The 57,671-nt window shown below is 39.3% G+C and carries 51 protein-coding genes, 1 tRNA gene and 2 pseudogenes; 27 read left to right on the plus strand and 27 right to left on the minus strand.

Features of this window, described 5'->3' with window-relative positions:
- Nucleotides 1-482: 482 nt before the first annotated feature.
- The 8 genes from EJF25_RS20505 (at nt 483) to EJF25_RS20540 (ending at nt 6,417) form a co-directional block, all read left to right on the plus strand.
- A complete protein-coding gene (locus tag EJF25_RS20505) occupies nt 483-1,595 on the plus strand; it encodes a site-specific integrase (protein WP_235016881.1) in 1,113 nt (370 codons plus the stop codon).
- A gap of 45 nt (nt 1,596-1,640) precedes the next feature.
- A complete protein-coding gene (locus EJF25_RS20510; RefSeq protein WP_125042514.1) occupies nt 1,641-2,588 on the plus strand; it encodes a hypothetical protein in 948 nt (315 codons plus the stop codon).
- Between the two features lie 204 nt (nt 2,589-2,792).
- A complete protein-coding gene (locus EJF25_RS20515) occupies nt 2,793-3,086 on the plus strand; it encodes a helix-turn-helix domain-containing protein (RefSeq protein ID WP_125042515.1) in 294 nt (97 codons plus the stop codon).
- A 104-nt stretch (nt 3,087-3,190) separates the two neighbouring features.
- Nucleotides 3,191-3,406, plus strand: a complete 216-nt coding sequence (locus EJF25_RS20520) for an AbrB family transcriptional regulator (RefSeq protein WP_235016882.1) — start codon at nt 3,191-3,193, stop codon at nt 3,404-3,406.
- Complete coding sequence (locus EJF25_RS20525) at nt 3,399-4,433, plus strand: AAA family ATPase (RefSeq protein WP_125042517.1); 1,035 nt, start codon at nt 3,399-3,401, stop codon at nt 4,431-4,433. The genes EJF25_RS20520 and EJF25_RS20525 overlap by 8 nt, the downstream gene beginning before the upstream one ends.
- Nucleotides 4,434-4,598: 165 nt before the next feature.
- Nucleotides 4,599-5,648 (plus strand): DUF6371 domain-containing protein, encoded by a 1,050-nt coding sequence (locus tag EJF25_RS20530; protein ID WP_125042518.1) that lies wholly within the window; start codon nt 4,599-4,601, stop codon nt 5,646-5,648.
- Between the two features lie 2 nt (nt 5,649-5,650).
- A complete protein-coding gene (locus tag EJF25_RS20535) occupies nt 5,651-6,076 on the plus strand; it encodes a RusA family crossover junction endodeoxyribonuclease (protein ID WP_125042519.1) in 426 nt (141 codons plus the stop codon).
- Between the two features lie 68 nt (nt 6,077-6,144).
- Entirely contained in the window at nt 6,145-6,417 is a 273-nt protein-coding gene (locus EJF25_RS20540; protein ID WP_125042520.1) for a hypothetical protein, read from the plus strand.
- A gap of 188 nt (nt 6,418-6,605) precedes the next feature.
- Here the strand turns inward: EJF25_RS20540 and EJF25_RS20545 are convergent, their stop codons facing one another.
- Both EJF25_RS20545 and EJF25_RS20550 read right to left on the minus strand, forming a co-directional pair.
- Entirely contained in the window at nt 6,606-6,980 is a 375-nt protein-coding gene (locus EJF25_RS20545) for a hypothetical protein (RefSeq protein ID WP_125042521.1), read from the minus strand.
- Between the two features lie 70 nt (nt 6,981-7,050).
- Nucleotides 7,051-7,347, minus strand: a complete 297-nt coding sequence (locus EJF25_RS20550; RefSeq protein ID WP_125042522.1) for a helix-turn-helix domain-containing protein — start codon at nt 7,345-7,347, stop codon at nt 7,051-7,053.
- 176 nt (nt 7,348-7,523) lie between these two features.
- Here EJF25_RS20550 and EJF25_RS20555 point away from each other — a divergent pair, with 176 nt between their 5' ends.
- The 4 genes and pseudogenes from EJF25_RS20555 to EJF25_RS20570 form a co-directional block, all read left to right on the plus strand.
- Nucleotides 7,524-7,688 (plus strand): 1-aminocyclopropane-1-carboxylate synthase, encoded by a 165-nt coding sequence (locus EJF25_RS20555; protein WP_125042523.1) that lies wholly within the window; start codon nt 7,524-7,526, stop codon nt 7,686-7,688.
- A 12-nt stretch (nt 7,689-7,700) separates the two neighbouring features.
- Nucleotides 7,701-8,036 (plus strand): SH3 beta-barrel fold-containing protein, encoded by a 336-nt coding sequence (locus EJF25_RS20560; RefSeq protein WP_125042524.1) that lies wholly within the window; start codon nt 7,701-7,703, stop codon nt 8,034-8,036.
- On the plus strand, nt 8,033-8,383 hold the full coding sequence (locus tag EJF25_RS20565; RefSeq protein WP_125042525.1) for a S24 family peptidase: 351 nt from the start codon (nt 8,033-8,035) through the stop codon (nt 8,381-8,383). Before EJF25_RS20560 ends, EJF25_RS20565 begins: the two co-directional genes overlap by 4 nt.
- A 191-nt stretch (nt 8,384-8,574) precedes the next feature.
- A pseudogene (locus EJF25_RS20570) lies at nt 8,575-8,817 on the plus strand (transposase); the annotation flags it as partial.
- Nucleotides 8,818-8,978: 161 nt separating this feature from the next.
- Here EJF25_RS20570 and EJF25_RS20575 read toward each other — a convergent pair.
- From EJF25_RS20575 to EJF25_RS20590, 4 genes are all read right to left on the minus strand, one after another.
- Nucleotides 8,979-9,052, minus strand: a tRNA-Arg gene (locus EJF25_RS20575).
- A 101-nt stretch (nt 9,053-9,153) separates the two neighbouring features.
- Nucleotides 9,154-10,608, minus strand: a complete 1,455-nt coding sequence (locus EJF25_RS20580) for an AbgT family transporter (protein WP_125042526.1) — start codon at nt 10,606-10,608, stop codon at nt 9,154-9,156.
- Nucleotides 10,598-11,326: a DUF5932 domain-containing protein gene (locus tag EJF25_RS20585; protein ID WP_025073618.1), complete on the minus strand. Its 729-nt coding sequence runs from the start codon at nt 11,324-11,326 to the stop codon at nt 10,598-10,600. The genes EJF25_RS20580 and EJF25_RS20585 overlap by 11 nt, the downstream gene beginning before the upstream one ends.
- A 34-nt stretch (nt 11,327-11,360) precedes the next feature.
- On the minus strand, nt 11,361-15,596 hold the full coding sequence (locus EJF25_RS20590) for a DUF5113 domain-containing protein (RefSeq protein WP_125042562.1): 4,236 nt from the start codon (nt 15,594-15,596) through the stop codon (nt 11,361-11,363).
- A 325-nt stretch (nt 15,597-15,921) separates the two neighbouring features.
- Here EJF25_RS20590 and EJF25_RS20595 point away from each other — a divergent pair, with 325 nt between their 5' ends.
- Nucleotides 15,922-16,860: a ribose-phosphate pyrophosphokinase gene (locus EJF25_RS20595; protein WP_200832959.1), complete on the plus strand. Its 939-nt coding sequence runs from the start codon at nt 15,922-15,924 to the stop codon at nt 16,858-16,860.
- A 200-nt stretch (nt 16,861-17,060) separates the two neighbouring features.
- Here the strand turns inward: EJF25_RS20595 and EJF25_RS20600 are convergent, their stop codons facing one another.
- The 5 genes from EJF25_RS20600 to EJF25_RS20620 all read right to left on the minus strand — a co-directional run bounded on the left by EJF25_RS20600 (nt 17,061) and on the right by EJF25_RS20620 (nt 23,108).
- The gene (locus EJF25_RS20600) at nt 17,061-18,239 is read right to left on the minus strand and encodes an MORN repeat-containing protein (RefSeq protein ID WP_125042527.1); all 1,179 of its coding nucleotides are present in this window, start codon (nt 18,237-18,239) and stop codon (nt 17,061-17,063) included.
- Between the two features lie 80 nt (nt 18,240-18,319).
- Entirely contained in the window at nt 18,320-19,603 is a 1,284-nt protein-coding gene (locus EJF25_RS20605) for a M16 family metallopeptidase (RefSeq protein WP_125042528.1), read from the minus strand.
- 2 nt (nt 19,604-19,605) lie between these two features.
- On the minus strand, nt 19,606-20,358 hold the full coding sequence (gene kdsB, locus EJF25_RS20610; protein WP_125042529.1) for a 3-deoxy-manno-octulosonate cytidylyltransferase: 753 nt from the start codon (nt 20,356-20,358) through the stop codon (nt 19,606-19,608).
- The gene (locus EJF25_RS20615; RefSeq protein WP_125042530.1) at nt 20,359-20,763 is read right to left on the minus strand and encodes a 2-amino-4-hydroxy-6-hydroxymethyldihydropteridine diphosphokinase; all 405 of its coding nucleotides are present in this window, start codon (nt 20,761-20,763) and stop codon (nt 20,359-20,361) included. It abuts the gene before it with no gap.
- Nucleotides 20,764-20,765: 2 nt separating this feature from the next.
- Complete coding sequence (locus EJF25_RS20620) at nt 20,766-23,108, minus strand: transglycosylase domain-containing protein (protein WP_125042531.1); 2,343 nt, start codon at nt 23,106-23,108, stop codon at nt 20,766-20,768.
- 924 nt (nt 23,109-24,032) lie between these two features.
- Here EJF25_RS20620 and pyrB point away from each other — a divergent pair.
- From pyrB to glyA, 5 genes are all read left to right on the plus strand, one after another.
- On the plus strand, nt 24,033-24,974 hold the full coding sequence (gene pyrB, locus EJF25_RS20625; RefSeq protein WP_125042532.1) for an aspartate carbamoyltransferase: 942 nt from the start codon (nt 24,033-24,035) through the stop codon (nt 24,972-24,974).
- A complete protein-coding gene (gene pyrI / locus EJF25_RS20630) occupies nt 24,971-25,432 on the plus strand; it encodes an aspartate carbamoyltransferase regulatory subunit (RefSeq protein ID WP_125042533.1) in 462 nt (153 codons plus the stop codon). The genes pyrB and pyrI overlap by 4 nt, the downstream gene beginning before the upstream one ends.
- 35 nt (nt 25,433-25,467) lie before the next feature.
- A complete protein-coding gene (locus tag EJF25_RS20635) occupies nt 25,468-26,037 on the plus strand; it encodes a flavin reductase family protein (RefSeq protein ID WP_125042534.1) in 570 nt (189 codons plus the stop codon).
- Nucleotides 26,038-26,120: 83 nt separating this feature from the next.
- A complete protein-coding gene (locus EJF25_RS20640; RefSeq protein ID WP_125042535.1) occupies nt 26,121-26,858 on the plus strand; it encodes a porin family protein in 738 nt (245 codons plus the stop codon).
- Nucleotides 26,859-27,130: 272 nt separating this feature from the next.
- Nucleotides 27,131-28,411: a serine hydroxymethyltransferase gene (glyA, locus tag EJF25_RS20645; protein WP_125042536.1), complete on the plus strand. Its 1,281-nt coding sequence runs from the start codon at nt 27,131-27,133 to the stop codon at nt 28,409-28,411.
- 326 nt (nt 28,412-28,737) lie between these two features.
- On the opposite strand, the gene EJF25_RS20650 is transcribed toward glyA, so the two are convergent.
- Entirely contained in the window at nt 28,738-30,405 is a 1,668-nt protein-coding gene (locus tag EJF25_RS20650) for a formate--tetrahydrofolate ligase (protein ID WP_125042537.1), read from the minus strand.
- Between the two features lie 235 nt (nt 30,406-30,640).
- On the opposite strand from EJF25_RS20650, the gene EJF25_RS20655 reads away from it, so the two are divergent.
- Nucleotides 30,641-31,813 (plus strand): DUF418 domain-containing protein, encoded by a 1,173-nt coding sequence (locus EJF25_RS20655; RefSeq protein WP_125042538.1) that lies wholly within the window; start codon nt 30,641-30,643, stop codon nt 31,811-31,813.
- 86 nt (nt 31,814-31,899) lie between these two features.
- Nucleotides 31,900-32,133 (plus strand): YecH family metal-binding protein, encoded by a 234-nt coding sequence (locus tag EJF25_RS20660; RefSeq protein ID WP_125042539.1) that lies wholly within the window; start codon nt 31,900-31,902, stop codon nt 32,131-32,133.
- A gap of 121 nt (nt 32,134-32,254) precedes the next feature.
- Here EJF25_RS20660 and EJF25_RS20665 read toward each other — a convergent pair whose 3' ends face one another.
- On the minus strand, nt 32,255-32,788 hold the full coding sequence (locus EJF25_RS20665; RefSeq protein WP_125042564.1) for a methylated-DNA--[protein]-cysteine S-methyltransferase: 534 nt from the start codon (nt 32,786-32,788) through the stop codon (nt 32,255-32,257).
- 164 nt (nt 32,789-32,952) lie between these two features.
- On the opposite strand from EJF25_RS20665, the gene aspT reads away from it, so the two are divergent.
- The 3 genes and pseudogenes from aspT (at nt 32,953) to EJF25_RS20680 (ending at nt 37,164) form a co-directional block, all read left to right on the plus strand.
- Nucleotides 32,953-34,647 carry an aspartate-alanine antiporter gene (gene aspT / locus EJF25_RS20670; RefSeq protein ID WP_125042540.1) on the plus strand — a complete coding sequence of 565 codons (1,695 nt, stop codon included), beginning with the start codon at nt 32,953-32,955 and terminating at the stop codon, nt 34,645-34,647.
- Between the two features lie 204 nt (nt 34,648-34,851).
- Nucleotides 34,852-36,491: pseudogene (aspD, locus tag EJF25_RS20675) on the plus strand (aspartate 4-decarboxylase).
- 139 nt (nt 36,492-36,630) lie between these two features.
- Entirely contained in the window at nt 36,631-37,164 is a 534-nt protein-coding gene (locus EJF25_RS20680; RefSeq protein ID WP_125042541.1) for an occludin, read from the plus strand.
- A gap of 373 nt (nt 37,165-37,537) precedes the next feature.
- Here the strand turns inward: EJF25_RS20680 and EJF25_RS20685 are convergent, their stop codons facing one another.
- From EJF25_RS20685 to EJF25_RS20700, 4 genes are all read right to left on the minus strand, one after another.
- Nucleotides 37,538-37,747, minus strand: a complete 210-nt coding sequence (locus EJF25_RS20685) for a M43 family zinc metalloprotease (protein ID WP_125042542.1) — start codon at nt 37,745-37,747, stop codon at nt 37,538-37,540.
- A gap of 45 nt (nt 37,748-37,792) precedes the next feature.
- Nucleotides 37,793-38,461, minus strand: a complete 669-nt coding sequence (locus tag EJF25_RS20690) for a zinc metalloprotease (RefSeq protein ID WP_125042543.1) — start codon at nt 38,459-38,461, stop codon at nt 37,793-37,795.
- A gap of 79 nt (nt 38,462-38,540) precedes the next feature.
- Nucleotides 38,541-39,563 carry an SDR family oxidoreductase gene (locus EJF25_RS20695; RefSeq protein WP_125042544.1) on the minus strand — a complete coding sequence of 341 codons (1,023 nt, stop codon included), beginning with the start codon at nt 39,561-39,563 and terminating at the stop codon, nt 38,541-38,543.
- Nucleotides 39,564-39,760: 197 nt separating this feature from the next.
- Nucleotides 39,761-40,285 (minus strand): cupin domain-containing protein, encoded by a 525-nt coding sequence (locus EJF25_RS20700; RefSeq protein ID WP_200832960.1) that lies wholly within the window; start codon nt 40,283-40,285, stop codon nt 39,761-39,763.
- A 449-nt stretch (nt 40,286-40,734) separates the two neighbouring features.
- Here EJF25_RS20700 and EJF25_RS20705 point away from each other — a divergent pair, with 449 nt between their 5' ends.
- The 3 genes from EJF25_RS20705 (at nt 40,735) to EJF25_RS20715 (ending at nt 43,199) form a co-directional block, all read left to right on the plus strand.
- Nucleotides 40,735-41,700 carry an SDR family oxidoreductase gene (locus EJF25_RS20705; protein WP_125042545.1) on the plus strand — a complete coding sequence of 322 codons (966 nt, stop codon included), beginning with the start codon at nt 40,735-40,737 and terminating at the stop codon, nt 41,698-41,700.
- 603 nt (nt 41,701-42,303) lie between these two features.
- Entirely contained in the window at nt 42,304-42,582 is a 279-nt protein-coding gene (locus tag EJF25_RS20710; protein WP_125042546.1) for a LysO family transporter, read from the plus strand.
- Complete coding sequence (locus tag EJF25_RS20715; protein ID WP_125042547.1) at nt 42,579-43,199, plus strand: LysO family transporter; 621 nt, start codon at nt 42,579-42,581, stop codon at nt 43,197-43,199. Before EJF25_RS20710 ends, EJF25_RS20715 begins: the two co-directional genes overlap by 4 nt.
- Before the next feature lie 291 nt (nt 43,200-43,490).
- On the opposite strand, the gene EJF25_RS20720 is transcribed toward EJF25_RS20715, so the two are convergent.
- Nucleotides 43,491-46,127, minus strand: a complete 2,637-nt coding sequence (locus EJF25_RS20720; protein ID WP_125042548.1) for a helix-turn-helix domain-containing protein — start codon at nt 46,125-46,127, stop codon at nt 43,491-43,493.
- Nucleotides 46,128-46,804: 677 nt separating this feature from the next.
- On the opposite strand from EJF25_RS20720, the gene EJF25_RS20725 reads away from it, so the two are divergent.
- Nucleotides 46,805-48,517, plus strand: coding sequence for a family 43 glycosylhydrolase (locus EJF25_RS20725; protein WP_235016883.1), 1,713 nt, complete (start codon nt 46,805-46,807; stop codon nt 48,515-48,517).
- Nucleotides 48,518-48,713: 196 nt separating this feature from the next.
- Here the strand turns inward: EJF25_RS20725 and EJF25_RS20730 are convergent, their stop codons facing one another.
- The 9 genes from EJF25_RS20730 to atpD all read right to left on the minus strand — a co-directional run bounded on the left by EJF25_RS20730 (nt 48,714) and on the right by atpD (nt 56,298).
- Nucleotides 48,714-49,598 carry a F0F1 ATP synthase subunit gamma gene (locus tag EJF25_RS20730; protein ID WP_125042549.1) on the minus strand — a complete coding sequence of 295 codons (885 nt, stop codon included), beginning with the start codon at nt 49,596-49,598 and terminating at the stop codon, nt 48,714-48,716.
- Nucleotides 49,599-49,713: 115 nt separating this feature from the next.
- On the minus strand, nt 49,714-51,297 hold the full coding sequence (atpA, locus tag EJF25_RS20735) for a F0F1 ATP synthase subunit alpha (RefSeq protein WP_125042550.1): 1,584 nt from the start codon (nt 51,295-51,297) through the stop codon (nt 49,714-49,716).
- Nucleotides 51,297-51,857 (minus strand): F0F1 ATP synthase subunit delta, encoded by a 561-nt coding sequence (locus EJF25_RS20740; RefSeq protein ID WP_125042551.1) that lies wholly within the window; start codon nt 51,855-51,857, stop codon nt 51,297-51,299. The genes atpA and EJF25_RS20740 overlap by 1 nt, the downstream gene beginning before the upstream one ends.
- Before the next feature lie 5 nt (nt 51,858-51,862).
- Nucleotides 51,863-52,366 (minus strand): F0F1 ATP synthase subunit B, encoded by a 504-nt coding sequence (gene atpF, locus EJF25_RS20745; protein WP_125042552.1) that lies wholly within the window; start codon nt 52,364-52,366, stop codon nt 51,863-51,865.
- A 12-nt stretch (nt 52,367-52,378) separates the two neighbouring features.
- The gene (atpE, locus tag EJF25_RS20750; RefSeq protein ID WP_025073595.1) at nt 52,379-52,636 is read right to left on the minus strand and encodes an ATP synthase F0 subunit C; all 258 of its coding nucleotides are present in this window, start codon (nt 52,634-52,636) and stop codon (nt 52,379-52,381) included.
- 37 nt (nt 52,637-52,673) lie between these two features.
- Complete coding sequence (gene atpB, locus EJF25_RS20755) at nt 52,674-53,852, minus strand: F0F1 ATP synthase subunit A (RefSeq protein WP_125042553.1); 1,179 nt, start codon at nt 53,850-53,852, stop codon at nt 52,674-52,676.
- Nucleotides 53,836-54,270 (minus strand): hypothetical protein, encoded by a 435-nt coding sequence (locus EJF25_RS20760; RefSeq protein ID WP_125042554.1) that lies wholly within the window; start codon nt 54,268-54,270, stop codon nt 53,836-53,838. Before EJF25_RS20760 ends, atpB begins: the two co-directional genes overlap by 17 nt.
- A 182-nt stretch (nt 54,271-54,452) precedes the next feature.
- Nucleotides 54,453-54,701, minus strand: a complete 249-nt coding sequence (locus EJF25_RS20765; protein ID WP_125042567.1) for a F0F1 ATP synthase subunit delta/epsilon — start codon at nt 54,699-54,701, stop codon at nt 54,453-54,455.
- A gap of 79 nt (nt 54,702-54,780) precedes the next feature.
- Nucleotides 54,781-56,298, minus strand: a complete 1,518-nt coding sequence (atpD, locus tag EJF25_RS20770) for a F0F1 ATP synthase subunit beta (protein WP_073349011.1) — start codon at nt 56,296-56,298, stop codon at nt 54,781-54,783.
- Nucleotides 56,299-57,671 lie beyond the last annotated feature (1,373 nt).

Here is a 57,671-nt window from a genome sequence, read left to right on the forward strand (position 1 = left end):
TCATTGCTTTAATAAAACAGGCTGTAAATTGTTTATTTACAGCCTGTTACCTTGTGTGATTTCGAAGCGATTCGATTTTTGAAATCTCATAAATAATTTTATAACTAAAAATATTTGATAATCAGTGATTTATTAAAATATGTGTTGCATGACATTTTATTTTGTTGTGCAATTTTGCAAATATGTTGTGCAATATTAGTATATTTGCACAACCAATAATTGATGAGATATGACTACTGTAAAAGCATTTATTCGAACTGGGCGGAAAGATAAAGAGGTTAATGTTAGATTTCGTTTATCTGACGGAAGAGATGTCCAGTTATTCCATAAATCCGAATTATGGTGCTTCCTACACTTTGGGATGCTAAGAACGAGCAGTATAAGGCCAAAAGCTTGGTGAAACTGGAGGAAAGAACATTATTCAATGCGTCTATAACGAAAGGAAGAAGCTGATTTTATCTCTGTATGGTGGAGATAAGTCTTTGACAAGTGATAAGCTTGAGAAGTTAATAGATGAACATCTCCATCCTGAAAAATATGATGTAGCAGATCAAAAAGAATCATTATGCGAGATGTTCCAACGTTATGTAAATGGTTGGTTAGATACTGGCGTTATAGGTCTAGGCAGAAAGAAACATTATGATGTAGTAATACGGGAACTAAACCGTTTTTTCATTATTAATGGTATTGATGGAGAACCGGTAGAGGTATTTAATAAAGATATGATTCTCAAATTTCGTGAGTTCCTGCGTATTGAACATACTTTGGTTGATAAATATCCCGGTCTGTATGTTGATATGAACAATAGAAACAGACCTTCAAAGGAAAGAAGCCAAAATACAATAGCCGAGAAGCTTTTATTAATTCAGGCTTTTATGGTTGAGTTAGAACGAAATGATGTTATCCCTGTTTCACCCTTCCGAAAAATAGGAAAGGAAAAAGAGGCTATTATGAAGCAGCAATATGATGAGCCGGCATTTCTTACAAAAGCGGAATTTAATGCCATTTTAGTAAAGGACTGTCCGGATTCATTGCAGCGAGTAAAGGATATATTTATTGTACAATGTTGTTTTGGTTGTCGTGTCGGAGATTTTAGACGTTTCACTTTTGATAACATCGGAATTGAAGAAGGAATACCCTATATTCATTATTTACCTCAAAAAACACATAGGGATGGGCTTATACGAACCGAAATAAGAACACCTATAATTCGGATAGCTTATGACATCATAATGAAGTACAAAGGGAAACTTTCAAAAAATGCATTATTGCCGTTTTATCCGGATGGAAATGGGGAGACAGGGTATAATTATCAAATAAAGAAATTGTTGGAATATTATGGGATAGAGCGTAAAATTGCAATATTTAATACATCATTGAGTACAAACGAGTATAAGCCAATTTATGAAATAGCAAGCAGCAAATTAGCTCGAAAAACTCATGTGGATTTGATGAATAAAGTACAAATTGATAAATATGCTGCCGGCCTTCATGCGAAAAATAGTAGTGCGGTAAACCGATACACCAATATGGGGTTAAAAGAGCGTTTTATTCTAATGTGTGCAGCTTTTGGATGTGAGGGTTATAACGTTTAATGAGATTTAAATAATAGACATGAAAACTTATAAAATGATGTAAAAATGGAAGTACTAACAGTGTTTTTCGAGGCTATTGATAATATATTGATAGGATATACTAAAAGGGGAAAATGTGAATTACCGGAATTTCTTGATAAAATTCTCAAAAGAGAAGATATTAGTTCTATTTTAAGCAAGGTGCGTGATAGCAAAGAAATTTCACAGGAAGCAATTCAAGAAGCAATAAATAACTTTACGGATTTAATTAGCCCTGATGAAATACCTGAAGGACCGATGAAGCTTTGGGAAGAAGAGCAGCCCCCTTTAGAGCACATGGTTCCTGATGTATCGTTAGATGTAGAGTTTCAATGCGTAGAATTGCTTCGTAATAAATTATTTTCTTTAGCTGCGAATGATCGTATTCTTTATGCTAGTATGTTTGCAAAAGAATTTGATTCAAAATTATTCAATACAATCGACAACCTAGCAATGATTGATGAAAAAGGATATGATATAACATTTACAGAAAATAGTGTAATCTCATTTATGAATGTTATGATAGAAATTTTTGCCGATTTCAATATTGATATTGTGGATTATTTGCAAAAAAAGAGTGATTGCGATCCTGATTTTTTTGAATATAAGAATTTTAGAGACAAACGCTTTGTTAAAACAAATGGCAAGGTAGGAGAATCGCTACATGAGCCATCTAATTATCAATATAACATTGATAAATTAACACAAATATATAGTTTCTGTAATGGGGACGCCTTTAAAATAGGTTTTGATGAGTTTATAAAGGCTGTTTCTACGGCAGATTTTTCTAGTATATATAATGAAAAGGAAACGAAAAAAGCAAAGACCTCATTCGTTATTAGTATAATTAAAGATTATGTAACCCCTGAAGAGTGGTATAAAAAGGCAGCAAATAGCATAAATTTGACACCCTCAAAATGTAGTGGGGCAAATGTAAAATCTTGGGCAGATGATATTATATTTGCTATTCGGTGACTTAGACCACAATCGAACCACAATAGAATTAATGTTAAAGTATGTAACCCGTTGATATTTAATAATATTGGCGGGATCTTTTTTAGTAAATTCTTTAAATTACCTCACCTTTACCACAACGCCACAACACTAACTTTGCTTTCGTCAAACAACCAATAGCAGTAGCTACCTATTGGGGAAAGACGAATTGAAAGAGCAATAGTTATGAGTATTCAAGAAATTATTCAAAGCGGAGCCAATGTATCTATAACAGTTGGCGCAAATGATTTAGTACAATTTGCGAATCATCTGATTCGTTCTACTAAAGAAGAGCTAGAAGCTTCTATTTCAGCAAAGCAAAAAGAGGCTTATTTGACACCTGATGAGGTGAAATCATTACTTCATGTAGACCGTTCAACTTTATGGAGATGGGCGAAAACAGGGTATTTAATACCGGCAGAAGTTGGTGGAAAGAGATTCTACAAAAAGTCTGAAATTGATGCAATTCTCAATAAATAAGAAAGGGGCTTAATATGGACAAAAAGAAAAAGGTAGCCTCAACGGCTACCCTTCTCCTCAACAGCAGGAGCAAAGGTAATAAATCATATAGAATTATCCAACAGGTGCGATCTATATTCTTATCAGGTCGAAAGGTAACAGCTAAGGAAATCAACTCTGAGACAGATTCCAACGACGCTAGACGGGTAATTTCTACCCTTCGAAATGATGAAGGCTGGAATATTAAAGACGTTCGTCTGGACGATAATAGGAAATTATACTGGTTAGAGCCGGACAAACGGCAAATGTCTATTGATTGGGAGGTTAATGGCAATGAGTGAAGCAATAAAACAGATTGTTAGCGAATTTGAAAAACCTGTGATTGAGATTCCATCCGAAATAATGGATGCTATTCAATGTAGCCGCCTAGACTTATCACAAAATATACCCGATCCACAAATGCTCGTATCAAAAGGAAACCTACCTGTATGTACCCGGGGAAATTTTTCTTTCGTTATTGGTTTACCCGGTGCAAGAAAGAGCTTTCTATGTTCCGGTATTGCCGGGGCGTTCCTGAATGAAAACGGCTGTATGGGGTTAGACAACCCGAACGGATCTGGAAAGTTACTTTGGATTGATACGGAGCAAGCCCCGGGACACGTGGCGAAGATCGGCCGGAGACTACACCGCATTGCAGGGCTTCCAACTAACATTAATTCAGATAATATCATTATTCACATGTTGAGAGAGTATCAGCCGCCAATAAGACATAAAATCTTTTATGCGTGCATGAATCTATATCATCCTGATTTTGTCGTTCTTGATGGAGTTAGTGATCTAATAGCCGACCCTAACAGTTCGGAGCAATCAACGTCTGTAATTAATGACTTGATGGCTTTTACAAAAGAATATGATTGCCACGTTCTGACAGTCATTCACGCCAATGTAGGAAGTGAAAAAGCCCGGGGACATCTTGGATCGGAGGCTTTGCGGAAGTGTGAGACTGCAATCTTTGCAGAAGCAGATGGAGATATAACTGTATGCAAATGGGCTAAGACGAGAGATATGCGACCGGATGAATTTGCTTTCACTATTGTAGAAGGTTTACCTATAGCGAGTAACTATGCTGGCAAGCAGTCGAAAATAGACAAGCTGAAACAGATCATCAAGGATTCGATGCCAAAGTTACCGAATACGATTTCTTACTCTGACCTGTGTACTAAGATTATGAAGATAGCAAATATCAAAATTGATGCTGCAAAGAAAAAGGTGTCTGCGGCCACTGAGAAGAAATTGATTATCAAAAATGAGGTAGGCATGTACCACCTTCCAACCATTGATGATAAGCCCTCTTATTTACCTTTTTAGGTGGTGGAATGTACGCAGGTGTACAGGGCTATCTATATATATAGCCCTATACACTTACACCAAATACACTGTATATACACTGAATTTACACCAAATATACACCTGTTTTATAGTGTATTTTACACATGACAAAAAAACAGGTGAAATACACCTATTTTTTGATGTATGAACGATTCAAAATATCATCTCCAAAAATATGCCGGAATGAGTACCCGGCACACATGCCCGCAATGTGGACACAAAGGTGAATTTACCTATTATGTTGATGAAAGAAATATTCCTATTGATGAATCATGCGGGCGTTGCAATAGAGAACGTTGTGGGTACCACTTGGCACCTTCGGAATATTTCAAAACACATCCTGGCAATAAACGGAATGAGTTTAGCACATGGAAACAACCGGAACCGCCTACAGTAAATCCGGTTTCTTATCTGCCTTCTTCATTATTGGCAACAGATACACACAGAGACAAAAACAATCTATTCCGTTTTATGTCTAAAGAATTCGGAAATGTAGAGGCAAACCGAGTATTTGATCTTTATCATGTCGGGACATCTCGCCACTGGAGAAACAATGACGGATTATCTACCACCTTTCCACAAATTAACGAAAAAGGCAAGGTGTGCCAACTGAAGGTTATGGCTTATAATCCCAATACGGGAAAACGGATGAAGAAACAGGACCGGGTGGAGATGTGGAGCGATAAAGTCCAAAAGTATGTACCTGATACCAGACCAATGGATAGAGTTTGGTTTGCTGGGAAAACACTCCTCAAAAACTATAAAGCCAACTTGCAGCAAACATTCTTCGGTTGCCATTTAATAAAAGCCTCATCCTGGATAGGAATTGTTGAGAGTGAGAAGTCAGCCCTTATATGCTCTATTTTGATACCTGAAATTACATGGATAGCAACAGGAGGTTGCAACGGGTGTAAATGGACTGATCCTACCGTTTTCCGACCATTAACAGGGAAAAAGGTAGTCTTATACCCTGATAGCGGAATGCTTGAAAAATGGGAAGGAAAAGCGGATATTATGAGAAGTAACCAGATAGACGTAACAGTAAGTAAAACATGTGAAGGTTTGCTTAATAATTGGGATATTGCAGATGTATTGCTTAGAGAAAGGCACGCCCAAAAAGGAATGTCTATTGGTGATGTGATGGCTTATGCCAAAGAAATAGGAGTTTCCCGACAAATAACTTATAACGTTTGAACATGGAAATAGAAACAATATACGGGCAAATTATAGCCAAAGCAAATCATTACCAAGCTGTCCCGGGTACATTTGGACAAAAACGGATTATCAAAGACGATACAATCCGGGAATATGAACGTTCTTTCATGCCACAATGCCGAATCTACAAAGGAAAGCGTATTGCAAATCGTTTCCGAATGATTGTACACGTGTTCCACAGTTCTACCAGGTTCGATCTAGATAACAGCCTGAAAACTTTGTTAGACTGTCTACAGATGGTTGAGGCTATAACGAATGATAACCTATGTTTTGAAATCAACGCATATAAACGGATCGACCGGAAAAATCCTAGAATCGAGTTCGGTTTGGAAGAGATAAACGAACAAAAAAATATATTCAGCCAAAATAAAGCGAACTATAATCACTTTTACCTGCGAGACGAATAAGAATATTAAAAAGAATAGATTATCATTTTCGTTCACCTTAAAATGAGCGAGGGCAACATTTAAAAGTTATGGAAGTAATTAAAGAATTAGAGAAAGAGTTCATTAAGAACAAAGATCGATTTATCCAAATTGGATATAATCCCAAAACTGAAGTTTACTTATACAAGCGTATATTCCCAGGAGGAGCAATTGTTTATGAAGTGTTCAAACGCAAGAGAAACAAACGGTTTAACTGTATTAGCTATCCTGGTGATAATGCTTTTGGTTATTGGGCTTTGACATTCCCAAAATATGAGCAAGCACGACATTATTTAGATAATGGTTTTATAAAACCCTCGTAGGCTAATTTAAAAAAGAACCATTCAAGCAAATGACTCACAAGTGAGGAAATGTATTATCGAATAGGCGATACTAAAAAGGGACGCTTTATAAACTAACGTCCCTTTATTTTATTATGTCATCGTATTGGTGCGCTTTCAGAATAAATCTCCTCAACAATAGTAAATGAACATGATAACAATATCCGACATCAAGGTTCGTCACTACCAATTAGAACGTCTTCATCAAGATATATATTTATATTTTTCCCTTCGTCTAAATAATATACATTCTGCACCCAATTATTTTTTGAGTTCATAAGTATACAGATCTTTACTTTTACTACTTTGTCATTTGCTTGAAAAGTCTCAATAGCTCCAACTTCACACTCTGTCAGCCTCTTATTAGCTATTTTATCACCACTGGAATTGTATTCAAAAACAATAACGTCAGTTACAGGCTCAACGCTCCTAAATTCCCAGAATAAAGTATAAGTACTAGGACGTAACGGTTTTTCATCTTCTGATGAACATTCAGTGAAAATAAATATTGGCAACATAGCCAATAAAAATAGAATTCTTTTCATGTCTTTCTATATTAAATATTTAAATACGTAAAATCTACGGAGTTGGATAAAGAAATAAATTCTTTAATTCTTATAAAGAAATGTCCCCTCTCTCAATCCCACTTACCAGATTCCACAAATCCGAAACACTATTGATATTGTAATTGGTATCCCTTATACGAACCACTCCAATAATACCACCGGAAGAAGGCGTAAACAACTCTGAGATATCAACATCTAAAGCTGATGCAATCCTTTCCAATACTTCAACACTAGGGTTTCCGTTGATATGTTGGCTTAAACCAACATTACTAATTCCCATTTTTTGAGCCAAATCCTTTACAGTTGTCCCCTTTTCTTTGATTAGTTCTTTAATACGTAAAGCCATAACTTTAATTTTTAGATACTGCAAATATATGCAAACCAAACAGATTTTAAAGCAATCGCTTTATTAATAAATATTAAATTAAAGTTTTAGATTAATATTTAATTTGCTACATTTAAACCGATAAGTTATATTTGCATCATAAATATTAAAGCTAACGATTTAAAGTTATAAGCCTTATGACAAAAGAAGATTTAAACCAGATGTGCCAAGAATACCAACAGGTATTATCAATGAGTGAAACAGAAGTATTCGCCATGTACGAAGAAAGCAAAGCTGATTGTATTGCTTCTTTTGAGGCTGAAATTGATTTTTGGGAAAATTATTTCGGATATAAATACTAATAAAATAACAATATGACAACAGAATTAAAAAACAAGATGCGTGAAGTAATGAAATTGGCTTGGCAGATGGTCAAGAAAAACGGTTATTCAATGAGTGAAGCGTTAAAATGCGCTTGGGTGAATATCAAGCTAACAGCACAAATGAAAAAAAGAATCGTAAAGTTCTACTTTCAAAAAGTGGATGGTTCGATACGTGAAGCATATGGCACTTTGAAAGAATCCCTTTTACCATCTACAAAAAGAACAGAGAAGCGCAAAAAAAACGACACTTTACAAGTATACTTCGATACAGAAAAAAGCGAATACAGATCATTTAAAATAGCAAATATCATAAAATATACACTATGACAGAATCAAAAGTAATCGCTTTCAGTATAGAAGGTGATAGTATGGACAATGGAAGTAACGAAAGCCTTCCACAAGGATGCTATGTATTCGTAGAGGCTTATAGTATTGACAATTTTAAGAGTAGTATAACAAGTAAACCGGACGATTTCTGGGTAATTAAGACAAAAGACGGCTACCTAGTTAAACAAGTCACTGGTTACGTTGAAGAAGATGCAGTACAATGTCATAGCCTCAACCCCAAATATCAAGACTACATTATCAAATTAGAGGATATAATCAGTGTTTATCTAGTAACAGCAAGACAAAGTAAGATTGTACGTCACTTTGGGTGGGGGTCGGCAAAATAACGACCCCTTTACAATGGTCTATAACGTGTGTATGAAGATAACCGACTTATTCACTAAAAAAGTCTTATCTCATACGCACGTGTGTAATGAATAGGCAATTTATAATATTGATATTAGCCCAAACAGCAATTACAGGATTTATTTAAAATACTATTATGAACATACACCAAACATCACCCCGAATAGATTGTATCGCTTTAACAAGACTTGCCCAGTGGTATAACGAGGTGGATAAGTCCGGATTCCTGACTTTTGGAAGAGTGGCACGCTCAATACAAACCCATTATCTGAATATTATAAACTTCTTTGAAAAGAGATCTACCAATGCAGCGGCAGAATCATTTAACGCAAAAATTAAAGCATTTAGGGCACAATTCAGAGGAGTAAGAGATAAAGCATTCTTTTTATACAGACTTACCAAATTATATGTATAAAGCAAAAATCCCTCAGATTTTTACATTGATCCGGTTTTTTCGTAGTCATTACGGCACGTATAATAATAGATGTATAGGTATGAGTTGTGCAAATGTTGTGCAAGAAGAATAAAACAAAAACCGCAAAAGCTTTTAAATCAGCTATTTGCGATTTTCTTATGTGATTCCGAAGCGATTCGAACGCTTGACCCACGCCTTAGAAGGGCGTTGCTCTATCCAGCTGAGCTACGGAACCATCCTTATTTGCGGTTGCAAAGGTAGTGTTTTTTATGTAATCACAAAAATTTTCTATTACTTTTTTACCTACTTTTTTCTTTATCTCTATGTACCAATTACTTATAAACCCATTGGTAACTTCAGTAAATACCAAATAACAAACAAAGCAGTCCATACAACTAAAATGCACAACGAATACCTCCACGTGTATTTTAACAAAGAGCCATAAGTGATCTGTTTGTCATACTGACGCATATAAGTTAGAACTAAAGGCATATAAAATAAGAACGGTGTTATAGCATTCGTTGAGCTATCCCCTATACGAAAAGCGCACTGTGTCACATCAGGCGTAATCCCCATTTGAGCAAACATAGGGATAAAGATAAAAGACATAAATGCCCATTTGGAAGTAGCAGACACCATGATCAGATTAATCAATGCTGTGAATAAAATAAACAGAACAAGTGTCAATAGTGGAGACGGCTCGAAAGAAGATAGTAGTTCTGCCCCCATGATAGCGAAACATTTATCCAAATGAGAATATTCAAAGCAAGCAAACATTTGTGCAGCAAAAAAAGCAATCACAAAATATACCCCTAATAACTTTATTGGTTGGGTAAGTCCGTCAATCACATCATTATCGCTACGATAACGTCCGGAACCAAATCCATAGGCCATTCCCGTAAAACCAGCTCCCAAAGAGAGCAAAAACAAAATACCAGCAATAAAAGGTGAGTGCATCAGTCCACCATTAACTCCACGCAGAATACCGTAAGAAGAAAAAGTTAACCATAGAATAAGCGTCGTATAAATCCCTGCCACAATAATAGCAAGTGTCAATGCCCGACGCTCTTTGCGAGATAAAGGTCGGTAAGCTTCCATTCTCACACTACCTTCATATTTGCCCAGAACAGGAATAAGAAACTTCTGAGTAACCCAATATACGATAGCTGCAATCACTACAGTAGAAGCACTCATAAAAAAGTAATTACACAAAGGCTCTGTATTTCCTTGATACCCAGTTTGCACTAATGCTGCCTCTTGGGTGGTATGAGCCAGCAATGGGTCCATCGTACTTAGCACAATATTCGCACTATACCCACACGCTACAGATACATATGCCGTCACAATTCCGGCAATCGGATGAAGCCCTACCCATTGAAAAAGCATGGCGGCAATAGGAAGCAATATGATATATCCTCCGTCTCCGATCACATTTGACAATAGCCCCAGAATGATCACCCATATAATAATCTTCCTTTTTCCCTGACGTTTTCCTACCCCAATACGAATGCATGCATCAATGAATCCGGAATGTATAGCAACTCCTAAACCGAACATGGCAATAATTACCATACCCAAAGGAGCAAATCCGGTAAAGTTACCAATAGCATTCCGCAACCACCACCGGATTCCTTCCGGACTTAGCAGACTTTGCACACGAATATCTTCTCCTGATTGCGGTAACGTCACCTTTAGTCCATAGATGTCACATATCCATGAAAGGAAAACGACCGCCAACGTCAGCAGAAAGAACATTGTAGCGGGATGAGGTATCCGCCATTTACTCTTCATCAGCTTCCAGATTATCGAGATCGATAATACGTAATTCTAAAGCACGTACTACCAAACGGGTAGCGTTCACCCCTATCCGTTCTCCGTTTGGAAAAAGACGACCGATAAGATCATTCTGTCGTTTTTCCAACGATTTCACTCCAAAAGGCATTCCTTTCAAATTAGCAATCATATCTTTGGTAAATCCCAAAGCCAGATGGCGAAGAAAACGTTCGTCATATTCATCAATATCATAGCTAATCACAGCTTCTTGCCGTTTAGCATCATTTGCTACCGACTTCTTGAAGCGGTCCACAATCTTTTCCAGAATAGGATAGTTAAACACAAGTTTTTTACCATCCATGACAGCTTGTACATCCGTTTTAGTCAGCAGTTCACCGGTTTTAAGGATAATGCCGTCTGCACCTGCATTCAGTACATCTACCCAGAGTTTCTCATTCAGTATTTCTCCGGTAAAGATCAATACACGAACCCCTTTGTAACGCTTAAATATATTACGGCAAATATCAACTCCAATCGTAGTTGAACCACCCAACCCTAAATCTAACAATACTAAATCAGGAATTTGTGTCTCCATCAACGACCAGAATTCCCCTTCGGTCATAGCCGTACCAATAACTTCTGCATTAGGAATTTCATGACGGAAGATTTCCTCCGTCCCCTTCAACTCCAATTTTACATCCTCAACAATAATAACCTTAAATTTTTGCTCTTCCATTTTTCTTTATCAAATAACTTATATATGTTCCTTATTATCTACGCGGAATAGTAAAATAGACTGTAAATCCATCACTTTTAGCAGGTTCTGCATTGATACGACATCCTCTGCGACCGGCAAATTCATCATGATCTCGAATAATCTGTTTACACACCAAATATTCAGTACCCCTTAATTCCCCTTTTTCTCCGGAAGTCATACGGGCCAGATTTGGGTAGAATAATTGATTCAATTCTTCTATACTCTTTTCACGTCGTGTATCCGTAAAAAGAAAACGGATATATTCATCCTCCTTACAGGCTTGTATACGGATAATTCCCTCTTCGTGAACTGTCAAAGCTTCATCGATCAAATTCTCAAACAAGAAACGTAGCTGATTTACATCACCTATAACTTTCGCATCTATCGGTTCTATCACTAATTCCAGTTTCTCGATCTGGTTTTTATTCACTTTTCGGAAATATTTTGCAGCAGTATCAAAAAGCTCTTGCACTGAGATGGTGGTCCTCCGGAAAGTAACCTCTTCCAACTGTCGGGAAGCACAAGAACTCAAAATAGTGAATATTCCTTTATAATATTCAATCAACTCCGTAATTGTCTCTATTGCCTCCCGTTCTTCTTTTTCCGAGAGTTGCTGCGTATTTAACCGTCCGATGATCTGTTTTATCTTATTAGGATAATAGATTGTCTCGTGCTTGATAGTAGAAAGACAGTTGTCAAGCACCATATTCTGTACATGGAGCATACTATCTTCCCATGAGGCACGACGTGTTTCTTCATGTGCAGATTCAATATCCCGATATTTCGTAGCCAGTTTAACCACAGCATTAAATACTACAATAGCTACATAACGGGCTACCAGTTCGAATAGTAAACGATCCGTTTCTTGTTCCGTCCCTTCCCTACGCTCCAGATAAAATACTCCCACGTATTGGTGGTCTCCACCCACTTCTATCATCAATGGTATCGCTTGGGAATGTTGTACAGAAAGGTATTCACAAGTATCAAAACACTGTTGTACCATCTCCGGCATTTCCTGACCATTACTTGAAGCATATTCCAACCGGTGTGTCGTTTCATTATATACAGCAATCCCCATTCTTTCAATTGTCAGCAACTCATTTACTGCACCAAAAGCTTCTTTTACAATTCGTTGCGGGATTTCTTTCAAAGTATCTTCTTCTCGTTGAAGAGCTTCGGCATTCTCCTGTGGTCTGAGTAAAGAAGCGGCAAACACTTTCTGATTAATCTCAAGCACCTGCTCCAGATTCAACCGGTTTTGCACCCGCTTCCGCATATACAATAAATAATAACCAATCAAAGAAGCCACTAATAAGATTACACATAGAATGATACCCACCGTTTTGTTTGTATTCGAACGTTCCAACTGCCGGCAATATCCTTCCAGTGATTGGTCCTCTCCTTGTAATTTATACAAATCAGTATATGCGGAGTTATTATAATTGTATCCCTCTAACTGGTTCAATGCCAGAAAAGCAACTGCCGCTTCATTCCTTATATCCAGAATAACATGATAGTCCGAATCAAAGTAATCATTCCACCACTGAATCTCGGCAGGTATTCCCTCACCAATCAGTTTCATATATCGTTTCGAATGCAACGAATCTGCATACTCCCAATGATGTTCATTTAGCAATATAATCGCTGAATCAATATAATGTAATGCATCCGCATACTGTCCATTTTTATTTGCTTCATAAGCAATATCTGCATAAGCAGAAGCTTCATCCAACAATACATTATAAGCAGAATCAGTAACTATCACTATTGAATCATTTCCTTGTAATATTGGAGGAATCGGATCATATATACAAGATCCTATCCAAGTAGGTAGCAACAAGCAAAGTAGTACACTAATTACTTTACGTACTCCCGTAGGAAGACGAAAATAAAAACGGCTTCCTTTCCCCGGTTCACTTGTTACATCGAATAAACAAACATGAAACAGTTCATTAGTTTTCTTATATTTCTCTATGATTCCCTTACAATTCATTAATCCGAATCCACTTCCTTTATTCTCTTTCAGTTCTTCCGGATCGATTGCTTCCTTCATACCGATAGCACGTGAATCATATACCTTTTCACCAATGATATGAGATATATCTTCGGCAGAAATTCCACGACCGTTATCTTCAACAGAAATCTCAACATAGTTTTCTGTAGTAGTGGCATATACTTTAATAGTTCCACCTTCAGGAGTATATTTACGAGCATTTTCAGCCAATGTATTGATCATAAACAAAGTCAGTGCACGATCGGCCTTCACCATAGCCTTAGTAGGTTCTATTTCAAGTTTCTGCTTTTTCATTTCAAAAGCTCTCCTGCCCTTACCCAACAGATCAAACAGTTCATTCAGACTGAACGTTTCAATATTCAGGCTAAGCGTACCTTGCTTCATCTTAATCCAAAGAGCAAGAATATCGTTATATTCATTGATCGTTGTAACTAACTCATCGATATATTGATACTTCTCTTTCTTTATCTCTTCATTGTCAATATACCCTCTTTCCGTCAATTTATGTACCTCATTCAAGATACGGTCAATATACGGATTGATACCGTCCACAATTGCCAGACACGCCTTTTTTATAAGATTTTGCCGTTTGTTACTGGCAATATGTTGCTCATAAACATATCGCTGTTTCTCTAGCTGCATTCGCTCTTCGCTTAACGCTTCCAACATTTGTTCATTATCAACCGCCCATTCTATATAAGGTTCTAGCAAATGTACCAAAGCCTTCTCATCATGATGCAGCCGATGTAAAGGTACAAGTAAAGCTTTTTTTTCTTCATGAACTTCTAAAGTCAAACGTCCCTTCCCGAATAATTGATCGATTCCCTCTTGAATTAATGGAACATTCATTGGAATAGATGAAGTGATATCACGACAGAGAGACAGAATATGTTGCAAACGCGCTACATCAACTTGATTTTTCACTTTGGATCGTTTATTGAAAAACCAGCAAAGAATAATCACCAATATCAGTCCCGCAATAACCAAAAACAACACGATTGTCATTTGTCTGGAATCTGCTTCTAATGAAAGCCTTCGACTTTCAAGTTCCTTATCCTGACGGGTATATTTCAAAATATCCAAATATACATTCCGGTTATAATTTGATGCATACTTCACTCCCAGTCCGGCATATGAGACACTCAGTTGTTCCCGAATACGTGAAATCCATTCCGGAACAGTTTTTACATGTTCGTGCCCAAACCATGGAACTCCAGTAAAAATAGTATCTCCTTCCGAATAAGGAAGCAGGTTATCTAATGAATCCGCCTCATGGTGATAATAACGTATATGATGATGATTCACACAATCTAACGCTTTCGTAAGTGTATCCAATGCTTCTGAATAACATCCATGTTCATTCAGGTATTTACCGATAGTCACATAAGCTCCAGCAATCTGATATAAATCTTTATAGTCGCGAAATTTTTCAAGTGCTACCTGAGCCATACGGAAAGGTAACAATGTATCTACTGGAAATCCAAACTGTTCCAACCCATGTATTCTTCTAGTACGAAAGAACTCAAAATTAGCGGGAGAAGCCATCATGTTAGCCAATGCCTGTAGACTGTTACCTTCAAAATAAGGATGATTACTTTGAACAGCCAATTTCCACGTCGTATAAAGTTCTTCAAATTCATTCAATTTTCTTTCTTCCGGAGTATCAGCTTCGACAAGCGAGGCTGACCCTTTGATATAATGATAATAAAGTAATTGGTTCGTATCCTCTAATGCCTCCTCCGTAATACTATCAAGAGAAGTCATCGCTTCTTGACGTTGCTGGAGATAATAGTAATAAATGGATGAGACGATAAAAAATTCCGTAAATGCATAATTCAAACGAAGTGTCTCATGGCGATCGGCAAAAAGATCACTTTCTTCCCGTATACGCTTCATGCGCCGAAGGGCACTGTTACGGTAGTCATAAAACTCTTTATTCATGGACGTCCGTTGACATATCTTCATCAATCCGATATCGGCAATCAGTAATTCCAATTCATTCTTGGTAAGCTTATATACTTCCTTATGGTAAGCTTCGGCACGTTCGAAATCCATATTCATAAAAGCACAAAAACCAAGATTATTCGATGCTTCTGCTTTCCCTGATTTATATAAGCTTATTTTTCGATAAGCCTGATCTGCATATTTATAAGAGGAATCCAGATTTCTATATCGATAAACATAAGCTTTACCATTCAATGAATCGATCAATCGCACTTCTTTGGTAGGAACCATATCGGTGCATGAGAAAAGGACGGAAAGCAATAACAGAAAACTCAACGGAAAGAAAATAACGGATAACGAAAAAGGCACCATTGAAAATGAATTACGCCGCCTTTCATTTCCCATCATTAGCTCTCTATTATTACTTAAAGAATACTTTCCCATCATTCATTATCGGTTTTCCATTAACAATCATCCAACTATCGATACGCAAATCTACGAATATTTCCGATAAGTTGGAGGGAAAATTATTTTTTCTGTAGTAAGTCTTTCAAAATGATAAGAGAAATTCCTACCTTTGCAGGCAAATTAACAAATAGGTAACAACTATTACACAATGAGCGAAAAAGCACCCTTTATGGTATTCTCGGGAACGAACTCGAGATATCTCGCAGAGAAAATCTGCGCAAGCCTAAATTGTCCTCTAGGAAATATGAACATCACCCATTTTGCAGATGGTGAATTTGCAGTTTCTTACGAAGAATCGATTCGTGGTTCCAATGTATTCCTAGTCCAATCTACTTTCCCAAATTCAGACAATTTAATGGAACTTCTCCTGATGATTGATGCAGCCAAACGTGCATCAGCAAAAACAGTTGTAGCTGTCATCCCTTACTTCGGATGGGCTCGTCAGGACAGAAAAGACAAACCACGTGTATCTATCGGCGCTAAATTGGTAGCTGATCTGCTTGCAGTAGCAGGTATCGACCGCTTGATTACTATGGATTTGCATGCAGACCAGATCCAAGGTTTCTTTAATATTCCGGTTGATCACTTGTATGCTTCTGCCGTATTCCTCCCATATATTCAGTCTTTGAAATTGGAAGAACTGGTGATTGCTACACCGGACGTAGGAGGTTCAAAACGTGCCAGCACTTTTTCTAAATATCTTGGCGTACCTTTGGTACTTTGCAATAAATCACGTGAAAAAGCAAATGAAGTTGCTTCTATGCAAATCATTGGTGACGTGAAAGGCAAGAATGTCGTGTTGATCGACGATATCGTAGATACCGCAGGAACAATCACCAAAGCTGCAAACATTATGATGGAAGCTGGAGCAGCGTCTGTACGCGCTATCGCCAGCCATTGCGTAATGTCTGACCCTGCTTCTTTCCGTGTACAGGAGTCAGGTTTGACTGAAATGGTATTTACTGACAGTATTCCTTATACTAAGAAATGTGCAAAGGTAAAACAATTAAGTATTGCCGATATGTTTGCTGAAACAATCAGACGAGTTGTAAGCAATGAGTCTATCAGTTCACAGTACATTATCTAAAAAACAAAGACTTTATAAGACAAAGGGTGCGGAAAAGATTTTTCGCACCCTTTGTCTTATAAAGTAACTTTCTTTAGAATGTTATTGCTCCTTCTTTAATAGCATCACTCATTTAATTAAAAAAGTATAGCAAAAAAAGAGTCTAATGAAGTACAATCTCCATTAGACTCTTTTATCTAAATCTTCTTATTATACAAATACTAATTTGCTAATCTTCCGTTCTTGTAAGTACCTTTCTTGATCAGCTTTCCATCCTTATCCGTTTCAACGAAAGGACCGTCTTTTTTCCCTTGTTTAAAGAAGCCCTCAAAGCGATTTCCGTCCTTATCAACCTGTACGCCCTGACCATCTTCCAGCCCATCTTTAAAACCACCTTTATATTGCATTCCAGAAATGGTATTGAGAGTACCCTGGCCATTCGGACGATTGTCTTTCCATTCACCTTCATAAACGTCTCCATTGCTCCACTTATACATACCATGACCCTGACGTTTATTATCTTTCCATTCTCCTTCATAAACAGCACCGTTCGCCCAGGTAAATGTACCTTTGCCATCCTGCATACCATCTTTGAAGTTTCCTACATATTTATCACCATTGGCGTGATAGTAGACTCCCTCTCCCGTACGCTCTCCCAAGAGATAAGAACCTTCATAACGGTCGCCTGTATGAAAATGATAAGTACCTTTTCCATGCTGGATATCATCTTTCCAGTCACCTTCGTATTTATCTCCGTTGATATATTCAAAAACTCCTTTTCCATGACGGACATCATCTTTCCAATCACCGTCGTACTTCGAGCTGTCATCCCAGACCATAGTACCTTTACCGTTTTTCTTGTCATTCTTCCACTGACCGTTATATTGGGCCCCATTTGCCCACGTGTAAGTACCTTCACCTTCACGCTTATCATTTGCCCAATGTCCTACGTACAAGTCTCCGTTATGATAATACATGGTACCTTCACCCTGCTGGTAGTCCTGATACCACATACCATCGTAGCGGTTGTTATTCATAAAGTAATAAATACCTTTTCCATGTTGCTGGTCCTGATACCACTGCCCTTCATATTTCTCCCCATCAGGAAAAGAGTAAATGCCATAACCTTCGCGCTTACCTTTCACATATTCCCCCTCATAGACATCACCGTTCTTAAAAACAGTTTTCCCTTTACCATTTGGTTTACGGCTTTTCATTTCTCCGGTATATACGCTACCGTCTTTGAATGTATAGTTCCCGATTTTTAATTCCGAAGAGAATGTGCCTTTCAGTTTCTCAAAAAATCCGCCTCCTTTGTTAGTGCTGATTGTGTCTTGAGCCATCACTCCCCCTTGGGCAATAAGAACAAGAAAAAGTGTAGTATATAGATATTTCCTCATTGGTGTGCTATTATGCTTAAAATTACAATTTGGACAAAGATACAATTTCTCTACCAAAAACTACCCTACCGGAAAGCAAATTATGACAACTTTTTACCTGCAATGACCTCTTTTAATGTCTCTTTGCACAAATAGCGTTGTGCTAATTCCTGAATTTCCTGCGTCGTGACCTCATTGACAGCCTGCAAAGAACGGGAAAAATATTCATCATCCAGACCGGACGTAGCGATAAATATCCATGCATCCGACAATGAAAAAGGCGATTCATAATTACGGCACATCTCTCCCAGCATATAGTTACGTACCATTGTTAGCTCTTCCAAAGCAACAGGCTCTTGATGCAATCTGTCTATTTCATGATAAACTTCCTGTATCAACAGTTCCACATTTTCGTTGGCCGTTTCCGTTGAGATACCCAGCAAACCACTATCCGGATAAGACATGATTCCAGCCGAAATGCCGTAAGTATATCCCTTCTCTTCACGAATATTAGACATCAGGCGACTGCCGAAATATCCTCCGAACAAAGTCATCAGAACACGCAACTTCAAGTAATCAGGATGTGTCCGGGTGATGGTAGTGCAACCCATTTTCACAGCACTTTGCAAAGCATCTTCCCGCTCCGTAAAAATTCGTTTTTCAGGAATGGTAGTAAAAGAAAACTCAGGTCGAACAGCCTTCTGCTGATGCATTCCGAAAGGATATCCGAATGCATCCGTTACTCGCCGGATAATCTCCGGAGTTACTTTGCCCGACAGGAAGATGGAACAATTGCCCGAATGATAATACTCTTGGTAAAAGCTACGCAGCACTTCCGGTTTGATAGCACGATAATCTTCTTCCACAACAATCTGTCCGCATGGATGCAGTTCTCCATAGAGCGCTTGCATCAGGCTACGTTGCGCCAAAAAATCAACCTTCGAACTATTTACTAAATATTGCTGTATATTAGTATCTATAATAGTGTTCAACTCTTTTTCAGGGAAGAGGGGTTCCTTAATCATGGATTCCACCACTTCCAACGTTTCAGCTACATACTTATTTAACGAATAAATCGTAAAATAGGCATACTCCGATGAACTGGAAAGTTCAAGCCATGAACCATAATAATCCAGTTTTTCAGCAATCGTGGCAGTTGTATATTTACGTGTACCTTCACGCAACATCCGGTTAGTAAACAATGCCTGTAACTTCTGAGACTGATGCCAGCGTCCCCCGGCAAAAAGAATATCCATACGCACCACTTCCTGTTCTCCTGCATTGATCACAGCCAATGGAATACCATTCGGCAAAGTAGTCCGGACAGGAGGAAGTATTCTAAAGTCCTTCTGGGCTTGTATTTCAGGTTGTATTGTACGATCCATGTTTATAATCTGTTTTTCAGAAATTCTTCTGCGCGTTCAAGGTCTTGAGGAGTATCAATGCCAATAGTTTCTACTTCACTGATTCCCACCTTTATTTTATATCCATTCTCTAACCAACGGAGTTGCTCCAACGATTCCGCCAGTTCCAGAGAAGATTGCGGTAAAGCGGTGATCTCTTTTAATACTTCCGTACGATAAGCATACAAACCGATATGTTTGTAATAAGTATGGTTCTTCAACCAATCCGCTTGGTCGGCATTACGTTGATAAGGAATGATAGAACGGCTGAAATACAACGCATTCCAGTTCTTATTGACCACTACTTTCGGAGAGTTTACATTCTCCAAAGCAGCAAATGTATCCTCGGCGGTAAACGGTTTCACCAACGTAGCAATCTGTGTAGTAGGATCTTCAAAGCAGGCTTTTACAGCATTCAGTTGCGAAAGTTGGATAAAAGGTTCGTCTCCTTGTATATTGACTACCACATCAAAGCCACCACCAATCTTCATACAAGCTTCGTAACAACGGTCCGTACCACTTTTATGATCGACAGAAGTCATCACAACTTTTCCACCGAAGGCTTTTACAACAGCTTCAATACGTTCGTCATCAGTAGCCACATAAGCATCATCCAACACACCCGCTACTTGTTCATATACACACTGTATAACTGTTTTGCCACCCAACATAGCCAACGGTTTTGCAGGAAAACGGGTGGATGCGTAACGGGCAGGTATAATTCCCAGAAATTTCATCTATTTAATACATAATGGAAAATGGAGACTGGATAATGATTGTTGCACATATTCCCGTTCCCAATCTTCCGGTTTTAAAATTCGGTTATCATATAAAAGCAAGTCAATATCGAGACATACTTTTTCTTCTTCTTTATCCCCCGGTTGTCTCCCGGCAAAACGTTCTATCTCTTTCAGTATTTTTATCACCTCTTCCTCTCTTTTTTCAGAAAAGAATATGGCAACCTGATTGGAGAATAACGTCTGATTTTTAAAATACAATGGTTGGGTTTCCTGCTCTGGTGCAAAACAAATAGCAGAAAACAACTCCGACAACTTCTGTCGTGCAAAAGCCAGATTCTCCCTTTTGTGGTAATTGCTTCCTATGCAAACTATACACTGATGATGAGTGGGATTATTATCCATTATCAATTAAACAAGTCATCCAATCCGCTTTCTTCAATGATTCCTTCATCCGGAAGTTCCGAATCATCACCACACGGATCAAACCCTTCCGGAAGATCGAACGTTTGTTTCTGGCTATATCCTAAATTCGGATCATCATATACTTTCTTCATGTATTTAGCCCAAATAGGCAATGCAGCAGCAGCACCTTGTCCGTTGCTCATGGCACCAAAGTGAATATCGCGTTCATCTCCTCCTACCCAACAACCGGATACCAGCGATGGGGTAATACCCATAAACCAAGCATCGGAGTTATCATTGGTTGTTCCTGTTTTACCACCCATATCGGCAGTAATTCCATAACGACGAACACGTCCTCCGGTTCCTTCGTTGATAACAGCGCGCAACATAACAAGCATTTTATAGGCACTTGAAAGGCTAATTACTTCATTCATCTGTGGAGCAAATGTAGATATAACATTACCTTCACTATCTTCAATACGAGTAACAAACAATGGAGATACCCGTACTCCTTTATTGACGAATGCTGTGTAAGCACTCACCATCTCGCCGACAGAGATTTCACAAGCTCCGAGACTGAGTGAATATACTGCTGGAATATCTTTATTGCGCACACCAAAGCTATGGATCAATCGAACTAATGCCTGTGGAGTGACTTTATTAATCAAATAAGCCGAAATCCAGTTATCCGAGTTAGCAAGTCCCCATTTCAAAGTCACCATTTCTCCATAACGCTTGTTGTTGGCGTTACGCGGTGTCCATGGCTCTCCAGTCTCAGTAATCAGTGTTTGTTCCACATGACGTACCTGATCGCAAGGTGAAAATCCATCTTCCATAGCCAATGTGTACAAATACGGTTTGATAGTGGAGCCAACCTGACGGCGTCCAACCATTGCCATGTCGTATTTGAAATTAACATAATCGGGACCACCCACATATGCCTTTACATGACCGTTCATTGGATCCATCGACATGAAACCTGTACGCAAGAAATGTTTGTAATAACGGATAGAATCCATCGGAGTCATAATAGTATCCTTTGGTCCCGCCCAGGAGAAAACCGTCATTTCTTCCGGTTTATTGAATGCTTTACGGATCTCCTCATCTGAAGCTCCCGCACCCTTCATCACATTATAACGTTCGCTTTGTTTCATAGCTCTGTTCAGCAAATCTTCTACTTTTGACGCAGGCAAAGCTCTGGCATACGGTGCATTTTTACTACCTACCTTCTCTTTAAAGAACTGAGGTTGCAGAGTTTCACCCAAATGTTCACTGACTGCTTCTTCAGCATATTGCTGCATACGTGAGTCAATTGTGGTATAAATCTTCAACCCGTCAGTGTAGATGTTATAGTTTGTACCGTCTTTCTTTTTATTTTTCTTGCACCAGCCGTACAATGGATCTGTCTCCCAAGCGATGGAATCTTCATAGAATTTCTGCATTTGCCAACCACGATAATTACTTTTATCAGGTTTTGAAGCAGTCATGATCATACGGAGATATTCACGAAAATAGGTTGCCAATCCTTCTTTGTGGTCTACACGATTATAAGCCAATTTCAGCGGAAGAGCCTGCAAAGAGTCACGTTCTGCTGTCGTAATATATCCGGCCTTGCACATCTGCGAGAGAACCACATTACGACGTCCCAACGAATTATCGCGTATTTTTTGGTTCCTGGACACAGGGTTATATCGTGACGGATTCTGACACATTCCTATCAGCATAGCCGCCTGTTCAATCTTCAAGTCCTTCGGCTCACAGCCGAAATATGTGTATGCTGCGGTTTTAATGCCTACAGCGTTATTTAGAAAATCAAACTTGTTAAGATACAGTGTGAGAATCTCTTCTTTCGTGTAGTAACGTTCCAGTTTCACAGCAATGACCCATTCAATCGGTTTTTGCAAAAGACGTTGCAATGTATTGCTCGCCACTTCTTTCGTAAAAAGCTGTTTAGCAAGTTGTTGCGAAATAGTACTACCTCCACCTGCACTTTCCTGACCAAATAATCCACGTTTTATAATTGCTCTGGTAAGAGCCTTTGCATCAATACCGGAATGCTTCGGAAAACGGACATCCTCCGTAGCAATCAATGCATTGATGATATACGGTGACAGGTCAGAATAGCTGCTATACACACGATTATTTTTTTCAACGGAGAATGTTCCCATCACCTTCCCGTCTTCCGAGAAGATTTCCGTAGCAAATTTATAGTTCGGATTTTCCAATTCCTCTACAGGAGGCATATACCCTATCCAACCTTCTGAGATGGAAATAAAGATAGTGGCAACAGCCACCACAACAACTGCGAATAAGATCCAAAGAGCAATTATTATTTTTCGAATCATGTTTTTTCTTAACTTAAAAAGACGCATTTATTTAAGCTGCAAAGATAGTTAAAATCCCGCATTCAGCCAACGAGTTTCGCAATTATTTCAGTCTTACTAACATTCAATAAAAATCATTCAGGTATAGAGTTCTATTTCATCCTGGGGGGGGTAAACAACAGTAACCCCCGGGGTAGTAGTTGCTCAGCCCGCACCTAACAAACTGTAAGACCATGTCTCAGAAATCTCTGGTCCACAGTCCAAAGATATTCAGCCCAGGGGTTAGAGAGCAAAAGCCATCAGCACAAACATTACCGGCATTAGCACCAGATGTTACTAATCCATAACTTAGCTATTAACAACATAAACACCAACGCTTAATTATTTTCTGCACATCAACCATACGGGACCATTATCATCCTGCAAAATACCCCAACCTGATAATAACAAACAAGTCAATCTATCCACCTACATTCCCCGATTATTTGGATTAAAAAAACTTTTTTCTTGGGCAAAAACTAAAGCTTGCATTTTCCGCCTCTCCAAAAAAACATTTTCCTTACCATATTTTCTCCCATTTTTTCTCTTCACAAAAACATCCGGCCGACGTAGTTTTCTTTTCTCTTTTTCTCTCTGTCTTTTTCTTATTTTATATTGTATTGTCTTTACCACGCGCACATAGAAACATTGCATCATTAATTATCAAATGGTTATCTCCTTCTTTAACACTTTGTTTAACACAAGGTTTCGCAGTTACTACGCAGTAAGCAATTCACAACACCCCATCTATTAACTTTCATTAACTCGCTAAAAACGCATCCGAAAAGAGGATTCGAAACAAGTTTTTTTCAAGAATTATTCGGCTCCTTCTATGTGTATTTCATAAATTCTTCGTACCTTTACGCCTCGGTAAAACAAGTTCTATCCACATATAAAGATAACAAAATGGAAAACAGAAGTTTAGTAACCATTGCCGAACATTCGAAAGAAAAGATACTTTACATGCTCGAAATGGCGAAGCAGTTTGAAATGAACCCTAACCGCCGGTTATTGCAAGGTAAGGTAGTGGCAACCCTGTTCTTTGAACCTTCCACCCGTACCCGTCTGAGTTTTGAGACAGCAGCCAATCGCCTCGGTGCACGTGTCATCGGTTTCACTGATCCCAAAGTAACCAGCTCTTCAAAAGGAGAAACATTGAAGGATACCATCATGATGGTGAGCAACTACGCAGACATCATCGTTATGCGTCATTACCTTGAAGGAGCTGCCCGGTATGCCAGCGAAATAGCTCCTGTGCCTATTGTCAATGCAGGAGACGGAGCCAACCAACACCCATCTCAAACGATGCTAGACCTCTACTCTATCTACAAAACACAAGGTACACTGGAGAATCTCAATATTTTCCTCGTAGGTGACCTGAAGTACGGACGTACCGTACACTCTTTGTTAATGGCAATGCGTCACTTCAACCCGACGTTCCATTTTATTGCCCCTGAGGAACTGAAAATGCCGGAAGAATATAAACTTTATTGCAAAGAACATCAGATCAAATACGTAGAGCACACCGACTTCACAGAAGAGACGATTGCCAATGCCGATATTCTTTATATGACTCGTGTGCAACGAGAACGTTTTACAGATCTGATGGAATACGAACGAGTGAAGAATGTGTACATCTTACGCAACAAGATGTTAGAGCATACACGTCCGAACTTGCGGATCTTGCATCCGCTTCCCCGCGTGAATGAAATCGCTTATGACGTGGACGATAATCCGAAAGCATACTATTTCCAACAAGCACAGAATGGCCTGTATGCACGTGAGGCTATCCTTTGCGACGTGTTGGGTATCACATTAGAGGACGTTAAAAACGATATTTTATTATGAGCGAAAATAAACAAGAACTACAGGTAGCTGCCTTAGAGAACGGGACAGTGATTGACCATATCCCTTCTGAAAAACTCTTTACTGTTGTTCAGTTGCTTGGCGTAGAACAGATGAAAAGTAACATTACCATAGGTTTCAACCTCGACAGCAAAAAGTTAGGTAAAAAAGGAATCATCAAGATTGCCGATAAGTTTTTCTGCGATGAAGAAATTAATCGCATTTCTGTTGTTGCACCGCACGTGAAACTGAATATTATCCGCGACTATGAAGTCGTAGAAAAGAAAGAAGTGAAAATGCCGGATGAATTGCGGGGTATCGTGAAATGCGCCAATCCAAAATGCATCACGAACAACGAACCAATGGCTACTCTGTTCCATGTGATAGATAAAGATAATTGTGTGGTAAGATGCCACTATTGCGAAAAAGAACAGAAACGTGAAGATATCACCATCCTTTGATGTTCTTCTTTCATCATTCTTAATTCTTTATTAAATTGAAACAAGACTGGAAACCAGGAACAATGATTTATCCGTTGCCGGCTGTATTAGTTAGCTGCGGAAAAGAAGAAAGTGAATATAATATTATCACAGTAGCATGGACGGGCACTATTTGCACAAACCCGCCCATGTGTTATATATCCGTACGTCCGGAACGTCATTCTTATGAGATTATTAAGAAAAATATGGAGTTTGTCATTAATCTGACGACGAAAGAGATAGCGTTTGCTACAGATTGGTGCGGAGTCCGTTCTGGAAAAGATTATCATAAGTTTGAAGAGACGAAACTGACTCCCGGTCCTTGCACAGTAGTTAATGCTCCGCTCATCGAAGAGTCTCCTCTTTGCATCGAATGCCGGGTAAAAGAAATCGTTTCACTCGGTTCGCACGATATGTTTATCGCTGATGTAGTAAATGTTCGTGCCGATGATCGTAACTTGAATTCTAAAACAGGGAAATTGGAACTGGCAGAAGCAAATCCGTTGGTTTATGTACATGGAGGATATTATGATCTGGGCGAGAAAATAGGAAAGTTCGGATGGAGTGTGGAAAAGAAAAATAAATAAAGTGTGGATGGATCGGTTTACGGTATTACTTTAAACCGTATATCAGAAAATCAATTTATTAAAAGTTTTAAAAATCACATAGGATGGTTATACTGCGTAAAATACTGATTCTTTATCTGCTGACCGTAGCTTGTACGGCTTTCGGCAAGGATGGTAATACAGGTAACGTAGAACGTCCGAATACCAAAAAGATAAATTTCGGCATTAAGGCAGGATTCAACTCCACCATGTTCATGGTATCGGAACTGAAGATTAAAGATGTGACCATTGATGAATTTCAAAATAATTATAAGATCGGATACTTCGGTTCGCTTTTTATGCGAATCAACATGAAGAAACATTTTATCCAACCGGAGGTATCGTACAATGTTGGTAAATGCGAAATCATTTTTGATAAGCTCGGCTCGCAACATCCCGATATCGAACCTGATTATGCTTCAGTAGAATCCATTCTGCACAGTGTTGATTTTCCAATTCTCTATGGATATAATGTTGTAAAAAAAGGACCTTATGGTATGTCCATCTTTGCAGGCCCGAAAATACGTTACCTATGGGGAAAACATAATGAAATCACCTTCAGCAACTTCGACCAGAAAGGTATTCATGAGAAACTACATCCGTTCAATGCCAGCGTAGTAGTTGGCGTGGGAGTCAATATATCCCGAATCTTTTTCGATTTCCGTTACGAGCAGGGGTTGAGAAATATATCAAAATCTATTACATACGATAATATCAATTCCGACGGTAGCACAGGAGTCAGTACTATTATATTCAAACGACGGGACAGTGCACTCAGTTTTTCTCTCGGATTTATCCTATAATCAGACGGACATACTGAAAGTGGAGTCTTGTAGAGATTAACCAATTAAATCGAGCGACTTACTACATTCATTGAAACTGAATAATGTTAAGAACAAAGTCCCTGTTTAGTAATAAAAAGAAAGCACTCCTCTCATATCTATTATCAATTTTCCATAATCTATTCCCTTAATTCTTCATTAATTATTTTTTGTTCTTTATTTATTTTCACTAACTTTGTACGCTTAAATAAAGTATCTCGAATTAGAATATTAAATCTTACTTATACAAAAGAATGAAAAGAGACGACTTAATTTTCGACATTATCGAAAAAGAGCACCAACGTCAGCTGAAAGGTATCGAGCTGATCGCATCTGAAAACTTTGTAAGTGACCAGGTTATGCAAGCAATGGGTTCTTGCCTGACTAATAAGTATGCAGAAGGTTATCCCGGCAAACGCTACTATGGAGGTTGTGAAGTTGTAGACCAAAGCGAGCAAATTGCCATCGACCGTTTGAAGGAAATCTTCGGCGCAGAATGGGCAAATGTACAACCTCACTCAGGTGCACAAGCTAACGCTGCCGTATTCTTGGCTGTGTTGAATCCGGGTGATAAATTCATGGGATTGAACCTGGCACATGGCGGTCACCTTTCTCACGGTTCTTTAGTGAACACTTCCGGTATCATCTACACTCCTTGCGAATACAACCTGAATCAGGAAACAGGACGTGTTAATTACGACCAAATGGAAGAAGTAGCTTTGCGCGAAAAACCGAAAATGATTATCGGTGGCGGCTCTGCTTACTCTCGCGAATGGGACTACAAACGTATGCGCGAAATCGCTGATAAAGTAGGCGCTATCCTAATGGTCGACATGGCTCATCCTGCCGGACTGATTGCTGCCGGACTGCTTGAAAACCCGGTTAAATATGCACACATCGTCACTTCAACTACACATAAAACACTCCGCGGACCTCGTGGTGGTGTCATCTTGATGGGTAAAGATTTCCCTAATCCATGGGGAAAGAAAACTCCGAAGGGTGAGATCAAAATGATGTCTCAATTATTGGATTCTGCCGTATTTCCCGGTGTACAAGGCGGCCCGTTGGAACACGTTATTGCTGCAAAAGCAGTAGCATTTGGCGAAATCTTGCAACCTGAATATAAGGAATACGCAAAACAAGTACAAAAGAATGCTGCTGTATTGGCACAAGCTTTGATCGACCGCGGTTTCACCATCGTTTCTGGTGGTACTGACAACCATTCCATGCTGGTAGACCTGCGTAGCAAATACCCGGACCTTACAGGAAAAGTTGCAGAAAAAGCATTAGTCTCTGCCGATATTACAGTAAACAAGAACATGGTTCCGTTTGACAGCCGTTCTGCTTTCCAGACTTCCGGTATCCGTTTAGGTACTCCTGCTATCACTACTCGTGGTGCAAAAGAAGACTTGATGTTGGAGATTGCTGAAATGATCGAAACTGTTCTGTCGAATGTAGAGCACGAAGAGGTTATCGCACAGGTACGTGCACGTGTCAATGAGACAATGAAGAAATATCCTCTATTTAAGGATTAAAATATATTTTGGAAAACTCCGGAAACGTCCGGAAGTTCATAGGATGAAATGGTCTGCCCTTCGTGAGAAGTGCAGACCATGTTTTTTTATAATTTAACACTTAGGAAATAAACTATTTAGTGCCGTTTTACGTTTTTTCTTCTACAACACGCAAAATAGAAGGTGTGTCAAAATAGTAAGTCATAACACACCGGACTCTATATACAACCATCCCCGTCTTCCCAAGTTGAAAAAAAATGGAAAGACGGGGATTTAATCGTATAACCTATTTAGAAAGGCATTTATATTACTAATCGGACTTTCTTTGTATTTGCTTACTCCGACTTTTAGCTCAATCCTTCAATATTACCATCTACAATATCAATATGCAGTGCTTGCGGCTCTTTAGGCAATCCCGGCATACGGAGTATTTCTCCGGCAATGGCAACAATCATTTCTGCTCCATTATTAATGACGATGTCTTTGATATGGAACTCAAAATTATTTACTGCCCCATAAATTTTCGGATCGGCAGAAAATGAATATTGTGTTTTGGCAATACAAACCGGATAATGAGAGATTCCCATTTTCTCTATTAACTTAATGCGACTACGGGCAATGCTGCTATAAGTGATGACACTTGCTCCATAAATATTAGTAGCCACTTTCTCTATCTTTTGCTGGACGGTATCTTCTTCTTTGTAGGTGAAACGCAAAGGTTCGGAAGGGTTATTTTCAATCATATCTACTACGAGACGAGCCATATCTACAGCGCCCTCTCCTCCTTCGGTAAAAGCGTTGTTGATAGCAAAGCCCACACCCAACTGTTCGCAATGCTCACGTAGCATTTCCATTTCTTCATCCGTATCGCTGGCAAACTTATTGAATGCTACGATAATGGTCTGACCAAACGAACGAAGGTTACGAATATGTTTATCCAGATTGCGCAATCCTTCTTTCAATCCTTCCAAATTGGGTTCTTTAATGCGATCAAGACTGACACCACCATGCATTTTCAAACCTTGTGCAGTAGCAACAATTACTGTCAGCTTAGGTTGGAGTCCGCTTTTGCGACACTTGATATTATAAAACTTTTCTGCACCCAGATCAGCACCGAATCCGGCTTCTGTAATCACATAATTGCCAAATGTCATCGCCAGTTTGGTAGCCAAAATAGAGTTGCAACCATGAGCAATATTGGCAAATGGACCACCATGTACGAATGCAGCAGTTCCTTCGGTAGTCTGTACCAGATTGGGATGGATAGCATCTTTCAGTAAGACGGTGATAGCTCCTGCCACTCCTAAATCTTTCACAGTAAATGGTTCGTCATCATAAGTGAATCCCAACAGGATATTTTCAATACGGCGACGTAAATCTTCTACATCTTTTGACAGGCAAAGTATCGCCATTATTTCCGAAGCCGGAGTGATATCGAATCCGGATTCCTGCGTAATACCGTTTGACTTCGGTCCCAGACCGACTACAATACTGCGCAAAGAACGGTCATTCACATCCAATACCCGCCGCCAGAGAATTTCTTTTAGTCCGAAGCCTTTCGACTGATTCTGGTAAAGGTAATTGTCCAATAAAGCAGAGATCATATTATGAGCGGAAGTGACTGCATGAAAGTCTCCCGTAAAATGCAGATTAATCTTTTCCATCGGAAGTACTTGGGCATATCCGCCTCCGGCAGCTCCTCCTTTCATTCCGAAACAAGGCCCAAGCGATGGCTCGCGCAAAGCAACAATTGCTTTCTTACCAATTTTGTTTAGTCCCAAGGCAAGGCCGATAGAAACTGTAGTTTTACCAATACCCGCTTTTGTAGCAGTGATAGCAGTCACCAGGATAAGATTGCTTTTCTTTATCTTTTCTTCGTCAATCTGTTGTTCGGGAATCTTCGCTATGTAACGACCGTAGTTTTCTACTTCGTCACGAGGAATTCCAATATCCTCGGCAACCTGCTTTATCTTCTTCAACTCGATACTGCGAGCTATTTCTATGTCTGATTTCATACAGAATATGATTAGTTTTATTTTTGAATTGACAAAAGTATAACAAAAAAGCGAAATTGAGAAATTTAGAAGTTATTCTCCTGCGCGTTCATTTTATAAGGTACTTGTTAAGCCAAAAACAACATTTCCGAAAGAATATTAGGAAAGAATCTTTTAATATTATCTCGTTTATCAGATAAAATCAGTACTTTTACCGACGTACAAAAAACACAATAACACATCATTTCGACCAACCATGAATCAACCGTTGACAAAGACACCTCGCATTGAAGTAGTAGACGCCTTACGCGGATTTGCTGTAATGGCAATTATTTTAGTACATAATCTGGAACATTTCATCTTTCCGGTCTATCCGGAGCATTCACCCGAATGGCTCAATATATTGAATCAGGGAGTTTTTCATGGATTCTTTGCTTTGTTTGCAGGGAAAGCTTACGCTATTTTTGCTTTATTATTCGGCTTTACATTTTATATCCAAAGTAATAATCAGAAAAAACAAGGAAAGGATTTTGGATACCGTTTCTTATGGAGACTGATTCTGTTGGCAGGTTTTGCTACGCTAAATGCTGCATTTTTTCCGGCAGGAGACGTTCTATTATTGTTCGTTGTAGTCGGAATTGTTCTGTTCCTTACACGTAATTGGAGCGATAAAATGATTTTTTTTGCTGCTATCTTTTTTCTGATTCAGCCGATAGAGTGGTATCATTACATTGCCAACCTGATCAACCCGGCACATCAGTTACCGGATTTGAGTGTAGGTGCTATGTACAATGAGGTGGCCGAAATCACGAAGACAGGAAATTTCTGGGATTTCATCTGTTGTAACGTTACGCTGGGACAGAAAGCTAGCTTTTTATGGGCAGTAAATGCCGGTCGTTTTATGCAAACAGCCGGATTATTCTTATTAGGATTCTATATTGGAAGGAAACAATTGTTTGTTACGACGGAAAGGAATCTCCGCTTCTGGACGAAGGCTCTGATAATCGGTGCTATTTCTTTTGCTCCTTTATATACTTTGAAAGAAGTGATTATGCAGAACGATGCAATCATTAAGCAAACAGTGGGTACTGCATTTGATATGTGGCAGAAGTTAGCGTTTACCTTCGTATTAGTCTCTTCTTTCGTTCTTCTCTATCAGAGGGAAGCTTTCAGTAAAAAAGTTTCCGGATTGCGTTTTTATGGCAAAATGAGTCTTACCAATTATATTTCTCAATCAATCATAGGAACTATTATCTATTTCCCATTCGGCTTATATCTTGCTCCTCATTGCGGGTATACGATTAGTTTACTCATCGGATTCTTTATATTTATCCTTCAGGTGCAATTCTGCAAATGGTGGTTGAAGAAGCATAAACAAGGTCCGTTGGAGTCTATTTGGCACAAGTGGACTTGGATGGGAAGGAAGTAGATAACAAATCCTAATTTTCTGCTTTTGTCACATATGTTACAGTTTTAAACTGCGCCTCCGATGTATCTTTGCAGAAAAAATAGATTATGGAACAGTTACATGCACATGAAGTCCTTCAGATGATGGAAGGAAATAGTTATTCAGAATCATCTTTAAAAGAAGCAATCATTCATAAGTTTGGTGAAGAACAACATTTCTACACTTGTTCGGCAACTGATATGGATATTGATGAATTGATAGTATTTCTCAAAAAGAAAGGTAAGTTCATGCCTACAGATGATGGATTCACAGTAGATATCACAAAGGTTTGTAGTCATTGATTCAGAGGTTTGACAGGTAGGAGTATCTTGACGTACAAGAGTGTCTTATCATCCTAAGTTTATCGAAGGATTTCTTCTTGTAATAAAGAAGAGATTCTTCCTTACTACGATCGGCTACACTTTATAACGCACTTCCTGTTGTAGGTACAAAGAATTTCTCCATATTGACCTGCTCTAATTTAAGCAAACCTATCTTTTTTGCTATCCCTCCGGCATATCCCGTTAAGCTGCCATTGCATCCAACAATTCTGTGACAAGGTATAATAATACTAATAGGATTATGTCCCACTGCACCTCCAACAGCTTGTGAAGACATATTTTGTACGCCTTTTTGGCGGGCAATTTCGTCCGCTATATCTTTGTATGTTATCACTTCCCCATAAGGAATCTTCCTCAATATCTCCCATACCGCAAGGCGAAAGGGCGTCCCCTCCAAATGCAACGAAGGTGTAAAATCAGGATTTCGACCACTAAAATAGCAATCTAACCACTCCTTAGTTTGTTCGAATATAGGTAATGACTTCTCTTCATTCTCTTCCGATAATGTAGCAGCGAAGTATTTCTGCCCGTCAAACCACAAACCTGTGAGACAATCACCGTTGCCGGCAAGTGTTATTCCTCCGATAGGAGATTGATATTTATAAATATATTGCATAGCTTTTACTTTAATATGATGATGTTTCACAAAGATAACGATCTTTCTTTAATAGACAAATGCCGAGATTCAAATACTATCTTCACACAAAAATCCGCTTCAAATTACAAACACTTTTTATTAAATAATGTTGTTACTAGCATAACCTAAACAAGAACATCATTATGGAATGGATTATTAATCAACTGAGGGTACACCCCGAGCTTGCCATCTTTCTCACTCTTTTCGCCGGATTCTGGCTTGGTAAGCTGAAAATAGGGAAATTTTCATTAGGAACAGTTACCAGCGTCTTGCTGGTTGGAGTATTGGTAGGACAGCTAAATATTACCGTAGACGGTCCGATGAAGGCTGTATTCTTTCTACTCTTTTTATTTGCCGTAGGCTATAAAGTAGGTCCACAGTTCTTTCGAGGATTGAAAAAAGATGGTTTGCCACAGGTCGGATTTGCCGTCCTGATGTGTATTGTCAGCCTCGTAGCTCCATGGATACTTGCTAAAATCATGGGATATAACATAGGTGAAGCTGCCGGATTACTTGCCGGCTCGCAGACAATCTCAGCCGTTATCGGTGTGGCAGAAGACACTATTAATCAGTTGGGTATCAGTGATGCACAGAAAGCAAACTATATCAATGCGATCCCGGTAGCTTATGCTGTTACTTATATTTTCGGAACAGCAGGTTCCGCATGGCTTCTTGCTTCCATCGGTCCTAAAATGTTAGGAGGACTGGAGAAAGTAAAAGCCGATTGCAGGGAACTTGAAGCAAAAATGGGAAGCTCCGAAGAAAATGAACCCGGCTTCTCTCCCGCCCTTCGTCCGGTTGTATTTCGTGCTTATAAGATTACGAATGAATGGTTTGCCAAAGGAAAAACAGTTAAGGAACTTGAAGACTACTTTTCTCGGAATGATAAACGCTTATTCGTAGAGCGTGTTCGTCAGAATGGAGTTGTAAAAGAAGAAAATCCAACTCTTCTGCTCCAGCCCAATGACGAAATCGTATTGAGCGGACGACGCGAGTTCGTGATCGGTGAAGAAGACTGGATAGGTCCTGAAGTTATTGATGCACAACTGCTGGACTTCCCGGCTGAGACTCTCCCCGTCATGGTGACTCAACATACCTTTGCAGGGGAAAACATCGCTACTATCCGCGCACAAAAATTCATGCATGGGGTAAGTATCCGCAATATCAAACGGGCAGGTATCAATGTCCCTGTACTCTCAAAAACAGTGGTCGATTCAGGCGATATCCTTGAACTAACCGGACTACCGCACGAAGTGGAAACCGCAGCCAAACACATGGGATATGTTGATCGTCCTACGAATCAGACAGATATGATCTTCGTCGGATTGGGTATCTTAATTGGTGGCCTGATCGGTGCGCTTACCATACATTTGGGTGGAGTGCCTATCGGCTTATCCACTAGTGGAGGTGCGCTGATTGCCGGTCTCGTTTTCGGTTGGCTACGCAGCAAACATCCTACTTTTGGTGGAATTCCCGAACCTTCCTTATGGGTACTGAATAATGTCGGATTGAATATGTTTATTGCTGTAGTCGGTATTGCCGCGGGTCCCAGTTTCGTAACGGGATTCAAAGAAGTAGGCTTTAGTCTATTTATTGTCGGAGCGCTTGCCACCGCTATCCCTCTGATCTGCGGATTGCTGATGGCCAGATACTTATTCAAATTCCATCCGGCTTTGGCATTAGGATGTACTGCCGGTGCACGTACCACTACAGCAGCATTAGGAGCTATTCAGGACGCTGTGGAAAGTGATACTCCGGCTTTGGGCTACACTGTCACTTATGCCGTTGGTAACACACTGCTCATTATCTGGGGAGTCGTTATCGTATTGCTCATGTGACATGTCCGTCAATATTCACAGTGAGTCGAAAAAACTTAATGATAAATTAGATTTATGACTGCTTTGCCATTACCGACTTAAACACAAGGTCTTAGCCTACCAGATATATCCTATGAGCTAAATAATTTATGCTAATAGCTTATTAAATTATCCTCATAGTTAATTTATCCCAACAAACTAACATCTCTAAAAAATAGAAACATTATGGAAAAGAAAACCACTGGTAAAGCAATAACCAAAAGCTTTGCAAAAAAATGGAAACCATCAGCCCCTTCGAACTGAAAAACAAACTGATCGATATGGCGGATGAAAGTATCAAAAAAATGGCGCACACCATGCTTAATGCAGGACGAGGAAACCCTAACTGGATTGCTACCGAACCGCGTGAAGCCTTTTTCCTGTTAGGACAATTCGGACTCTGCGAATGTCGCCGCGTCCTTTCTCTGGAAGAAGGAGTAGCCGGTATCCCACAAAAAGCTGGAATAGCTGCCCGTTTCGAAGCTTTCCTGAAAGATAATGAGAAAGTTTCCGGAGCTCAGTTATTGAGAGGTACTTACAACTATATGTTAATGGAACATGCAGCAGACCCTGATACTCTTATCCATGAATGGGCAGAGTCTGTTATTGGTGACCAATATCCCGTCCCCGACCGTATCCTTCATTTCACAGAACAAATCGTACAGGATTATCTGGCACAAGAACTCTGTGACCGACGCCCTCCTAAAGGCACCTTCGATTTGTTCGCAACCGAAGGCGGTACCGCTGCCATGTGCTATCTGTTTGATTCGCTTCAGGAGAATTTCCTATTAAACCAAGGAGATTCTATTGCACTGATGATTCCGGCCTTCACTCCTTACATCGAGATACCAGAATTGCGCCGTTACCAATTTGATGTTACTGAGATTGCAGCCGACCAGATGACACCGGATGGTCTGCATACCTGGCAATACAAAGATGAGGATATCGACCGTCTGAAAGATCCTAAAATAAAGGCACTCTTTATCACCAATCCAAGTAATCCACCCAGCTATGCACTAAGTCCGGAAACGACTGCACGCATTGTGAATATCGTTAAGAATGATAACCCAAACCTGATGATTATTACTGATGACGTGTACGGAACCTTCATTCCTCATTTCCGTTCACTAATGGCCGAATTACCTCACAATACTCTTTGCGTTTATTCCTTCTCCAAATATTTCGGAGCTACCGGATGGCGTGTCGCTGTCATCGCATTGCACGAAGAGAATATCTATGACAAGATGATTGCCCAACTGCCGGAAGAACAGAAAGAGATTTTGAATAAACGTTATTCTAGTCTGGACTTGCACCCGGAAAAGATGAAATTTATAGATCGCATGGTTGCCGACAGCCGACAAATCGCATTGAATCACACAGCAGGACTCTCTCTGCCGCAACAAATGCAGATGAGTCTTTTTGCTTCTTTCTCTCTTTTGGATAAAGAAGATCGCTACAAAATTAAGATGCAAGAGATTATCCACCGCCGTTTGCAAGCCTTATGGGATAATACCGGATTTTCTTTGATAAAAGATCCATTACGTGCCGGATATTATTCGGAGATTGATATGTTGGTATGGGGTAAGAAATTCTATGGGGATGACTTTGTTGCTTATTTGCAGAAAACGTATAATCCACTGGATGTCGTGTTCCGTTTGGCCAATGAAACGTCTCTCGTTTTGCTGAACGGTGGTGGCTTTGCCGGACCCAAGTGGAGCGTTCGCGTGTCGCTTGCTAACCTGAATGAAGCCGACTACGTAAAAATAGGACAAAGCATTAAACGTGTATTGGACGAATATGCGCAGACGTGGAAAGCGAGTAAATAGCCGACATAATGCAAAACTAACGTTTCTAATATAGTTAATGGATTAAAATGATAGTGAAAGAGATAGCAATCTTTTTTCATCCGAAAATGAATATCCGAAGATTTTATGTAAATTTGTCGTGTATCAACCTTTTACGGAAATGAAAAAACTGATTCTATTTCTTTCACTGATATTATCAGTCGGCCTCGCCTCTGCACAGTCGGAAATTCCATCTGACAGTATTCGACGTATTCCCTCAGCCAATGTAAAGGATTTCGGTGGTTTCTTGTTAGACATGAACCTGATGAATTTATCATCTCCGGAATTGCCTAAACTGAATATGGAATTGCCCAATGTAACTAAAGACTACAACCGGATTTTTCGTATGAATACGGATGCAATTTATACTCAGGGATTCACCAACGCCTTCTCTTCCTATCCTAGATTTGGATATGGATACGACTGGGGATTATCATCCTCTCCACAGTATATGCAAATGGGATCTTTTAAACTGAAAAACGGAATGCGAATCAATACCTATGGAGATTATAATATGGATGGCCGGAAGGTTCCAAACCGAAGTGCTATGCCATGGCAAAGGAATAACTTTCGCGGTGCCTTCGAACTAAAATCTGCAAACGGGTCCTTCGGAATCAGGGTGGAGGTACAACAAGGACGGAATGCTCCTTTCTAGTTATAACTTTCTGGATTTATATAAAAATGAGATTGAATGCTAAGTCCTCTCCAAATAGAATTCAATCTCATTTTTTATATACTAGAACTTAAACCATTGGCCAATGACAAACAGCTTTAGTATTATAACATTTCATTAAAACCGGTTTGGGTAATTTTCCAGTAAACTTACTGTCGAAGTCTTTAAATAAAGCTCTAGTTTTAATTTCATTACGTGGTATCAGAGGACTATAGTTCATTATATGATCAATGCGTTTTTTGCTCTAACGTTTTTTCAGTACGTAATCCATAATAATAATCCATCACATTAGTGGAAACATACAGTTCACTACCGTCGCATGGCTCTCTTTCAAAAGGATTATATGGCAGTTCTTCTAATGGAGTCCATTTAACAACATATCAACTAGCAGCAAATAAGACATTCTGTCATATTTAGGAGTATCAAAACATTCATCATCACTTGCATTATCCGGATTGACACATCCCAAATACTCTTCTCCTTTTTGAGGTTCCTCAAAAGCATGGAACAAACCTAAATAATGTCCCATTTCATGGCAAAAAGTAAATAAGCCTTCATCATCCAACAAACTTTCCTGATCAAAAGGATTTATATCATCAGTTGGTGAAAATTATATATTATTTAGTGCCATCCCATGCATATAATCCGGCAGTGTGGTATAATAATTTTCTCCCGGTTCTTCTTTATCGCTACCTGACAGCTTAACAAGAGGATAAGTAGTAGTACAGTAAGATAGAAAAGAAATACCCGTCACATTAGACTCATCTTTTTCAGTGCCGGGAGAACTCAAAAAGCTGAATAACGAAATGTTTACATATCGGTTAGGGTTCCAAAATATGGGTTTGTTTTCTACTGTGGATGAACTACTATAAAGCAAGCCTTCCGCACTCATATTACTTGATTTAAAATATTTCACGCGATGAACACCTGGTTCCATAAGTAGATTTCCTTCCGGATCTCGATTTGCTAACGTAAACTTAATATCAACGTCCCGACTCGGTACACCCGGAATATCAGAAAATGTGAATAAATTAGCAGCATAAAAACGATTCATTTGGCCTATACGCTGTTTGAATAGTTGTTCTGACGGTGATTGAATAGGATTAGAAGCATCCTCATAAAGGACATGAAAAACAACAGGAATTGTTCTTCCTGGAATAAAATCCACGACAGGAGACTCTGGAATAGGATCATCCGATTGTTCCGGTATACTCTCATCTTTACAACCAACAACAATAAAGGATAGGATCAATAGGAATAATAAAATAATTTTCTTCATAAAAGAGGTATTTAAGGTTGCTTCCAACATCATTTCTTTTTGTTATTTATTGAATTTAACATCTATTCTTGCGATATTGTTACTTTATAGAAGTCTCAAACGCCTCATCTGCTGCACGTTGTGCATCAATAATCCGATCACACCAAGAATCAAAATCAGGATCAGGTGTCTGAGTTTCAGGATGTGCAAGCATATATTCCACCGATTGACGTAGGCCTTCTGCCATCGAAATAGTACAGATAAAATCTGGAACAAATCGTTTGATCTTCGAATTATCGAACTTCACAGTATTCACTTTATCGCCCAACAGTTCACCAGTAAAGTCATACATCTCACCATGTCTTGCCAGAAAATCGGAGGCTACATGCAAAGCATTCAAAGGTTTACCTAAAGCATCAGCAATTGTCTCATAAATCTGGTTCCAAGTCATGCTTTCATCACTTGTGATATGAAATGCATTTCCAATAGCATGAGGATTTCCCATCAATCCTACGTATCCTTTGGCAAAGTCTTTTGAATGAGTCAATGTCCAAAGCGAAGTACCATCTCCGGGAATAATCACCGGTTTCCCCTCAAGGATACGCTTGACAATCTGCCAGTTCCCTTTATTACCATGCATACATACAAGAGGTTTTTCACCATTATACGTATGGCTGGGACGAACAATAGTTATGGGAAAACCATTCTTCCGATAAGCAGATAATAGCACTTCTTCTGCTGCAATCTTATCCCTCGAATACTGCCAATAGGGATTCATAAGAGGCGTACTTTCTGTAATATGATAATCAGCCAATGGCTTCTGATAAGCAGAGGCACTACTTATAAAAATATATTGCTTAGTTTTATTCCGGAACAAACGAATATCACGTTCTACATCCTCAGCCGTATAACCGATAAATTGTGCTACCACATCGTAATTTTCATCCTCAATAGCTTTTGCTACAGCCAACTCGTCATGGATATCCGCAACAACACTTCTTACCCCTTCCGGTACTTTTTTTGATCCTCGGTTAAGTAAAGTTATCTCCCAGCCTCTTTGCTGTGCCAATGCTACAACATCGGTACTGATTGTACCTGTTCCACCAATAAATAATGCCTTCATACAAATAAGTCTTTTGATTCTTTTTCCGAGCAAATATATCAAAACTCCCGTAAATAATGATGTGTTCCTCTTTGAAAACGACATAACTAACCATAAAAAGCATAAGATTGGCTGATTCTTATAAAAAAATCAACTTATTTGGGCAGCATTATTTATTAGTATCATGATTTCGGTTCATAAAATACCAGACGTTATCATTACAATTTCACAGCCACATTATACTCTTCATCTGTCACAGGATCTCCCCACTCCGCACTGTTCTCACCAACCTTTGGAGTGATACCAATATGGGTAAAACGACTATCAGGAGCAGCTCCATGCCAATGCAACGTATTTGCAGGAATATTCACTACACTCCCCGGAACTAAATGACGTGCCGCTTTGCCTTTCTCCTGATAATATCCAACCCCTTCGGTACAAAGCAAAATCTGACCAACTGCATGACTATGCCAATTGTTTCGTGTACCAGATGCAAAAGTTACATTATAAAGACTACAATCATATTCTGCAACTGAAGATAAAGGCTGAAGCCATGCCTCTCCTGTAAAATTAGCACTAATTGATTCTCCCAAGCCAAAAAGCGGCTCGTTACTTGTTACTACTTCATTTTTCATTTTATTATCCTCCATTTTACTGTTACTATTTTGTTTTGAGTGATTGCATGGATTCAATATCATACTCACCACAAACATACAAGCTATCATTGCTACTTTAGTTCTCATATCATTTATATTAAAAAAAACATCTCAAAAATAAATTGAAGGTAAACTTTACCATCAGAGAATATAAATGTTTCTTTCATAATATATTTAACCATTCACTTTCAGATATTGCAAAATTACTCGACTTCAACAACATATACTGTATATATTTTACTGATAGAAATACCTATTTTACAGATTCCCCCTCCCATATATAATAAATTACATTCAAGATAAAATATCTTAATAAAAATTGAATTAGCTAATAAAATTCTTAATCTATGTTATGAAACATACTTTTTTTCTTGGATTATTTGCAGATATCCCAAAAGTCCGTACCTTTGTAATGTGTTTTTCATAGTATTAGATTTAAGGTTAACAAAGGTTGGAGCAAGGCGTTGCTCCTTTTTTTATGCCTATACGTTTGTAGAAACACTCAAATCACTATCTTTGCCCTAAAAGAAGCAGTCATGAAGAATATATTGATCATCGGTGCTAATGGATTCACCGGACGGCAAATACTCAATGATTTATCGAATCAGAAAAGATATAAAGTTACAGGATGTTCCCTGCACCCTGATATTTGTGCCAATAATAAGGGAAATTATCATTTCAAAGTAATAGATATACGTAACAAAGAAATTGTATGTAATCTTTTTAAAGAAGTATCCCCTGATCTAGTCATCAACTGCTCTGCTTTATCTGTTCCCGACTATTGTGAAACTCATCATGAAGAAGCTTTTCTTATGAATGTTACGGCAGTGGCACAATTAGCACAGCTTTGCAGAGACCATAAAAGCCGTTTCATCCATCTTTCAACAGATTTTGTTTTTGATGGAAAAGCATACGAAACACCTAAGCATTTCAAAACAAAAAAGGATACTAATCCTTATGAAAACCAAGCTGTATCCCCATCTCCCCAATATTTATATAACGAAAATGACACACCGGCCCCTGTAAATTATTACGGATATACCAAATGGAAAGGTGAAGAGAAAGTAAGCGAAATATGTCAGGACTATGCCATCGTCCGAGTAGAGATCGTGTATGGAAAAGCATTACCTGGGCAACATGGTAATATCGTTCAGCTAGTAATGAATCGATTGCATGCCGGACAAGAAATTCGTGTGGTATCCGATCAATGGAGGACACCAACCTATGTTGGAGATGTTTCCGTAGGAATTCAAAAGCTGATGGAAAGCACTCACAATGGTATATTTCATATCTGTGGTGACGAATATCTGGCAATTTCAGATATTGCCTTTCAAGTAGCTGAAGCTATGAATCTGAATTATAACCTTATCCATTCTGTCACAACGAAAGAAATGAATGAGTCCACTCCACGTCCTCGTTATAGCGGAATGAGTATTGACAAGGCTCAAAAGCTACTTAACTATCAACCGCGAAAATTGAAACAGATTCTTGCGGAATGGTAACATATGCTCATTGAATAAGTATATAATATAACATCAGTATCATATACCCACCCCACAACTACTAATCGGAATGAAAAGCCGAAAAATAATAACGAACGATATCTACAACAGAACCAACACCTTACAAGACTTACAAGCTCCTCAAAGAAGATTTATTGTATATTTATTTTTAATTTATGCAGAAATCTATTATCTTTGCACCCAAAATACAAAGAATAAAGATGAATCAATTGTTACAATTACATATCTCCCCCTTATCTCTTGCAGAGACATCTTTCTGCAAGTCTTGTTGTGTACATGTACATTGGTTTAGTGGATTTATCTAAATACTGCCTGATCCTATTATATTTAGGGATCATCTAATAACGTATGAGAATTGTCTAATGATTTTTATTCATTCACAGACAATACCCAATGCTTTCCCCTAAAGATTTCTTTTAGAGAAATATGAAACCTTTCAGAGAACTGTCATTTCTTCTCTAAGATATGCAACTCTTGCCTGAAAGATTAAATATTTCTTCCTCAAGAGACCTGATTTCTTTCTGGGAAAGTGCAGCGTGTGATATATCGATTATCTAACCTAACCATTAAAAAGTAAGTTCTATGTTTTCTATTATATCTATCATGTTTTTAGGCATTGGTATAGGCTATGCACTACGTAACTGGAAACTATTACAAAAAACGGAAAAGACAATTTCCGCCACTATATTCATGCTTCTTTTCATTTTGGGAGTATCTATCGGTTCAAACAACCTAATTGTAGACAATCTTGGAAAGTTTGGAGGGCAGGCTATGATTCTTGCCTTTTCCGGTGTATTGGGAAGCCTGGTTGCTTCACGTCTGATATTGCAAATCTTCTTTAAGAAAGGAGGTAAACAATGAAAGGTAGCCTAATCGTTCTACTCTTCTTCTGTGTAGGTTGCACTTTGGGAGTCTTCAATAAGTTCCAATTCGATACACATAGTATATCTATGTACATTCTATATGCCCTAATGCTTCAAGTAGGAATCAGCATTGGTTCCAACAAGAATCTAAAGGCAATCATAGCCCACCTAAAACCCAAGATGTTACTGATTCCAATGGGCACAATTATAGGTACCTTATTATTTTCAGCATTGGCAAGCCTGTTGCTGAGTCAATGGAGTGTGTTCGAATGTATGGCAGTAGGAAGCGGATTCGCTTATTATTCACTTTCTTCCATTCTTATCACTCAATTTAAGGAACCATCTATCGGACTACAACTAGCTACAGAGCTAGGCACTATTGCCTTACTGACTAATATATTCAGGGAGATGATGACTTTATTAGGCACTCCACTCATTCAGAAATATTTCGGTAAATTAGCACCAATCTCAGCAGCAGGAGTCAATTCAATGGATGTATTACTGCCGTCTATCAGTAAATATGCCGGGAAAGAGATGATTCCAATTGCTATCCTGCATGGTATTCTCATTGATATGAGTGTCCCAATATTTGTTTCTTTCTTCTGTAATCTATGATAGCTTATCTTATAAGTTTGTAAAACAATCAGGCTGTCTAAAAAGTCAAAACGGAATTACTTAAAGTTACAGATTGTAACTGAATAAATAAAGAGCACCACTTTAGCCTCTGAAAATGAGGTGTAAAGTGACGCTCTTTTTTATACTTAATACCTGTCAGTTCTAAATTGAAAGTTCTAATTTAAACTTTCAGACTTTTGAGACAGCCTTCCCCTCTAAGAATTATATATTCTAAGTATTAAACTTCATCATCGTTTACAAACTATCATACCAAATCCTTATCAAGTTTATTTAGTCTGAAGTAGTAGTAGCCAACACAAGCTTAATATCCGAATAAGAAACATCATCTCCCAGAGCAGCCTTGATTGCCACCAATCCACTGAACTCATGTGTCTCCAAATAATGACGGATTTTTTGAATATGATCCTCCGCCACAATCTCTTCCAACTTGATTTTACCCAAACGGACATAATATTCTAAATGGTTGGCAATCGTTCCCGGAACCAATTCACGTATCTGAGCGATTTCTTCAAGACTTAATCCTTGACAGAACATTTCGTAACTGATCTCCTTTGTATCCTTCTTTTTCTCCTTTTCTTTATCCTTCTTAGCAGTTCTTCCCTCTCCTTTTTCTTTCCTCGTATCTTCTGTATTTTTCACAGCTATCTCCGATGATTTGGCAGTTTCTATTTCATTAGTCTCAGCCCCATTGTCTACAGTCACAAACTTGATTTCCGGTCGTTCCAGTTGATGTTCCTTCATATAGTTGCGTACAATACCCAGAATCTCAAGCCCATACTTCTCTACACCTTTCGCACCGAAATATGGTACAGCTTCCAACGCCTGCGGAGTGTCCGGCAACAAATTGACAATACCCATCAATGCCTTCTGTTGCATGATAACATACGCTGGTAAATTTACCTCCCGCGTTTTTACCGTTCTCCATTCCGTGAGGGAACGATATAGCTCCGGATGCAAAATATCCGTAGGAACGTCCACTTTCACCTTTCCGGCACTGCTGCGAGTACGTTCTTTTCTTTCCCTCTTTTCCTTCGGAGCTTTCGCTGCTCTGGAAGAAGAACTAGAAGAACCGGAAGAGGATGAATCCCCTTCTATATCCAACATAACCATCGCCTTTTGTTTTAAATAACCTGTCACCGTAAATGGTTTCTCAAACAGATATTCCAACAAAGGTAGTTTGATCCATAAAACATCTTCCAACGCTTGCAAACGTTCGTTCAACTGCTTACGCAAATCTTTATTATCAAGAGGCATATTCGTCTTTTCAAACAAATCAAGAACGGGATCTATCTCTTTCTTAAAGTAGACAGCACCAGAGCGTAGACGTTGTTGCAACTCCTCATCTGTGGCGTAATCATCCTTTTCTTGAATCAAACGGGTATATTGATTCCGAAAACGGAGAGATACGTCCATAATCCTTTCCTTAATATGTGGAACTAACGCCTTGTACTCCGCCAACTGCTTCGGAAAGAGTTTATACAAATCTTCATCTATCAAACGAAGCAAGCGATTATAAGCTTGCTCCAATGAATAGAAATTAAACAAATCACTTACCAGATCGTAGAAATAAGCTTTCTGCATATCATGCAACTGTACCGTTCCCGGTGCATTCTGCTCCACCTCTCTTGTAAAATCATCGACAACACTATCACTGATAATCGCTTCTCTGCGGAGCGGAGATTCCAAAACCATACCTTCCAGAGTTTTACAACGGCTCAAAGCCACATACGTCTGCCCATGTGCAAACGAATTACGTGCATCGATTATAGCCCGTTCAAACGTCAAGCCCTGACTCTTATGAATTGTAATCGCCCATGCCAGACGGATAGGATATTGACGGAAAACTCCTTCAATCACTTCAGTGATCTCTTTAGTATTTTCATCCAATACATACTTGCAATTTGCCCATTCTTCCTGTAAAAGATCAAATTCGTTATCACTCTCTTTACCACGCACAAGTATTCTCTTCCCATCGACCTTCACGACTTCACCAATCATCCCGTTGTAATACCGTTTCTCGGAAGAAACATCATTCTTCAGGAACATGATCTGCGCTCCGTCCTTGATAGTCAGAACTTCGTCTGCCGGATAAGAATATTCGGGAAAATTACCCTCTACTTCGGCTCGAAAACTATACGCACGTCCGGGAAGCGAAGCCAGTTCACGATCGTTCACCTGTTGTGCCTGATAATTGTGAGTCGTCAGACGAATATATCCTTCCTCCTTCCGAGGTTGAAAACCGGGCTGATAACGGCGGTTCAATTCATTCAGCACTTCATCGTCTGCTTTGTTTTCACGAATCTTATTCAGGAGAGAAAGAAAAAAGGTATCACTTTGCCTATATACCTTTTTCAGCTCAATCGTCATATAAGTGGTCTCTTTCAAAGCACGACTTGCAAAGAAATAAGGAGTCTCATAGTGTTTTTTCAGGAGTTCCCAGTCATCGTCTTTCACCACAGGAGCCAACTGTTGTAAATCACCAATCATCAGAAGTTGTACGCCCCCAAAAGGCTTTTCTCTATCGCGATAACGCCTTAACGCAGCATCCACAGCGTCCAATAAATCTGCACGTACCATACTAATTTCATCAATCACCAGTAAATCCATGCTTCGGATAATATTTCGTTTCTCCTTACTGAAACGATAGTGCATTTGAGCGGAATTGAATGTTGTTTCCGGCACAAACGGTGCAAAAGAAAGCTGAAAGAATGAATGAATCGTTACCCCTCCTGCATTAATCGCAGCGATACCCGTCGGTGCTAATACAACCATGCGTTTGGGGGTCTTGTCTCTCAATCGTCTTAAAAAAGTAGTTTTTCCGGTTCCTGCTTTCCCGGTAAGAAACAGATGTGTACCTGTGTTTTCGATAAACTGCCAGGCTAGTTGCAGTTCCGAATTATCTTCCATAATGATTTCAAATTTTCCGTAAAGGTACAGAATAGATTCCAACCAACGAAATCAAAAACAAGAAAACAGGTCTTCATGGGCTAATTTGGACATAAATAATTATACGAGAATAGCTTCACATTTTTTTATAGTATGATAGCAACTGGCATTCTGAACAAAATGAAGAATCCCTCTCTGCACATTCAAAAAGGGGGTACTCTGTTATACTTTGCAAAGCAGATAGCATAATTACATTATTTGTTTTTTAATTCCTGAAAATAAATCATCTTTTCTTCATAAACAAAGATCACCGATACTTCAAACTCAAACTTCTTAGTTTCTGTGATGGCGTCTTGAACATTTATAAAACAAGCAAATCCATCATGATACTAAGTAACAATTCCTTCATTGTAACACCTTAGTCTTTCATATAAACAGTCCTATTAAAATTACTAATAGGCAAACGGTAACACGCGGTAAAAATAGTAAAGAAATAAATAATAATGGGGTAAGCTAAGTAACGATACTAAATCCTCTGATGACCTTTAAATTGTATAGTTATAAGACATCTTTATATCTATTCATGCCTTTATCCTTCAAAAATACATAAATGTCATAAATAGATATATAATTTTAATCAGATGTAAGTAACTTTACCAACTCCAAATAATACTGAATATAACATATAAAATACAAATATGATAAAGAGTATAATATTCTTAGCCATTTTAGCTGTAAGTAGTCACTTATCGGCACAAGAAGTGCAGAACAGTCGAATCACTACCAATCCTCTTAATTTGAGTTATCGTTTTCAAATAGATGGAGTTTCCCGTCGTGAAGCAGCCGATCCAGTGATTGTATTATTCAAAGACCGTTATTTTCTATTTGCGTCGCATTCTTCCGGTTACTGGTATTCATCCGATCTGAAGAACTGGAATTATGTAGCGAGTAAGAATCTAAAAACGGTAGAAGCATGGGCACCGGCTGTTCTGGTCTACAAAGATGCTATCTACTATCTCGGAATGGGTGAAAAACGTATCTACAAAAGCACAGACCCCATACAAGATCAATGGGAAGAGATTGAATCCAAATCTAAAGATTACGGAGATCCGGCATTCTTCCAAGACAATGACGGAAAAGTATACCTTTATTATGGATGTTCGGACAATGCTCCTATCAAAGGTTTTGAAATTGACCCAGAAGATGGTTTCAAAGCTATTAGTCCAGAAGTCGAACTAATTCCGCATAATGCAGACCGTTTCGGTTGGGAAGTGCCAGGTGAGAAGAATGAAATGACAGACAAAAGAGGCTGGAATGAAGCACCATGTATCACCCGACATGGAGATTATTATTATTTGCAGTATTCAGCTCCAGGAACAGAATTCACCACTTATTGTACAGGAGTCTATATTTCAAAGAATCCGTTAGGTCCTTACACTTGTGCAGAAGGTGCTCCTTTTTCTATTAAGCCGGGAGGTTTTATAACTGGCGCTGGACATGGACATCCATTCAAAGATCGTTATGGTAATGATTGGTATGTAGGAACTATGATTGTATCCGCTAAAGATCACTTTGAACGCCGAATTGGTATTTTTCCCGCTTTTTATAACAATGGATATTCACACGGTATCACTGATTACACAGACTTTCCGTTCATTCTTCCCAACAAGAAAGTTGATTTTAGTAAAAAGAGCTTATCAGCCAATATGAATCTACTTTCTTATAACAAACCTACAAAGGCTTCTTCCTCTTATCCATCTTGTGAACCCAATAAGGCTAGTGACGAAAATATAAAAACAAGTTGGTCTGCCGCTACCGGTAAAAAGGGTGAATGGTTACAAATGGATCTAGGACAGATCATGAAAATCTCAGCTTTACAGATATGCTTTGCTGACGAAGGGTTTCAATCCTATCGCCGCGATGTAAATACGCCTGTATATCAGTATATTGTTGAATATTCTACAGACGGCAACCAATGGAAAATGTTAATCGATCGTTCTAAAAACTCTAAGGATCAGATTTATGAACTTATCACACTAAAAAATAGTGTACGAGGTCGTTTCGTACGGGTAAAAAATACCAAAGACTTTCAGATAGGTCGTTTTTCTATAGCAGATATGCGTTTGTTTGGAAAGGCAAATTGTAAAAAGCCTGAGAATGTATCCAACTTTCAAGCTAAACGCCAAAAGGACCGTCGCCGTATTGTCTTTTCATGGAATTCACAGCAACCTACTACGGGATATGTAATACGATGGGGAAGTACTCCCAAACAAATCAATAATGCCGTAATGGTATATGGCAATCAAGCCGAATTCGGTTTCTTTGATTGCGATTCACCCTATTACGTTACTATTGAAGCATTCAATGAAGGAGGCAAAAGTAAAAAAAGTATTCCTTTCAAAATAGACTAAGAAACTGAATTGCTTGAATAAGAATATTATCAGTTGATAGTTCTTTCCCTTTTTTGACTCAAAAAATCAAAGCCCACTGGAATTTCTTCAAACAGTAGGCTTTGATTTCAACAACAAAGACATTTTATTATTCATGAATAAGTGCCAGATACAATAAAGCAGTCTAAGCCCTTATTCAGAATAGCACCTCATGAGTCTATTTCATAGAACCTCCCACAATATCGAGCAGTTCATTTGTAATAGCTTGTTGGCGAGACTTATTATACTGCTTCGTCAAATCCTGTATCAGATCATTAGCATTGTCCGTAGCGACCTGCATGGCAAGTGTACGGGCAGCATGTTCCGAGGCATTAGAATCCATAGCAGCAGTAAAAATCTTCTGGTTCAACACAGTCGGAATCAGATCGGCAATCAATTGTTCAGCAGACGGTTCGATAATATAGTCGTTTACAATCACATGTTCCGCTTCCTTCTGCTCCTCTTGATCTACTGCATGAGTAAGGTCAATAGGCAGATACGTTTCGCGTAACAGGATCTGTACACCCATCGATTTGAAATGATGATAGATCAGTTCTACACGATCCACTTCCCCCGACACGTACATTTCCATCAAATGATGTGCCAGATCAGCAGCGTCCTGATACGATGGTTTGTCAGAGAGCATAGGAGGCGTTTCCTGTGTAGAGAAACCCATCCGTTTTGCTGCTTCCTCCACCTTCTTTCCTACTGGAAATATCAGAATATTATCCTGTCCCAACGTACGGAACTCGCCTATCGTCTGCATCAACATCTTGATGACGTTCGCATTGAAAGCACCACAAAGGGAAGTATTCGAAGAAAAGACAACGATTGCAACACGCTTCACCTCACGCTTCTTCACATAAGGTGATTCCACCGGAAGATCAGCACTCAGGAAGTTGGTCAGGATCTTGTTCAACTTCTTCTGATAAGGCAACATATTCTCGATAGCTGCTTGCGCCTTATGCAACTTGGCAGAAGCAACCATCTTCATTGCTGAAGTGATTTTCCGGGTACTCTGTACCGAATTTATTCTAGTTTTTACCTCTTTCAGTGAAGCCATAATTATTTGTTAATTAAGAATGATGAATGAAGAATGAAGAATTACCAAGCAGACCAACAGTCTTAAAAACAATGTAGTCAATTCTTCATTTTCCATTCTTAATCCTTCATTTTATTTATAGGAATTGTTTCGCAACCATAGCAGCGGTTTCTTCAATCGCATTCGTCACATCGTCGTTGATCACTCCTGTTTTCAGAACATCCAACACATCTTCCTGATGATTCAGCTGTAGAGATTCGATGAAACTGCTTTCAAAGTCCTGCACCTTATCCAAAGGTACGCTGTGGAGTAATCCATGTGTACCGCAATAAAGGATAGCAATCTGCTGTTCTACAGGCATCGGACTGTATTGAGGTTGAATCAGCAATTGAGAGTTTTTACGTCCCTTGTCGATAGTCAATGCCGTAATAGGATCCATGTCACTGCTGAACTTAGAGAAAGCTTCCAATTCACGATACTGTGCCTGGTCTATTTTTAACGTTCCCGCTACTTTCTTCATTGCCTTGATCTGCGCATTACCACCCACACGAGATACAGAGATACCGACGTTGATAGCCGGACGGACGCCCTGATTAAATAGATCTGTTTCGAGGAATATCTGTCCGTCGGTGATAGAGATCACATTAGTCGGGATATAAGCAGAAACGTCACCCGCCTGCGTTTCGATGATAGGTAAAGCAGTCAGCGAACCACCTCCTTTCACAATTCCTTTCAGAGTCTCAGGCAAGTCGTTCATTTCACGTGCCACTTCCTCTTGATTGATAATCTTTGCTGCACGTTCCAACAGACGGGAATGTAGATAGAAGATATCACCCGGATAAGCTTCACGTCCGGATGGACGGCGAAGGATCAATGACACCTCACGATAAGCAACCGCCTGTTTGGAAAGGTCATCATAAATCACCAATGCATGTCGGCCGGTATCGCGGAAATACTCTCCGATAGCAGCACCCGCAAATGGAGCATAATACTGCAAAGCAGCCGGATCACCTGCCGTAGCAGCTACGACAACGGTATAATCCATCGCTCCATATTCGCGAAGCGTATTCACGATAGAAGCTACCGTAGAGCCTTTCTGACCGATAGCAACATAAATACAATACACAGGATCACCTGCCAGAAAGTTGTTACGCTGATTGATAATCGTATCAATAGCAATAGAAGTCTTTCCCGTCTGACGGTCGCCAATAATCAACTCACGCTGTCCGCGACCGATAGGAATCATGGCATCCACCGCTTTCAATCCCGTTTGCAACGGCTGGTTTACGGGCTGACGGTAAATTACTCCCGGTGCTTTACGTTCCAACGGCATTTCGTAGAGCTCGCCGCCTATCATCCCTTTGCCGTCGAGCGGTTCGCCCAACGGATCAATGACACGTCCCAACATTCCCTCACCCACACGAATAGAGGCAATATGCTTGGTACGTTTCACAATAAATCCTTCTTTGATACGGTCGGTAGGACCAAGTAACACAGCACCTACATTATCCTCTTCGAGGTTCATCACGATTGCTTTGATACCGTTGTCAAATTCCAGCAATTCATTCGCTTCAGCGTTCCGAAGTCCGTAGATACGCACCACGCCGTCGCTCACCTGTAGCACTGTGCCTATTTCATCAAGCTGCACACTGGTGTTGATTCCTTCGAGCTGCTTGCGCAATATTTCGGATACTTCGCTTACTTTTATATTATCAGCCATTATACAATTCTCCTATTCTTATCTATAAACTGTTGTTTCACTCGTTTCAACTGCGTAGCAATGCTAGCGTCCAACCGGTAATCATTGATATCGAAGATAAATCCACCTTCGATTGTCGGGTCTACTACCGTTTCCAGTTCCATTTTTGAATGCAATATATGCGCTGCAGTAGAACGGATACGGTGCTCCGTCTCTTTGTTTACAGAGACAGCCGTTATAAGTTTACCTGTTCCGATATGCTTCAGTTTCCTGTACAGATCCATATACATCAGAGTGATAAACTGCAAATAACCTTCACGCCTGTTTTTCAATACCATTGTGATGAAGCGGACAAACTCACTGCTTGATTCACCATCTCCATCGGCAGCCGTACAGATCAACGACATTTTCTCTTCGAACGGGATAATGGGATTGTCAAGCGCCTCGCGCAATGCCGGCTGTTTCGTGAAACAGTACGACAGCGTGACAAACTCCTGATAGACCCTGTCCTCAACGCCTTTTTCCTGTGCGTATTCAATCATAGCCTTGGCATATCGCATTGAAAGTATTCCGACATCCATCTTACTTAGTTCTTATTCCTGGTTAATACTTCATCCAGCATACGGTCTATCATGCCCATTTGTTCCTCTTTGTCATCGAGGTTTTTGCGGAGTACTTTCTCGGCAATATCGACCGAAAGGATCGCTACCTGCTTACGAATGTCGCGGATAGCTTCTTCTTTCTCTATCTGGATTTGTTCTTTCACCAACTCTAACTCCTTTTGAGCGGCTTTCTCAGCTTGTTTACGGGCCTCGTGAATAATCTTGTCACGTTCTTCCATTGCCTCCTTCAAGATGCGTCCCTGTTCCTTGTTGGCGGCAGCTACCAAAGCGTCGCCTTCCTCTTTGAGTTTAGACAACTGCGCATTGGCTTCCCTTGCCACCTCTAAGGACTGGTCGATATAGGTTTTACGGTCTTCCACCATCTTGATAATGATGGGGAAGCCGTATTTGGCCAATATCACAAACACAATCCCGAATGCGACAACCATCCAGAACAACAGGCCACTATCGGGTAATAGTAATGACATTTGTTGTATTTTTTAAAGGAAGAATACCAACAGACAAACTACTACAGCCAGCAAAGCTACACCTTCGATCAGAGCCGCCGCGATAATCATGTTCATACGGATGTCTCCCGATGCTTCCGGCTGACGAGCAATAGCTTCCATCGCCGAACCACCAATTCTACCAATACCCAAACCAGCTCCGATTACTGCAAGACCTGCACCGATAGCTGCACCTAACTTACTTACTCCTACTGCTGCTGCAGTTGCTTGTAACAATACTGATAATAACATAATTTTCTGTTTTAAAATGGTTTATTTTTCTCGTTTATTATTTATTCTCTTTCACTTTCGCACCTTCCTGGGCAAGCCCGATGAATACTGCCGAAAGCATTGTAAATACATACGCCTGGATGAAAGCTACCAACAGTTCGAGTGCATTCATAAAGATGTTGAACAGTACGGAAGCTACAGTCAGTGTGCCGTTCAGCGCAGGGCCCATGCTTGCCGAAATAAAGATCAGGCAGGTAAGTACCAGCATTGCCATGTGTCCTGCCAGCATATTGGCAAAAAGACGGATCATCAGGGCGAACGGTTTCGTAAAGATACCGAAAAACTCGATGAACGGCATCATCGGAACAGGCACTTTCAACCACCAGGGCACATCTGGCCAAAAGATATCTTTCCAGTAATGTTTCGTACCAAAGATATTGACCATCAGGAATGTACAAACAGCGAGTACCATTGTGATAGCAATGTTTCCTGTCACATTCGCGCCTCCGGGAAAGAAGGGAATCAATCCCATTATATTGTTGATGAAGATGAAGAAAAACGCTGTCAGCAGATAAGGGGCAAACTTGCGATAGTTGGGACCCACACAACTCTTGATGATATCGTCGTTCACCATCATGATAAACATTTCCATGAATCCGATGAAACCGCCCGGTGCAAGTGATCCTCGTGGACGCTTGCGGTACCAGTGCGCTACACACAGTATGATGACCAGCAACAGCAAACTGTTGAACAACAGTGCAAACGTAATCTTCGTAATGGAAATATCCCATGGACGGACTTCGTCGCCAGCTGCATTATACTCTACCAATTTACCTTCATATTTACTTCCTGCAGGAGCAATGGAAAGTCCTTCGTAAGTACCTCCGTTCTCTTCAAGACGGGAAGATAGAAAGATATGCCAACCTGAAGTTTCACTATAAACGATGATAGGTAACGGTATTATTATCTGTGTTTTACCCCACGTCGTAATATGCCATTCATAAGAATCTCCGATATGTCCGAATACGATTCCTTTCACATCGACCGTATTTTCTTTCTGCTCTTGTGAAGTCACTTCACTTTGTGTTTGCGGAGCTGTTCCGGCCTGTGCCTGTGAAACTGTCTCAGTTTGCTCTTGTGGAGCTACACCGGACTGTGCCTGTGCAAAAGCGGACGTTCCTGCCATCATCAGGCAGAACAGAATCAACGGAGCTATTATATTACACAACTGTTTCATTTTCATCTTTATTTTTCTTTTTCCGTTTCAGGTTTACCTCAAATGAGAAGAAAAACCATGTTTCGTATATCAGATACAACAGGTAGAACGAGATAAACGTTAGCAGAAAGGCTTTCGCTTCTTGGTGTACCACGATACAGTAAATCAATAGCAGTATCACCGAAAGAATTATTTTCATCACCTTTATTGCCAGATACAGTAACACCAATTTCTGCGGAGCGTGACGCCGGCATGCATCGAACATATAGATAGCAAACAAACCGAAAAAATAAAAGTAAACCGGTATAAACGGATAACCTCCGAAATAATGTCCCGGTAAAGCTTTATGCAAAATTAGTACTCCAATTCCTCCACTAAGTACGGTAAACAAAGTGAGAGAGCCTATAAAATTTCGTTTAGTCTTACTAATATTCATCATGTCATTGTGTTTTTCGCTTTATAAGCTGTAAAAGCTATACAAGCAGTATTAATTAATGTTTCTGTACTATTTATCATCTCGTTTTTTCCAATCCTGTGATGCAACACTTTCTTTATAAGAAATCGGTCCTTATAAGAGTCATCTCTTCAAAATGAAGCATTCTCCTACCGGGGTTCCTCCCTTTACGAAATACAAACCGAAGCCGTATTACCGCTCATCTCTACAAAACCACCCTGAATGTCAAGTGTGTGCTCTTCTCCGCCTTCCTCCAAGGTATAACTTAACGTCCCCGCCTGTAACGACGAGACGATAGGCGCATGCCCCGGTAAAATAGAAAACGAACCGACCGTTCCCGGCAATGTGACAATACTCACATCTCCGTCAAATATGCTCTTTTCGGGCGACACTATACTCAAATGCAGTTTCTTCAACATATCTTTTTTATTTAGGCAGTCACAGACTACACGAACCGGATTAACAGGAAACGTGTTGTCCGTAGCTACATTTTAATTACTTCTTCGCTTGCTCAAGTATCTTCTTACCTTTCTCTATCGCTTCCTCAATGGTTCCTACATTCAAGAATGCCTGTTCGGGCAGGTTGTCCACTTCACCATCCAGAATCATCCGAAAACCTTTGATGGTATCTTCGATAGACACCATTACGCCGGGAACTCCTGTAAACTGTTCGGCAACAGCAAATGGCTGCGAAAGGAAACGTTGCACACGACGGGCACGATTCACTACCATCTTATCTTCATCGGAAAGTTCTTCCATACCGAGGATGGAGATGATATCCTGCAATTCTTTGTTGCGCTGCAGAATCTGTTTCACACGCTGGGCTATGTCGTAATGCTCCTGACCGACAATGTGCGGATCGAGGATACGAGAGGTAGAAGCCAACGGATCTACAGCCGGATAAATACCAAGTTCAGTGATTTTACGGTCGAGTACGGTCGTTGCATCCAAGTGGCTGAAAGTAGTTGCCGGAGCCGGGTCAGTTAAGTCGTCGGCAGGCACATAAACAGCCTGTACGGAAGTGATAGAACCTTTTCGTGTAGAAGTGATACGTTCCTGCATAGCACCCATTTCCGTAGCCAGTGTAGGTTGATAACCAACGGCGGAAGGCATACGCCCCAACAAAGCCGACACCTCCGACCCTGCCTGTGTGAAACGGAAAATATTATCAATGAAGAACAGAATATCACGCTTCTCGCCTTCAGTTCCCGCGTCGCGGAAAGACTCCGCCACCGTTAGTCCCGACAATGCTACCGAAGCACGTGCACCCGGAGGTTCGTTCATCTGACCGAACACCAGTGATACCTGTGATTTCTCCAATTCGTTATAATCTACTTTTGAGAGATCCCAGTCACCTTTCTCCATTCCCTCTCTAAACGCTTCACCATAGCGGATAACGCCAGACTCAATCATCTCACGAAGTAAGTCGTTACCTTCACGCGTACGCTCACCTACTCCTGCGAAAACGGAGAATCCGTTATGTTTCTTGGCAATATTATTGATAAGTTCCTGGATCAATACGGTTTTTCCTACTCCTGCACCACCAAACAAACCGATCTTACCACCTTTGGCATACGGTTCGAGCAAGTCGATCACCTTGATACCTGTAAAAAGTACTTCCTGTACAGTAGTCAAATCTTCAAATTTAGGTGGATCGCGGTGAATAGAATATGCACCTTTGCGACTTAAATCTTTCATACCATCGATAGAGTCGCCAACAACATTCATCAACCGTCCTTTGATTTGTTCGCCTATCGGCATGGTGATCGGTCCTCCCGTAGGATGTACCTTCATACCTCTTTGGAGTCCGTCGGTACTGTCCATTGCCACAGTGCGTACTGTATTTTCACCGATGTGTTGCTGAACTTCTACAACCAGTATTTTGCCGTTGGGCCTCTTTATCTCCAATGCGTCGTGAATGCTTGGCAACATTAGCTCTGCATCCGTACCTTCAAAGTACACATCGACCACCGGTCCGATGACCTGAGAGATATGTCCGATAATCTGTGACATAAGCAATCTTATTATTTATATTATTCTTTCCTGTTTTACTATTTTTGAAGTATAGTGTGACAAGTGATGCGTTTCGCGTTTTACCTGTTTTACTATAATAATAAACAGCCGAAAATGGCTTTTGTTCAATTTATCCGTTTTCTTTCTTAAGAAAATAGTTAAACCAACAACTGCACAAATATAGAAACAAAATTCAATCGTTGTTCTCTCTTTTTCAAAAATTGTCCTTCAATAACAATTGTTAGCCCAACAAATGCTACAAAATGGCCAAAAATGGCATATACACATTACAATTGTAAAGTAAAAGCCCTATTTCTCTACTAAAACAATAGACAAAACTACAAATATGTATTTAGTTTTTTTCAGAACAGATCATGTTCAATCAGTTAGTCGTAGAAATAATAGTAATACAGGCAACTAGTTTTGTGTCCGAGCACAAAAGGCTTATTGAGCACTTTTCTCTTTTGTTCATGCAAAGAGTAGTTGAAATGTTCTTTTAACTTATCTTATCGCACGTATATCCAAAGTATATCCCCACTCTTACCCTATCTGCTAACAAACATTGGAACGTATTGCTGAAGATTCCTCCTATTCTTTGCAAAAAGGAAGTCAGCATAAACTGACAATACCTATAAGAAGAGGTAATGTATATAAATTATTTTCTCAACAGAAAATTATATATCTAATTTCAAGAATGACTGTAAAAATAAAAAGTGACAGTAATTCTCTTGTATGTACCACAAAAAGTTTATGCACTGTTTATCAACACATTGAATCATCATTCATATTTCAAAAATAAGTTTTTACGTTACTGTCACTGTCAACTGTCAACTTTATGCGTCTTCTCCAACAAACAAAGTGGAATTAAAGAATATATTCCTAGACACATTTCAGCGCAAACCTATATCGACCTATTTCAAAATTAACTAATAACCGGTCTGTATTGAAGAAGAATTTTATGCTATCATAAAAGTTATGAAAACAACGTCGCAACATAATCTTACTACTCAAAATATCACTTACGGACAACAATACAAATATCAAAATCCTACAACCCCATTAAAGAATAGGCAAAATATTAAACAAATAGTTTAATGATATTATCTATATATGAATCTAAGAGAAAGTACTGTCAAACATAATTTCTTAAAGTGATTTATTTAAAATCATATATTAAAGAATAAACGATAATTTACTAACAAACAGATATATACATGTTATATAAAAAAAAGTAGCTATCAAAAGAGGAGTAAAGTGACAGTTGATAGTAAGAAATAAAGCCTGAAAAAAGGACTGATTCAGAAGGGATTTGCGAATTTTGACTCATTTTTGGAGAAAGTTCCATTTTTAGCGAACAAATAAAGATTAGCTTT

The sequence above is a fragment of the Bacteroides faecalis genome, from assembly GCF_003865075.1.
GTDB classification, from domain to species: Bacteria; Bacteroidota; Bacteroidia; order Bacteroidales; family Bacteroidaceae; genus Bacteroides; species Bacteroides faecalis.

Excerpts from the sequence above, each read along its gene's own strand:
- pyrI (WP_125042533.1), top strand. The coding sequence starts at position 24,971 with ATGAGCGAAAATAAACAAGAACTACAGGTAGCTGCCTTAGAGAACGGG.
- EJF25_RS20660 (WP_125042539.1), top strand. The coding sequence starts at position 31,900 with ATGGAACAGTTACATGCACATGAAGTCCTTCAGATGATGGAAGGAAAT.
- EJF25_RS20510 (WP_125042514.1), top strand. The coding sequence starts at position 1,641 with ATGGAAGTACTAACAGTGTTTTTCGAGGCTATTGATAATATATTGATA.
- atpA (WP_125042550.1), bottom strand. The coding sequence starts at position 51,297 with ATGGCTGATAATATAAAAGTAAGCGAAGTATCCGAAATATTGCGCAAG.
- atpF (WP_125042552.1), bottom strand. The coding sequence starts at position 52,366 with ATGTCATTACTATTACCCGATAGTGGCCTGTTGTTCTGGATGGTTGTC.
- glyA (WP_125042536.1), top strand. The coding sequence starts at position 27,131 with ATGAAAAGAGACGACTTAATTTTCGACATTATCGAAAAAGAGCACCAA.
- EJF25_RS20655 (WP_125042538.1), top strand. The coding sequence starts at position 30,641 with ATGAATCAACCGTTGACAAAGACACCTCGCATTGAAGTAGTAGACGCC.
- atpE (WP_025073595.1), bottom strand. The coding sequence starts at position 52,636 with ATGTTATTATCAGTATTGTTACAAGCAACTGCAGCAGCAGTAGGAGTA.
- EJF25_RS20545 (WP_125042521.1), bottom strand. The coding sequence starts at position 6,980 with ATGAAAAGAATTCTATTTTTATTGGCTATGTTGCCAATATTTATTTTC.
- EJF25_RS20760 (WP_125042554.1), bottom strand. The coding sequence starts at position 54,270 with ATGATGAATATTAGTAAGACTAAACGAAATTTTATAGGCTCTCTCACT.
- EJF25_RS20585 (WP_025073618.1), bottom strand. The coding sequence starts at position 11,326 with ATGGAAGAGCAAAAATTTAAGGTTATTATTGTTGAGGATGTAAAATTG.
- EJF25_RS20725 (WP_235016883.1), top strand. The coding sequence starts at position 46,805 with ATGATAAAGAGTATAATATTCTTAGCCATTTTAGCTGTAAGTAGTCAC.
- EJF25_RS20535 (WP_125042519.1), top strand. The coding sequence starts at position 5,651 with ATGGAAATAGAAACAATATACGGGCAAATTATAGCCAAAGCAAATCAT.
- EJF25_RS20580 (WP_125042526.1), bottom strand. The coding sequence starts at position 10,608 with ATGAAGAGTAAATGGCGGATACCTCATCCCGCTACAATGTTCTTTCTG.
- EJF25_RS20590 (WP_125042562.1), bottom strand. The coding sequence starts at position 15,596 with ATGGTTCCTACCAAAGAAGTGCGATTGATCGATTCATTGAATGGTAAA.
- EJF25_RS20720 (WP_125042548.1), bottom strand. The coding sequence starts at position 46,127 with ATGGAAGATAATTCGGAACTGCAACTAGCCTGGCAGTTTATCGAAAAC.
- pyrB (WP_125042532.1), top strand. The coding sequence starts at position 24,033 with ATGGAAAACAGAAGTTTAGTAACCATTGCCGAACATTCGAAAGAAAAG.
- EJF25_RS20690 (WP_125042543.1), bottom strand. The coding sequence starts at position 38,461 with ATGAAGAAAATTATTTTATTATTCCTATTGATCCTATCCTTTATTGTT.
- EJF25_RS20530 (WP_125042518.1), top strand. The coding sequence starts at position 4,599 with ATGAACGATTCAAAATATCATCTCCAAAAATATGCCGGAATGAGTACC.
- atpD (WP_073349011.1), bottom strand. The coding sequence starts at position 56,298 with ATGTCACAGATTATCGGACATATCTCTCAGGTCATCGGACCGGTGGTC.
- EJF25_RS20705 (WP_125042545.1), top strand. The coding sequence starts at position 40,735 with ATGAAGAATATATTGATCATCGGTGCTAATGGATTCACCGGACGGCAA.
- EJF25_RS20620 (WP_125042531.1), bottom strand. The coding sequence starts at position 23,108 with ATGATTCGAAAAATAATAATTGCTCTTTGGATCTTATTCGCAGTTGTT.
- EJF25_RS20525 (WP_125042517.1), top strand. The coding sequence starts at position 3,399 with ATGAGTGAAGCAATAAAACAGATTGTTAGCGAATTTGAAAAACCTGTG.
- EJF25_RS20595 (WP_200832959.1), top strand. The coding sequence starts at position 15,922 with ATGAGCGAAAAAGCACCCTTTATGGTATTCTCGGGAACGAACTCGAGA.
- EJF25_RS20710 (WP_125042546.1), top strand. The coding sequence starts at position 42,304 with ATGTTTTCTATTATATCTATCATGTTTTTAGGCATTGGTATAGGCTAT.
- EJF25_RS20540 (WP_125042520.1), top strand. The coding sequence starts at position 6,145 with ATGGAAGTAATTAAAGAATTAGAGAAAGAGTTCATTAAGAACAAAGAT.
- EJF25_RS20680 (WP_125042541.1), top strand. The coding sequence starts at position 36,631 with ATGAAAAAACTGATTCTATTTCTTTCACTGATATTATCAGTCGGCCTC.
- EJF25_RS20600 (WP_125042527.1), bottom strand. The coding sequence starts at position 18,239 with ATGAGGAAATATCTATATACTACACTTTTTCTTGTTCTTATTGCCCAA.
- EJF25_RS20650 (WP_125042537.1), bottom strand. The coding sequence starts at position 30,405 with ATGAAATCAGACATAGAAATAGCTCGCAGTATCGAGTTGAAGAAGATA.
- EJF25_RS20605 (WP_125042528.1), bottom strand. The coding sequence starts at position 19,603 with ATGGATCGTACAATACAACCTGAAATACAAGCCCAGAAGGACTTTAGA.
- EJF25_RS20555 (WP_125042523.1), top strand. The coding sequence starts at position 7,524 with ATGACAAAAGAAGATTTAAACCAGATGTGCCAAGAATACCAACAGGTA.
- EJF25_RS20695 (WP_125042544.1), bottom strand. The coding sequence starts at position 39,563 with ATGAAGGCATTATTTATTGGTGGAACAGGTACAATCAGTACCGATGTT.
- EJF25_RS20665 (WP_125042564.1), bottom strand. The coding sequence starts at position 32,788 with ATGCAATATATTTATAAATATCAATCTCCTATCGGAGGAATAACACTT.
- aspT (WP_125042540.1), top strand. The coding sequence starts at position 32,953 with ATGGAATGGATTATTAATCAACTGAGGGTACACCCCGAGCTTGCCATC.
- EJF25_RS20550 (WP_125042522.1), bottom strand. The coding sequence starts at position 7,347 with ATGGCTTTACGTATTAAAGAACTAATCAAAGAAAAGGGGACAACTGTA.
- EJF25_RS20700 (WP_200832960.1), bottom strand. The coding sequence starts at position 40,285 with ATGAGAACTAAAGTAGCAATGATAGCTTGTATGTTTGTGGTGAGTATG.
- kdsB (WP_125042529.1), bottom strand. The coding sequence starts at position 20,358 with ATGAAATTTCTGGGAATTATACCTGCCCGTTACGCATCCACCCGTTTT.
- EJF25_RS20715 (WP_125042547.1), top strand. The coding sequence starts at position 42,579 with ATGAAAGGTAGCCTAATCGTTCTACTCTTCTTCTGTGTAGGTTGCACT.
- EJF25_RS20515 (WP_125042515.1), top strand. The coding sequence starts at position 2,793 with ATGAGTATTCAAGAAATTATTCAAAGCGGAGCCAATGTATCTATAACA.
- EJF25_RS20565 (WP_125042525.1), top strand. The coding sequence starts at position 8,033 with ATGACAGAATCAAAAGTAATCGCTTTCAGTATAGAAGGTGATAGTATG.
- atpB (WP_125042553.1), bottom strand. The coding sequence starts at position 53,852 with ATGAAACAGTTGTGTAATATAATAGCTCCGTTGATTCTGTTCTGCCTG.
- EJF25_RS20560 (WP_125042524.1), top strand. The coding sequence starts at position 7,701 with ATGACAACAGAATTAAAAAACAAGATGCGTGAAGTAATGAAATTGGCT.
- EJF25_RS20740 (WP_125042551.1), bottom strand. The coding sequence starts at position 51,857 with ATGGATGTCGGAATACTTTCAATGCGATATGCCAAGGCTATGATTGAA.
- EJF25_RS20640 (WP_125042535.1), top strand. The coding sequence starts at position 26,121 with ATGGTTATACTGCGTAAAATACTGATTCTTTATCTGCTGACCGTAGCT.
- EJF25_RS20730 (WP_125042549.1), bottom strand. The coding sequence starts at position 49,598 with ATGGCTTCACTGAAAGAGGTAAAAACTAGAATAAATTCGGTACAGAGT.
- EJF25_RS20615 (WP_125042530.1), bottom strand. The coding sequence starts at position 20,763 with ATGGATAATAATCCCACTCATCATCAGTGTATAGTTTGCATAGGAAGC.